Source organism: Sphingopyxis soli (assembly GCF_018682675.1).
GTDB classification, from domain to species: Bacteria; Pseudomonadota; Alphaproteobacteria; order Sphingomonadales; family Sphingomonadaceae; genus Sphingopyxis; species Sphingopyxis soli.
Genome location: NZ_JAFMTR010000079.1, coordinates 1 through 56,054, shown reverse-complemented (window position 1 = coordinate 56,054; position 56,054 = coordinate 1). Strand labels below are relative to the sequence as shown.

The window sequence follows — 56,054 nt, the reverse complement described above, 5'->3', positions numbered from 1 at the left end:
GACGAAGTGCGAATGGGTCACGCGAACCGGTCGGCTTTTCGTTGATGGCGAAAAAAGCGGCCAGCGTATCCAGCTTATCCGCCAACGCCACAGCCACCGTCGCCGGCGCGGTCGGGACGTCGTCGCCCTGCCCGACCGGCTTGTAATGATCGCGGATCGCGTCGGCGACCGCGTCGGGCAGGCCTTCGGCGCGGGCGTAATAGCCGCCCATCAGACCCTGCAATTCGGGAAATTCGCCGACCATCTCGGTGACGAGGTCGGCCTTGGCGAGGCGTGCGGCGAGTTCGGCCTGATCGGCGAGCGAAAGCCCCTCCCCTTCAGGGGAGGGGTTGGGGTGGGGCCTATCGGTCCGTGCAGCGTCAGGACGAAAGGCCCCACCCCCGGCCCCTCCCCTGAAGGGGAGGGGTGAATCAGTGACGATACCTTCCTCCACCAACCAGCGCGCCAGCTTGGCAACGCGCTCGACCTTGTCCGCAACCGTCCCCAGCTTTTCGTGGAAGGTGATGCGATTGAGCTTTTTCGCGTGATCTTCCAGCTTCGTCTTGCGGTCCTGTTCCCAGAAGAAGCGCGCATCCGAAAGTCGCGCCGCCAGCACCTTGCGGTTGCCCGCGACGATCTCCGCGCCGCCGTCCTTCGCGTCGATGTTCGCGGTGCAGACGAAGCCGTTGGCGAGCTTCCCGTCCGCGCCGTTCACGACGAAATATTTCTGGTTCACGCGCGCGGTGAGCTGGATGACCTCGGGCGGCACTTCCAGAAACGCTTCGTCGAAGCGGCCGAGCAAGGGCACCGGCCATTCGGTGAGGCCTGCATTCTCGATCACCAGCCCCTCGTCCGCGACCAGCACCAGCCCGGCGTCGGCCGCGGCCTTGGCGGCGCCGTCGCGGATGATCGCCTGCCGCTCCTCATGATCGACGATGACGTGGCAGGCGCGCAGCTTCTCGGCATAGTCCGCCGCCGAGCCGATGGTGATCTCGCCCGGGCAGTGAAAGCGATGGCCGCGCGTCGCGAAGCCGCTGGCGATGCCGCCGATTTCGCACGGCACCAATTCCTCGCCGAAGATCGCGACGATGCCCGACAGCGGGCGCACCCAGCGCAGGCTTTCGCTGCTCGCGCTTTCCTTGCCCCAGCGCATCGACTTGGGCCACGCAAAGCCGCGGACGATCGCGGGGACCGCCTCGGCCAGCACCTCGATGGTCGCACGGCCAGGCTTGTCGATCACCGCGAAATACACGCCGTCGCGGTCCTCGAGCTGGTCTTGGCGAAGGCCGGTCTTGCGGAGGAAGCCTTCGAGCGCCTGCGGCGGCGCGCTGCTGCGCGGCCCCTTGAGTTCTTCGCTCACCGCAGCGGTCGCCTCGGGCAAGTCGCGCGCGATCAGCGCCAGACGGCGCGGCGTCGACCAAATGGTGAGTTCGCCTGTTTCGAGACCCGCGGAGCTCAATTGCGCGCGGAACAGTTTTTCAAGCTCGGCGCGCGCGCCGGCCTGCATCCGCGCCGGGATTTCCTCGCTGCGCAGTTCGAGAAGAAAGTCGGTCACAGCGTCCACCCCGGATAGTTTTGGGTCCAGCGTTCGGACTGGCTGTCGATCCACGCCTTGCAGCTGCCTTTTGCGAGGTCGCGGACGCGGGCCATGTAATTGGCGCGTTCCTGCACGCTGATCACGCCGCGCGCCTGCAAGAGGTTGAACAGATGGCTCGCTTCGATCGCCTGATCGTAGGCCGCGAGCGGCACGCCCGCCTCGATCGCGCGCTTGCACTCGTCCTCGGCGGCCTTGAAACCCGCGAACAGCGTATCGGTGTCCGCAACCTCGAAGTTCCATTTCGAAAACTGGCGTTCATTCTCGAGGAACACGTCGCCATAGCTGACCGCCGAGACATCGCCGACCGCGTCAGAGAATTTGAGGTCGTACACATTGTCGACATTCTGGATGTACATGGCGAGGCGTTCGAGCCCGTAAGTCAGCTCGCCCGCGACGGGCTTGCAGTCGAAGCCGCCCATCTGCTGGAAATAAGTGAACTGGGTAACCTCCATCCCGTCGCACCAGACTTCCCAGCCCAGCCCCCACGCGCCCAATGTCGGCGATTCCCAGTCGTCCTCGACGAACCGGATGTCGTGGAGCAGCGGATCGATGCCGATCGCGGCGAGGCTGCCCAGATATTGTTCCTGCAGGTCGGCGGGCGACGGCTTCAGGATCACCTGATATTGATAATAATGCTGCAGCCGGTTGGGGTTTTCGCCATAGCGGCCATCGGTCGGGCGGCGGCTCGGCTGGACATAGGCGACGTTCCACGGCTCGGGCCCGAGGCTGCGCAAGGTCGTCGCGGGATGGAAGGTGCCCGCCCCCACGCGCATGTCATAGGGCTGCAGGATCGCGCAGCCGCGCGCGCTCCAATAGGCGTGCAGCGTCAGGATCATGTCCTGAAAGCTCAGGACTTTCTTTTCCGCCCCTTCGGTCACCTTTTTTCCGTCTTTCGCAGGTGCAACAAGTGTCGTCGCCCTTGGCGCAGCGGGGCCGCAGGGTCAAGGGACGGCGCGCCCATGATAGGGGCAATGTCACCCCCACATTGCAAAATGTAAGGCGTTGTGGCGTTATTATATTTGCCATACCCAATCCGGATCGGGGGTGCTAAGTGAAGCGCCTTAAGTTCGCTGGGGAGCGGAAAATGCCTGCCAAGACTGTGAATCTAGATGCTTTGATTCCAAGGGAGGATTTCGTTGGTGAAATCGCGCAAGCGGGTGGTAGTCCAAGAACTACCATCAGCCTTTCAGATTTAGGCAGGCAGGGCTTTTTCCAAGCGAACCTGCGTAAGCCAGACTTTCAGCGCGAAACAGGATACTGGACGCCAAATAAGGTCGTTGATCTAGTTAAGGCTTTTCTCGACCGAGATCTCATCCCGGCTGTCATTCTTTGGCAGCGCGGCGATGAAGTCTTTGTGATCGACGGCGCTCACCGGCTAAGCGCGTTGATCGCGTGGGTTCGCGATGACTACGGAGACGGCGAAGATTCAAATCGCCTATTCGGCGCTGGCCTTACAGATGAACAGCGGGCAGTTGCAAAAAAGACTCGCGATCTGATGAAAAAGGAAATTGGGACTTACGCAGAATTTAACGGCCTTATCGGCAAAACCGTTCCCGATCCCCGCAAGGCCCGGAGATTGGCGTCAATTGGTCAAGAGTCCCTAATCATTCAGTGGGTGACTGCGGCGACACCAGAGGCGGCAGAGGCATCATTCTTCAAAATCAATCAAGCTGCCCAACCCATTGACCCTGTTGAGCGCCGCATTCTTCAGAGTCGCACCTCTCCCAATGCGATAGCCTCTCGTTGCATCGTTCGAGGGGGCCAGGGGCACAAATATTGGGCTTCGTTCGACGATGAAACGCGGAAGAAGATTGAGGAGCTGGGCGAGAAAATTCACGCCGACCTTTACAAGCCCCCTCACAAAAATCCGGTCACTTCCGCTGATCAGCCGATTGCGGGGCAGGGATATAACTCGCTCCCATTTGTGTTTGATCTTGTCAGCCTATGCAACGGCATCAACATCCCAGCAACGCCCGCGGCGAAAATAGAGGCTTTGGAGCCTGACCTTGAGGGGGTGCAGACTCTTGCGATGCTATCCAAGGTTAACGAGCGAATTGAGACCATAAGCACGAACTCATCTGGGTCGCTCGGTCTGCATCCTCTTGTTTATTTTTATGCTCGATCTGGGAATTTCATTCCCAACGCTTTTTTGGCTTCGCTACAATTCGCGAAGAAACTCCACGATCATAAAAAGAAGAAGGCCTTCACCTCAATACGTCGCGATTTTGAAGATTTCCTGTTTGCCCACAAGGTTTTCGTGTCTCTCACGATCACTCGATTGGGCAGCGGATCGCGAAGCCTGCAAAGGATCGCCGACCTCTATTGGGCGCTGTTTGAGGGCTTCGAAGCCGGGAATACTGGCGAAGAAATCGTGGCAGAACTCGTCAAGCAAGGGGATTTTGTCCACCTAAGACAAGCGGAAATTCCCTCTCCGGGGGCAGTGGTTTTGCCGGGTAAAAAGGGGGCTTCCCATGAGTCCAAGTCGGCGGCATTCATCCGAGAGGCAATGGCAAACCCCGTTCGCTGCCCGATTTGTCAGGCCGCCGTGCATAGCAATTCGATCACATTTGACCATTTGCAGAGACGGAGAGAAGGCGGAAACAACGATGGTGCTAACCTTGCTCCCGCTCATCCTTTTTGCAATTCGGGAGTCAAGAATTAGACGCCGCGGCGTTCTTGCGAACGAGGGCGTCTAACGCTTTATCTGCCTCTGTGGGGCTTAGTTCGCCAGCGTCGATTAACTCGCGGACGGCCTTTTTGAACCGCTCGCTTTGCTCGGCTTGCGTCTCCTGATTTTTCTTCTTTGGCATGGCGCTTAGGCCCCTCGACCAGTCGTTTCATAGGTAAGCCGCTTGCCAACGACACCTGCCAACAAGCGGTCAGCGCGGTCAGCATCGTTGCAGCCCAAAGCCTGACGGTTGCTGTAGCGAAAGTCAAACTCGGCCAGATAGCGGTGAAGATGCTTCTTCTGGCAGTGCTGGTAAACGCCCTTCATCCCGCGCTTGAAGATGCTGAAAAAGCCTTCGATGGTGTTGGTGTGGGCGTTGGGATCGAACTTGCTGACATACTCGCCGCGGGCATGAATGACGCGGCTGTGAGCGGCAAATTCCTTGCCGGGGATGCGGTAGAAGCGGGCTTCGTCGGTCATTAAATGGGCCTCCGGCGACACGTTCGCGCGCAGGATTTCAGTCACACCCGCGACGTTGAGGTTGCCGGTATAGACCATGCTGGTTGAGCGTCCGGTGGTGCGGTCGATCAGCGCTACGACCTGCATCTTCATGCGGGTGGCCATGCGGCTCGGCGGTGCATCGGGGTCTTGACCGATGAAGGTTTCGTCCATTTCAACCGCGCCGCCGCCAGCGCCAAAATCGCCAAGGGTGTCGGACTTCATGGCTTCGCGGATACGGTGCGACATGAACCAAGCGGTTTTCAGGGTGACGCCAAGAGTGCGGTGAAGCTGGTTGCTCGAAATGCCCTTCTTGCTGCCCGCGATCAGATACATTGCCTGCAACCAGATATGCAGGGCGACGTGGCTGCTTTCGAAGATGGTCCCGATCCGAACGGTGAAGGGCTTGCGGCACTGGTAGCACTTGTAGAGGCCAAGGCGGGTGGACTTGCCGCCCATCTTGCCGATGCGCTCCACGCCGCCGCAATGCGGGCAAATGGGGCCTTCCGGCCATACGCGAGCTTCGACGTAAGCGAACGCCGCTTCTTCGTTGTGAAAATGAGGGGCAGAAAGCGCGGAAACCATTGGAAACTCCTTATGAATCTCCTCTAGCTATCATCATTGGGTATGTCAAGTATAATAACGCCGGCGTTGTTGACACAGTCAGCGAATCATGTCATTTAGTCAATAACACCTGACACAATGTCGGGTCTGGATGACTAAAGGTGATGCATGGAGAACCGGCTCAAGGTGCTTCGGGCGATGCGGAACTGGAGCCAGGCCGAACTGGCCGACCGGCTCGACGTTTCGCGGCAGGCGGTCAACGCGATCGAAACGGGAAAATACGACCCGTCGCTGCCGCTCGCCTTCAAGCTCGCGCGGTTGTTCGAGATGCCGATCGAGGAGATTTTCGATGACGGTTTCAAGGGAGCGGAAGATGCGTGACGCGGACAAGACCCCAAAGCGGCCGATGTCCCCGCGGCGCAAGCGCTACTGGATCGCACTCGGCCTCGCCGGGGTGTTCGGCGGCGTACTCGGGGCATGGATGCAGATCGCGCAGGGCAGCGCCTCGACGATGGACCTCGCGATGCTGAGCAATGCCCCCCTGCCCCCGGATTTCGCAATCGGTGCGTCGATCATCTGGGTCGTCGGCATGATCGTTTCGCTGACCCTCTATCACCGATCGGTCGATGATCATGAAGAGCGCGCCTATCTGTGGGCGGGTACCGCGGCCTGGTACACGATCACGCTCGCCGCTCCCACTTGGTGGGTGCTCCACCGCGCGAGTCTCGCCCCCGCCCCCGACCTCATGCTCGTCTTTGCCGTTAGTCTCGTGGTCAACCTTTTGGTGTGGATCTGGCTCAAATATCTCTGACTTCCCCTCTCCCCTTCCCCAACTCCCCCGGCCATAAGGCCCATCAAGAAAGGTGCTTTCGATGAAGACCTGGTTCAAGACGCTTGCCGCGACCTGTGCGATCCTGCCCGTCGCCTTCTATGCCGCGCAGCCCGCAAGCGTCGCGCTGGCCAAGGAGCCCGCCGCCGCCGAAACGACCGTCAAGGTCAAGCCCGCCCTGTGGGCGGTGAAGGATGCCGACACCACCGTCTATCTGTTCGGAACCGTCCACGTCCTGAAACCCGGCCTCAGCTGGTTCGACGGCGCGGTGCAAAAGGCGTTCGACACCTCCGACGAGCTGGTGCTCGAACTCGTCCTGCCCGACGACCAGACCGAGGTTGCCAAAGTCACGCTGCCGATGGCGATGGACCAGAGCGGCAAGCCGCTGCCGCAGAAGCTCGATCCCGAAACGCTCGCGGCCTATCAGGCGACGCTCACCGGGCTCGGCCTGCCCGCCAATGCCTTCGACGCCTTCGAACCCTGGTTCGCGGGGGTCACCCTGTCGGTGCTGCCGCTGACCAAGCACGGCTACGACCCCAATCAGGGCGTCGAAAAGCAGCTCACGGCAAAGGCGAAGGCGGGGGCCAAGCCGATTTCGGGTTTCGAGACGCTCACCGAACAGCTCGGCTTTTTCGATACGCTGCCCGAGGTCGAGCAGGTCAGCTTCCTGAAGTCGGTCGTCAAGGACATCGACAAGCTGGGGCCGCAACTCGACAAGATGGTCCTGCTCTGGGGCAAGGGCGATCCCGACGGGCTGGCCGTGACGATGAACGAGAGCATGGAAGCGACGCCCGAACTCGCCAAGACGCTGCTGTTCGACCGCAATGCGCGTTGGGCCGACCAGATCAAGACGCGGATGGACAAGCCGGGCACGGTGTTCGTCGCGGTCGGCGCGGGTCATCTCGCGGGCGAGAAGAGCGTGCAGGACTATCTGGCAGAGCGCGGGCTCAAGGCGCAGCGCATCCAGTGATGCGGGCCGGGGCCATCCCCTTCCGCCACGGGGGTCGCTGCATCGCGGCGGCCCTTTTGCCGTTGCTGCTCGCGGCGTGCGGCAGCCAGCCGGCTGTCGATGCTCGTCCGGCGATGTGGCTCGTCGAGGACGACGACACGCATGTCTATATGCTCGGCACGATGCACGCGCTGCCCGCCGGGACCGACTGGGACGGCGGCAAGGTCGCAACGGCCGTCGCGGCGGCGGACGAACTGATGCTCGAGCTTTCGCCGCGGCAACTCGCGGAGGCGGGGCGGGTCTTCCGCGAACTGGCGCCACGCGAAAAGCCGCTCGCGATGGAGGCTCGGCTGCCCCCCACTGCGCTCGCGGCTTACCGCAAGCTCGAAGCCGGGCGCGACTTCGGCGGCGACGCGCTCGACGACTGGGCCATCCTCGTCCTCATGGGACAGCGCGTAGCCGAGGAGGCCGGACTCTCGCCCTCCGACGGCGTCGAGGCGGGGTTGACGGCCGCGTTCCGCAAGGCGGACAAGCCGATATCGGGGCTCGAAAGCGCCGAGGGCCAACTGATGCTGTTCGAAACCCTCGATCCCGCCGCGCAACGCGCGATGCTCGTCCGCGCGGCCGACCATGCGGGCGACGCCGTCCGCGATGTGAAGGCGATGGCGGCCGACTGGTCGCGCGGCGACGTCGACGCGCTGGCAAAGATCGTCAACGAGGACGTCGACCGCGTGCCTGCCGCGCGCCAGGCGATCCTCACCGACCGCAACCGGCGCTGGAGCGCGTGGATCCAAAGGCGGATGGAGCGGCCGGGCACGGTGCTGATGGCGGTGGGCGCGGGGCATCTGGTGGGCAGCGACAGCGTTCCCGCAATGCTCGAAGCGCAGGGCTACAAGGTCAGCCGCGTGCAATAGCCGCCGCGGCGCTTGCATTTCCGCCGTTTCCCCGCTATGCGCCCGCGCTTCCGCCATGGTCATCCCTGGAGGCGTGGCGGAACTGTGTAACCGTACTCGGAGAAAAACTATGAGCGATCAGCTGACGCTGACGGCCGAGACGCGCGAACGCGGAGGCAAGGGAGCCTCGCGTGACCTGCGTCGCAATGGCCGCGTCCCCGCCGTCGTCTATGGCGGCAAGGAAGAACCCCTGATGATCCACGTCGAAGAAAAGCTGCTGATGAAGCAGCTGATGACGGGTCACTTCATGAACTCGGTCGTGATGATCGAAGTTGGCGGCAAGACCATTCGCACCCTGCCCAAGGACGTTGCGTTCCACCCGGTCAAGGATCGTCCGATCCACGCCGACTTCCTGCGCATCGCGAAGGACGCCAAGGTCCATGTCGAAGTGCCGGTCGTGTTCGCGAACGAAGACGCCTCGCCGGGCCTGAAGCGCGGCGGCGTGCTGAACATCGTCCGTCACGAACTGGAACTGGTTTGCGACGCGGACAAGATCCCCGACGAAATCTCGGTCGACGTCACCGGCTTCGACGTCGGCGATTCGATCCACATCAGCAACGTCACCCTGCCCAAGGGTGTCGAAAGCGCGATCACCGACCGCGATTTCACCATCGCAACCATCGTCGCCCCGTCGGCGCTCAAGTCGAGCGACGGCGATACGACGAAGGACGACGGCGAAGCGACGGCTGAAGCCTAAGCCCTTTCGGGGGGCGCCCTTCCCGATGGGAGGGGCGCTCCTTCTTTCCCCAGAAAGTCAGCGCCATGCAGCTCTGGGTCGGCCTCGGCAATCCCGGGCCCCAATATGCGATGCATCGCCATAATGTCGGCTTCATGGCCGTCGACGTCATCGCCGACATGCATGGCTTTCCGGCCCCGGCGAAAAAATTCCAGGGCTGGCTGCAGGACGGCCGCATCGGACGGCACCGCATCCTGCTCCTGAAACCCGGCACCTTCATGAACGAAAGCGGTCGCAGCGTGCGCGCCGCGATCGATTTCTACAAGCTGACGCCGCAGGACGTCACCGTCTTCTACGACGAACTCGACCTCGCGCCGATGAAGGTGAAGGTAAAACAGGGCGGCGGCGCAGCGGGCCACAACGGCATCCGCAGCATGATCCAGCATATCGGCGACGATTTCCGCCGCGTGCGCATCGGCATCGGCCATCCGGGGCACAAGGACCGCGTCACCGGCCATGTCCTCGGCAATTATCACAAGAGCGAGATCGAACCGCTGACCGACCTGCTCGGCGCGATTTCGGCCGAGGCGGCATGGCTCGCCGACGGCGACGACGCCCGCTTTCAGAGCGACCTTGCGCTGCGCCTGAACGGGTGAAGAGCGCCGTCGCGGCCGGCGCGGTGGCTATGGCGTCGATCGCTGCGGCGGCGGGGGTGCGGTGCCGTCGCGCGTCGGCGACATCAGGATCACGCACATCAGGCGATAGTGCGGATGCGGGCCGCAGGCGACCCCGGCGTAACGCAAGTCGCTGCGCAGCAGGCTGAAGCGGTGCCCCCGCCCCGGGACGCCGTCGTCGATCAGCAACTGGTGGATGACCCCCGGCGGCGTCTGATGGCCATAGGTAATGACTTCGCTGACATAGGGACCGCCGCCCCGCGCGCGCATCCGGATACCCGGATCGCTGTTGGGTGAATAATGGCCGACCGCGCCCGACCGCGATTGAACCGCGACATGGTCGGCGGCCGCACGCTGAAGCATGTCGCTCCAGACGAAGGCCGGTCTCGGCGCCTCCGATCGCAACGCCCGGATCGCCTCGTTGACCGCCGCGACGCCCTCGTTGGTCATGATGTCGATATCCTCGCCCTCTTCGGCAATCAGCAGCTTGCCGTCGAAGCGGTCGCGATAACCGGTCAGGTCGTCGGCATAGGCCGCCGGATCGTCGCGAAAATGATTGAGGTCCTCGAACACCGCCGCCTCGAACCCGGAGGGCGCCGCCAAGGCCGCGGCCGACATCGCCATTGCAGCCAGTCCCGCGATCAGGAATCGGTTTCGCATAGGCCGGACGTAGCGCACCGCGTCTGAATGTCCCGCAACTTTCGCACGGTCCCTTGTTCGATTCGGCGCACCCACGCGCCGTTGTACCGCGAACTCGATCGTCGCGGGGTCACCCGCATCGGCCTCCGCCCGGTCCAGCGCGCCATATGGCTGGCATCGGGCGCGACTTGGCGCTAGGGGCGCGGGCAAGACATGGCGTCCCGTCCAGCAGGGGGCCAAAGCTCACGGAGTTTTTATGGGTTTCAAATGCGGGATCGTCGGCCTGCCCAACGTCGGCAAGTCCACCCTCTTCAACGCGCTGACCGAGACGGCCGCTGCACAGGCGGCGAACTATCCCTTCTGCACGATCGAGCCGAACATCGGCAATGTCGCGGTGCCCGACGACCGGCTGGAAAAGCTGGCCGCGGTCGCGAACAGCAAGAAGATCATCGCGACGCAGCTCGCCTTCGTCGACATCGCCGGGCTGGTACGCGGCGCGTCGAAAGGCGAAGGGCTCGGCAACCAGTTCCTCGGCAACATCCGCGAGGTCGATGCGATCGTCCATGTGCTGCGCTGTTTCGAGGATGACGACATCCAGCATGTCGAAAACCGCGTCGATCCCGTCGCCGACGCCGAGACGGTCGAGACCGAACTGCTGCTCGCCGACCTCGAAAGCCTCGAAAAGCGCGTTCCCGCCTTTGCCAAGAAGGCCGCACAGGGTGACAAGGAAGCGAAGATCGCCGCGTCGGTCCTGGGCCAGGCGCTCGACCTGCTGCGCGACGGCAAGCCCGCGCGGCTGGTCGAACCCGGCGACGATGAGGAAGCGCGCGTGCTGCGCACCGCGCAGCTCCTGACCTCCAAACCCGTCCTGTACGTCTGCAACGTCGACGAAGGCAGCGCGGCGAACGGCAACGCCTTTTCGGAAAAGGTCTTCGCCAAGGCCGCGGCCGAGGGCGCGCAGGCGGTTGTCGTCTCGGCGGCGATCGAGAGCGAGCTGGTGACGATGGACATGGCCGACCGGCTCGAATTCCTCGAAGAGATGGGCCTCCACGAAACCGGCCTCGCCCGCGTCATCCGCGCGGGATACGCGTTGCTGCACCTCATCACCTTCTTCACCGTCGGCCCGCAGGAAGCACGCGCATGGACCGTCCACGCCGGCGCGACCGCACCCGAGGCCGCGGGCGAGATCCACAGCGATTTCCAGAAGGGCTTCATCCGCGCCGAAACGATCGCCTATGACGACTATGTCACGCTGGGCGGCGAAGCAAAGGCGCGCGAAGCGGGCAAGCTGCGCGCCGAGGGCAAAGCCTATGTCGTGCACGACGGCGACGTCATGCACTTCCTGCACAGCTAGGCCGGGTCGAACGCGGCCAGAATCGGGCACGGCCCCTTGTCGCTCGCCGCGCATTGATCGGCGAGGCGCGCGAGGGCGGCGCGGGTTTCGGTCATTTGCGAAATCTTCTCGTCGAGCATCTCGATCCGCTGGCGCGCCAGCGCACGCACGCGCGGCCGATCGTCGCTCTGATCGAGCTCGAGCAGCTCGGAAATCTCGTCGAGCGTGAAGCCCGAGGTCTGCGCCGAGCGGATGAACTTAAGGCGGCGCACATCGTCCGCATCGTAGCGCCTGATGCCGCCACCCCAGCCGTCGCCGCCGCTGCGCGCGGGCGTGCCCATCAGCCCGCGCCGCTGATAATAGCGGATCGTTTCGACGCCGACGCCGCCCGCAGCGGCCAATTTACCGATCGTCAGTTGCATCGCTTGACTCCGTACCATGGTACGGAAGCTATATGGGTCGCATGACGAAACAAGCAACCCTCCATCGCATGGTCTTTCCCGACCATATCTGCCCCTTTGGCCTGAAGGCGAAGCATCTACTCGAACGCCGGGGCTATACCGTCGATGACCGCTGGCTGACGACGCGCGCAGAAACCGACGCTTTCAAGGCGAAGCATGGCGTCAAGACGACGCCGCAAATCTTCATCGATGGCGTCCGCATCGGGGGCTACGACGATCTCCGTCATCATTTCGGACTGAAAGTCGCCGACGCGAGCGCCACCAGCTATACCCCCGTCGTCGCGCTGTTCACGATGACCGCGCTGATGGCGCTGGCGGCGAGCTACGCTGTCGAGGGAAGCGCCTTCACGCTCCGCGCCGCCGAATGGTTTATCTCGTTCAGCATGGTCGTGCTGGCGCTGCTCAAGCTGCAGGACGTCGACCGGTTTGCGACGATGTTTCTGAACTACGACCTGCTCGCCAGGCGCTGGGTTCCCTATGCCAGCCTCTATCCGTTTGCCGAAGGCCTCGCTGGTGTGCTGATGACCGCGCACGCGCTGGCTTGGCTGTCGATCCCGATCGCGCTTTTCATCGGCGGCATCGGCGCGGCATCCGTGGTCAAAGCCGTCTATATCGACAGACGCGACATCAAATGCGCGTGCGTCGGCGGCAGTAGCAAGGTGCCGCTGGGCTTCGTTTCGCTGACCGAAAATGTGATGATGGTCGCGATGGCGCTGTGGATGGCGAGGATGTGGTTTTGATGCCCCGGCCTTTTCCCTTCCCGGCCGGCCGTGCTAAGGGCGGCGGGATGTTGCGGCATTTGCTCCTCGCGCTGTTCCTGATCGGCCTGTCGTTGCCCGCGATGGCCATGTCGGCGCACGGAGAGAGCGCGCCGGTCGATTGTCACGGCGCACCGCCGACGCACAAGCCCGACGGCGACGCCGGAAAGATGGGACATTTCTGCATCGGCTGCGTCGCCCATCCGGCGCTGCCGGTCGTGGAAGCGCCGCTTCCCCTTCCCCCCGCCGCACCCGTTGCGCAGTCGATGACGGCGCTCGCGGGCGCTAATGCGCCGCCGGGCACCCCGCCACCCCGCGCCTGACGAAGACGGAAAACTCCATTCCCCTTCTTTGTCAGGAAATTCATATGTCGAAACTGCCTTTTCTGGCGGGCGCCGCGGCGCTTGCCTTCCTTTCCCCGTCCACAGCCGCGCAGGATCATGGCGGACATGACCGGTCCGCCGGAGCGCCCTCGGACGACGAAGCCATGGATCATTCGAGGATGGATCATTCGGCAATGGGCCATGGCGATGTGGCGAGCCCTGCCGAGGGGTCGGGAACCGCGCGCCTTCCCGCCAACGAAGGCGGCCATAGCGGCCTCCACATCGACGCCGGTGACGACTGGATGGTCATGGCGCACGGTTTTGCCTGGGGCGTCTATTCGGACCAGTCCGGCCCGCGCGGCGACGACAAGGCCTATGTCCAGTCGATGCTGATGCTGTCCGGCGAAAAAGACACGGGCTGGGGCCGCATCCAGCTCAAATCGATGATGAGCCTCGAGCCACTGATGTCGAACCGCGGCTACCCCAACCTGTTCGCGACCGGCGAGACCGCGGGCGGCGAACCGCTGGTCGACCGCCAGCATCCGCACGACCTGTTCATGGAACTCGCCGCGCGCGTCGACATCAATGTCGGCGAAAACGGCGAGCGCCTGTTTCTCTACGTCGGTCCCGTCGGCGAGCCGGCAATCGGCCCGAGCGCCTTCATGCACCGCGGCAGCGCGCGCTATAATCCCGAGGCGCCGATCACCCACCACTGGTTCGATTCGACGCACATCACCTATGGCGTCGCGACGCTGGGTTATCAGACGCGGACGTTTCAACTCGAGGGCTCGCTCTTCACGGGACGTGAGCCCGACGAAAAGCGCTGGAACATCGAAACGCCGCGCTTCGACAGCTGGAGCGTGCGCGGGACGTGGACACCGACACCGGCCTGGGCACTACAGGTCAGCCATGCGCGCCTGAAAGAACCCGAGGCGCAGCATCCGGGCGAGAACGAGCATCGCACCACCGCGAGCGTCCAATATGCGAATGGCAGGGGCCTGTCGGCAACCGCGGCATTCAGCGCCAAGAACCGCGATCCGGGCGACACGCTGACGGCGTATCTCGCCGAGGTGAACTGGGACATCGACGATCATCACTCGCTGTTCGGCCGCATCGAGAATGTGAAGAATGACGAGCTGTTTTCGGACCATGACGATCCGCTTCACGATGTGCCGTTCCGCGTGACCAAGTTCCAGGCCGGCTATGCCTATCGCATCCCCCTGGCCGGCCCGCTGAACCTCGCGCTGGGCGGCAGCGTCGCGGCGTTCGACAAGCCGCGGCTGCTCGATGCCGCCTATGGCAAGAATCCGATCGGCGCTACCATGTTCGCGCGGCTCAGTATCGGGCGGTAGCTATCGCCCAACTTTCCTTGCCTCGTCACCCCGGACTCGATCCGGGGTCCAAGCGGTCGAGCGCGACGGTGGATGCCGGATCAAGCCTGTCCTGAGCCTGTCGAAGGGTCCGGCATGACGAGGAAGGTCAGTCGCGCCTGTCCTCATCGGCGGGCGCTTCCCATTCGGCGGCGTCCCTCGCGGCCTTGCGGCCGAACAGCCCGCCGATGAAATTGCGGAAGGCCGCAAACAGCGCCACGACGCCGATCAGCAGGAATTTGCCGAACTTCGCAAGAATCGCGAGCAGGCCCACCTTTTTCGCAACCGCCGCCGCGCCGCCCGCGGCGATCAGCCCGGCGATCCCGTATTCGGCCTTTTTGTCGGTCGCGGGATCATAGTCGGCATAGCGCGCGCCGTCCCGGAAGCTGCCAACGCTGGCGAAGGTCTTGGCCGCCTCGCGCACTTCGTCGAGCTGGCTGATGCCCGCGAGGATGTTCATGCTCAGCACACCCTCGCGTCCGAGCAAGCGGATGTCGTAGTTGAGCGTATCTTCGGGCGCATCGTCGAATTTGATGTCGCGCGCCCAGACGAGCGAATGCTTGCCGGCGTCGTAGGTCGGCGCCTGCGCCCAGCGCTGGAGAATGCCCGCGGGATAGCCCTGCGCGCGGATATCTGGCGCCTGTGCCTCGTCGCTTGCCTTCATGTTGGCGAGCATCTCGTTGTAATCGATCGTCTTGGCATCGTCGTCGGATACATAGCCGGTGTCTTCATAGGTGATCACCGCCGACCAGGTGTCGTCGACGAAGCTCTTGCCCTTGGGAAACACCATGCCGAGCACACCGTTCGCCGCCGCGGGCGGGTTGCGCCAGATGTCGACCAGAATCGTGCGCGATTGTTCGGGCCCGACAAAATAATATCGGTCGCCGAGGTTGAGGTCGGCCTTCGCCGCCGGGATCGGGATCGTCCCCGTTTGGCGATCCAGTTCCTTCAGCAATTTCTCGGCCGCCGCGCGTTGCTGCGCCGCTATCGGATCGGACGCAGCCGCGGCCGCGGTCGTCGCTGCCGCAACAGGCGGGGCGCCCACCGGTGCGGACACGATCACGAGCGCCCCCGCCAAAGCCAATGCGCTGCACTTGTTCGATATTCTGCTCATGATGCCCCCCCGGTTGATCACCGGTCTGTCTCAAACCTGGTACAGACTGGCAAGCGGCAAAAGAACCAAAGCGGCGCATGGGAATGTGCGCGCGGCTGGGCTATGCCGCTGGCGCTGAGTCGCCATCTCGCTTTCGGAGCCGCCATGCTGAACCGTCGCCATTTCCTTGCCACCGCGACCCTCGCCGGGCTGTCGGCGCCCGCGATCCTGCGCGCGGAGGCCGGTATTTTCCGCGACTTCCCTTTCAGCCTCGGCGTTGCGGCCGGCGACCCGGCCAGCGACGGGTTCGTCATCTGGACGCGCCTGGCGCCTGCGCCCATGGAACCGCACGGCGGGATGCCGCTCGCCACCGTGCCGGTCGAATGGGAAGTCTCGCCCGATAGCGGGTTCAAGGAGATCGCCGCCAAGGGCACCGAACTCGCACGCCCCGAGCTCGGCCACAGCGTCCATGTCGAGGTCGCGGGACTCCAGCCGAACCGCCCCTATTATTATCGCTTCACCGCGGGGGGCGAGCGCAGCCTGCGCGGCCGGGCGAAGACGCTCCCCGTCGCCGGCGCGAATGTCGACGCGCTGAAGTTCGGGGTGTGCGGCTGCCAGCATTATGAATCGGGCTTCTATGGCGCCTATCGCCACCTTGCCCGCGAGGACATCGCCTTCGTCTATCACTATGGCGACTTCATCTACGAATATCAGCAGGATTACCTCTTCCCCGACGGCCTCCCCGTCCGCCCTGTCCGCAAATATGCGATGCGCGGACTGCAGGATCTCGGCGATTTCCGCACCGCTTATTCGCAGACATTGTTCGACATCGACATGCAGGCGGCGCGGTCGCAGCACGCGTTTATCTCCAGCTTCGACGATCACGAGATCCGCAACGACTGGGTCTCGGTCTATGACGACTGGAAGCTCGACTATGACGGCAACGACCCCGACGCGCCGCCGCCCGAGGTGTTCATGCTGCGCCGCCAGGCAGCCTTTCAGGCCTGGTACGAACATATGCCCGTGCGCAAGGCGCTGCTCCCGCGCGGCGGGTTCATCGCCGCGAACCGCGAGCTTCGTTACGGCAATCTGATGGCGATGCAGATACTCGACACGCGGCAGTATCGCAGCAATCAACCGTGCGGCGATGGCTTCAAGCCGACGTGCCCCGAGGTGTTCGCCAAGGATGCGCAGGTTCTCGGCAAGGCACAGGAGGATTGGCTCGCGAAGAATCTCGGCGAAGGCGGCGCGACGTGGAACGGCATCGCGCAGCAGGTGACGATGATGGCGCTCGACCGCCGCCGCCGCGAGGATGAACCCGAGAAAATCCTCAATCTCGACAGCTGGCCGGGCTATGATGCGCCGCGCGAGCGCATCCTCTCGCGTTTCGCGGGGCTCAGGAACACCGTCGTGCTGACCGGCGACGAGCATCAGAATTTCTGTGGCAATCTGGTCCACAGGGACAAGATCGTGGCCGCCGAAATCGTCGCGACTTCGATAACGAGCGGCGGCGACGGCAGCGACCAGCGCAAGGGCACCGACGTGTTCCTGAAGCTCAACCCCGAGCTCAAATTCGCGAACGACCAACGCGGCTATGTCGTGTGCGAGGTCGGCAAGGAGGCGTGGCAATCGCACTTCATGGTCGTCGACAAGGTGACGACGCCGACGAACACGCTGTCGAAGCGGGCGACCGCGGTGGTCGAACGCGACGTCGCCGGGCTCAAGATGGCCTGACCGGGGGAAAGACATTGCTCTATTACGAGGACATCGAGGTCGGCGTCGTCCGCCGCTTCGGCAGCAAGCAGGTCACGCGCGAAGAAGTGATCGACTTTGCGGGCAAGTACGATCCGCAGCCCTTTCACCTCGACGACGAAGCCGCCGCGAACACCCATTTCGGCCGACTCTCGGCGAGCGGTTGGCACACCGGATCGATGGCGATGCGGATGATGGTCGACAATATGAAGGAGCACGAGCAGGCCGGGCTCGGGTCGCCCGGGATTGAGGATCTGCGCTGGCTGACGCCTGTCTATCCCGGCGACACGCTCCGCTGCGAAACCGAGGTGCTGGAAAAGCGCCGGTCGGCAAGCCGCCCGGAAATGGGCCTGTTCAAATCAAGGCTGACCGTTTTCAACCAGCATGACGCGCCGGTGATGACGATGGTCTCGACCGGGCTGATCCGCGTCCGCGACCAGGCGGGAACCGACTGATCAGCGCACCACCGCCATCGCGCGGATCGAGGCGTTCGGCGCATTGACGATCTGGAGCAGGTAACGGCCCTCGGTCACGTCGAAGTCGACCATCTTGCGGATTCCCGAGCAAGCGGGGCCATGATCGTGGCTGACCGACCGCACAATCTTACCGTCGCGCACAAGGTCGATCCACGCGCCCTCGTCGAGCGCGACGGTCAGGCGGCCGGGCTGCTTGACGACGATCGGCACCATGCCGCCGAACTTGAACGGATCGGGCGCGCGCGCTGGCGCGATCCAGTAGCTGAGGCTTTCGTAACGGTGGAGCGCCAACCCGGTGCGCGCCGCCGCCAGCGGCGGCCAGTCCGCCGCGCGCGCGTCGCCATAGCCATAGATCGTCTTGTTTGAACTGCTCCGCGCCCAGCCGGACAGCTCGGGCGGCAGGACGGGCTTGGCGGGGCACGAAGCCTTCTTTGCCGTCGCGGCGGCCGCAGCCGGACCGGCCGCTGACAGGGCGGCGATGCAAGCCGCGCCAATGGCCATCAAATGAAAACGCAACCGCCCATCCTCCCCTTCCGCACCGCGCGAGCCCGGTGAGACCTCAACGAAAAAGGCGCCGGATCGACCGGCGCCTCTTCATTACACACAAGTCCGGTTCGGCACTAGGCCAGGGCGGGACCGGCGTTCCGGGTGCGCCGCCGGAGCGAGGCGCCGACCGCGCCGAGACCGAGCAACATCATGGCCCAGGTTGCGGGTTCGGGAACGGCCGGGATGGCCGTCACACGAACCTGGCTGACATCGCTCGCCGTCGCGCCATCAAGAAAGGATATGGTCACACTCTTGAAGGTGCCGTTGAAGGCATTGTAGAAGTTCGCGCCATTCGCGCCGATCGCATAAGGCGTGAGCACCAGCCCGTTGCTGTCGCCGCCTGTGAACGCGAAGCTGACGTTGCCCGCCGTCTTCGCATCGATGTTGAGCTCGAGCTTGCTGATCAGGCCATCGACATAGCTGATGGTGAAGGGGTTGTTGAGCGTTCCGTCCGCCGCGAAAATACGCGCCTGCCCATTGGCCTGTGTTTTAAGCGCCTCCAGCGAGGAAAAATTCACGATGCCCGGCGCATTGTTCAGCGTGGCGTTGATCGACGTGCCGGTCAGATTATCGCTGAAGAGGACATTCGACGCGGGGTTGCCGCCCGCGCAGCCGCCGCCCAGGCAGATTGTCACGGCGGCGCTTGCCGGCGAAACGGAAACCAGCGCCACTACGGCAGCCAGAAAAAATTTTGCAGCCCTAAACATTTACGTCGCCTCCCCAACCAATCAGCTTTCGAACGGCGCGACCTTCCGTCCAAAACGCACCGAGCCGCTGCAAAAACGACTCGTATCATGTAAAGTTACTTAGCAATTTGTTAGGTTTATTGCAGGTCCGGTTTGCCTCGCCCTGTCCCATTGCGAGACAGGCTATTTCCGCCCGAACAGCCGTTCCACATCGTGCATCGCAAGCTTCACCCAGGTCGGGCGGCCGTGGTTGCACTGGCCCGAATGCGGCGTCACCTCCATCTGGCGGAGCAGCGCGTTCATCTCTGGCACGCTGAGGGTCCGTCCGGCTCGCACCGAGCCGTGGCACGCCATGGTCGCGGCAACGAGTTCGAGCTTTTCGGAGAGGCCGAGCGCCGCGTCATAGCCCGCGAGATCGTCGGCGATGTCGTTGACCAGCTTCTGGGTATCGATCGCGCCGAGCATCGCCGGCGTGGCGCGGACCATCACCGCGGCCGGACCGAAGCGTTCGAGTTCGACGCCGAGCGCGGCGAGCTGCGGCGCGGCGGCTTCGAGCCGGTCGCACGCGGGTTCGTCGAGTTCGACCACTTCGGGCAACAGCAAGCCCTGCGACGGCACGGCGCGCCCCGCCATGCCGTGGCGGAGCTGTTCCAGCACAAGCCGTTCGTGCGCCGCATGCTGATCGACGATGACGAGGCCGTCCTCGGCCTCGGCGACGATATAGGTGTTGGCGATCTGGCCGCGCGCGATGCCGAGCGGGTACTCGTCGGCCATCGGCGGCGGCGCGACGGCGACCTCGGCGCGTCCCGAAGGCGGCGCGGGCGCCGCCGACGCAAAGGGGACGAGCCGGTCATAGACGCGCGCGACATCCTCGCCCGGCGGCGTGATGTCGGCGCCGAACAGGTGGACGGCGGGCTCGGTACGGCGACCGAAGAGGAACCCCGTCGCGGGCTCGGGCGACGGCACAGGCTCCTGCTGCCACGCCGACAGCGCCGCCTCGGCGGGGCGCTGCACGCTGCGGAACCCATGCTCGTCGAGCGCCCGGCGAAGGCCGCCGACGATCATCCCGCGAATAAGCTGCGGGTCGCGGAACCGCACTTCGGTCTTCGCGGGATGGACGTTGACGTCCACCTCGCTGGTCGGAATATCGAGGAACAGCGCCACGACCGGATGGCGATCACGCGCGAGAAGGTCGGCATAGGCGCCGCGAAGTGCCCCCACGAGCAGCCTGTCCTTCACCGGGCGACCGTTGACGAACAGATATTGATGGTCGGCGATGCCACGATTGTAGGTGGGCAGGCTGATAACGCCGCCCAGCCGCGCCTCGCCGCGTTCCACATCGACGCCGATGCTGTTCGCCGCCAGCTCGCGCTGGGTGAGCGCGGCGACCCGCGACAGCCGATCCTGTCCGCCTTGCACGTCGAGGACGCGGCGCCCGTCATGTTCGACGACGAAGGCGATGTCGGGGCGCGCCATCGCGAGCCGCTTCACGACGTCGAGGCAGGCGGCATATTCGCTGCGAGGGCTGCGCAGGAATTTGCGCCGTGCCGGAACCCGCGCGAACAGGTCCTCGACGACAACATGAGTCCCTTTCGCCAGCGCCGCCGGTCCTTCGGCGGCCACCGCGCCATTGTCGACGACGCGACGCCACCCGTCGCCTCCCGCAACGCGGCTTTCGAGCGTAAGCCGCGCAACGCTGGCGATCGAGGGCAAGGCTTCGCCCCGAAAACCCATCGTCGTGACGTCCTCGATCGCATCGGTCGGCAGCTTCGAGGTCGCATGGCGTTCGAGGGCCAGCGCCATCTCGGCAGCGGTCATTCCGCAACCGTCGTCCTCGACCTCCAGCCGCGCCATCCCGCCCTCGGCGATTCGCACCGAAATGCGAGTCGCGCCCGCGTCGATGGCGTTTTCAACCAGCTCCTTGAGCGCCGCGGCCGGTCTTTCAACCACTTCACCGGCCGCGATCCGATTTACGAGCTTTTCCGGCAGGCGGCGTATTGACATGGAAGCTCTCCTAGCGCAGTCGGACGCAAATCGCGACCCATCCGCACAGCCTGATCATTTTATCCAGCCATCCGTTCGGACAGGCCGGACTCTCCCCCTGATTGCTGCTGTTGACGGCGGGACATGCGGAGTCAAAATTCTACGGGGGCGCGGTCCATCCTGGACCGGCGGCGCCGATGACAGGAAGCAGTATAGATGTCCTTCTTTTCCCGGTTTCTGAAATTCAATTCCCAAGACATGGCTATCGACCTCGGCACCGCGAACACCGTGGTCTATGTGCGCGGCAAGGGCATCGTGCTGAACGAACCGTCGGTCGTCGCGGTCGAAACGCTGAACGGCATCAAGCGGGTGAAGGCGGTTGGCGACGACGCGAAGTTGATGATGGGCAAGACCCCCGACAGCATCGAGGCGATCCGTCCGCTACGCGACGGCGTCATCGCCGACATCGACGTCGCCGAGCAGATGATCAAGCACTTCATCACCAAGGTCCACGGCGGCAAGCCCAATGCGTTCCGCAGCCCCGAAATCGTGATCTGCGTGCCCAGCGGCTCGACCAGCGTCGAACGCCGCGCGATCCGCGACGCCGCGTCGAACGCGGGCGCCAGCGAAGTGTGGCTGATCGAGGAGCCGATGGCCGCCGCGATCGGCGCCGACATGCCCGTCACCGAGCCGATCGGATCGATGGTCGTCGACATCGGCGGCGGCACCACCGAAGTCGCGGTGCTCTCGCTCCGCGGCCTTGCCTACACCACCTCGGTTCGCGCCGGCGGCGACAAGATGGACGAAGCGATCGTCTCCTATGTCCGCCGACACCATAACCTGCTGATCGGCGAAGCGACCGCGGAGCGGATCAAGAAGGATTTCGGCATCGCGCGCATCCCTGCCGACGGCGTCGGCATGACGATCCACATCAAGGGCCGCGACCTCGTCAACGGCGTGCCCAAGGAAATCTCGATCAACCAGGCGCAGATCGCCGAGGCGCTGTCCGAACCGATCGGCACGATCGTCGAGGGCGTCCGCATCGCGCTGGAGAACACCGCCCCCGAACTCGCGGCCGACATCGTCGATCAGGGTATCGTGCTGACCGGCGGCGGCGCGCTGATCGCCGAACTCGACGAACTGCTGCGCGACGCGACCGGCCTGCCCGTTACCGTCGCCGAAGACCCGCTGACCTGCGTCGCGATCGGCACCGGCCGCGCGATGGAGGATCCCGCCTTCCGCGGCGTGTTGCAGCAGGCCTGATCGGGTAACGTCGCACCATGGTCCGCCCGGCACATCGGCGTCCGGGGCAATCCCGAAAGGCCCAGTACAGCCTGTTCGTTGCCTATGTCATTGCGGTGACAGGGGCAGTGGCGGGCTTGCTGCTGGCTGTGCTGTCGGTCGTCGATCCCGTCGGCTTCGCCGCGCTGCGCGTCGCCAGCCACGAGGTCACGGCGCCGATCGCACGCGCCAGCCGGTCGGTCATCGGTTCGATCTCGGGCATCGATGACGCGGTGTCGGCCTATGTCGGCGCGGGGTCGCAGAACCGGCGGCTGCGCAAGGAACTCGCCGCGACGCGGCGCCAGCTCGTCGCGACCAGCTCGCTCCAGGAAGAGAATCGCCAATTGAAGGCGCTGCTCAAGCTGCAGGAAGCCGACAAGACGGCGATCGCCAACGGCTATCTGCTCACCTCGACCTCGACGAGCAGCAAGCGCATCGCGCTGCTCAGCATCGGACGCAACCTGGGTGTCGCAGCGGGGCAGCCGGTGCGCGGCGCCGACGGCCTGATCGGCCGCATCCTCGGCTCGGGGCCGTCCGTGTCGCAGGTGCTGCTGATCACCGATATCGACAATATCGTCCCCGTCCGCCGCGCGCGCGACGGCCTGCCCGCGCTCGCCTATGGCCGCGGCAACGGCGATCTCGACATCCGCACGCTCAATATCGCGAACAATCCGTTCAAGCCCGGCGATATCCTCGTCACCTCGGGGACCGGCGGCCTCTATCCGCCGAACATCCCGGTCGCGATCGTCATCCGCCGCCAGGACGATGGCGCCCTCGCCCGGCCGCTCGCCGACCCGGCAAAGGTCGACGCGGTATCGGTGCTGCGCCCCTATACGCCCGACAATGCCGAGGCGCTGCTGAAGCCCGACGCCGACGCGGTGCCGGAGGTTCCGAAGGCGCCATGAACCAGAAAGGGCCGCGTCTCGGCGAACCGGCATCGCTCTGGCGGATGCGCGCGGTGCCGGTCGCCACGGTGATGATCGCATCGGCGCTGCCGCTGATGCTGCCGCTGGTCGCGAGTTCGCCGGTGTTGCCGCCGCTCGGCCTGCTCTTCTTCCTGTGCTGGCAGCTGCTGCGGACCGAGATGTGGCCGGTGTGGATCGGCCTGCCCCTCGGCCTGTGGGACGATCTGTTCAGCGGCGCGCCGATCGGCACCGCCATATTCCTCTGGACCGCGGCGAGCATCGCGATCGCCTATCTGTCGCAGCGCATCTATTGGCGCGGCTTTTTCCACGACTGGGCGATCGGCGCTCTGCTCGTGGCGATCGTCCAGTCGATCGCCGCGCTGCTTACCCACCCGCACGCGGAGACCGGACGCGTTTTGGGCCTTGTCGCACCGCAAATCATCGTCTCGATCCTGCTTCTTCCGCTCTTTCTTCGCCTCACCGGCAAGTTTGACAATTTCCGCCTGAAACGTCGATAAAACCCCCCTTCATGTTTGGCAAAAAGAGTCCCCCGATCACCGAAGCCTGGCGCGGCTTCACCTTCACCCGCCGCGCGCTCGTCGTCGGCGGCGCGCAGGCGGCGGTCGGGGTCGCGCTCGCCGCGCGCATGGCCTATATTTCGGTGATCGACAACGAACGCTATGTGCTTGAATCGGAAAGCAACCGCGTCAACCTGACGCTCGTCCCGCCGCGCCGCGGCTGGATTGTCGACCGGAACGGCAAGGCGCTTGCGAACAATCGCGTGTCCTTGCGGGTCGACATCATCCCCGACCGGCTGCACAACAAGGAGAATGTCCTCGGGCAGCTCCGCACGCTGCTCCGCCTCGACAAGGACGCGATGGAACGGATCGAGCGCGACCTGAAGGCCGCATCGGGCTTTCAGCCGGTCGCCGTTGCCGAGGATATGACCGAGCAGGAATATTCGTCGATCCTCGTCCACCTGCCCGAACTGCCCGGCGTCGCGCCGCAGCGCGGCTTCGCGCGCAACTATCCGACCGGCGCCGCCGTCGGCCACCTGATCGGCTATGTCGGCGCGCCGACCGCCGAGGAATATGAGAAGGCGAAGGACCCGCTCTACATCACTCCCGGCTACAAGACCGGCAAGGACGGGCTCGAGAAATATTTCCAGCAGATGCTGCGCGGCAAGCCCGGCGCCAAACGCGTCGAGGTCACCGCGCGCGGCAAGGTCGTGCGCGAGCTTTCCACCCAGCCCGACGTGCAGGGCAAAACCGTTCACCTGACCATCGACGCCGACCTGCAGGACTATGTCGCGCGCCGCATGGGGCCCGAATCCGGCGCGGCGGTGGTGATCGACACGCATACCGGCGACATCCTCGCCTTCGTCTCGATGCCGAGCTTCGACCCGAACAGCTTTTCGGACGGGATCAGCAATTCGGAATATAGCTGGCTGCGCGCCGACGATCACCAGCCGCTGATCAACAAGGCGACGCGCGGCCTCTATCCGCCGGGATCGACCCTGAAGCCGATGGCCGCGATCGCCGCGATCGAGCATGGCATCGACCCCGGCGAACGCCACACCTGCATCGGCGGCTACCGTCTCGGCAGCCGCTTCTTCCGCTGCCTTGGCACGCATGGCAGCCTCGACATGCCGCACGCGATCATGAAGAGCTGCAACAGCTATTTCTATTGGGTCGCGCACCGGCTGGGTTACGACGCGATCGCGCCGACGGCGAAGATGATGGGTCTCGGCGAGGAATTCCAGCTCGCGGGCAGCAACCAGCGGTTCGGGACGATCCCCGACAGCGCCTGGAAGATGAAGAAATATAACCAGCCATGGTCGGCATCGGACTCGCTGAACGCGGTCATCGGTCAGGGCTATGTCAGCGTGAACCCGCTCCAGCTCGCCGTCATGGCATCGCGCATCGCGTCCGGCCGCCGCCTCTATCCGCGCCTCGTCAACCGCCAGTTCGCGAACGAGGCCCTCCCCTTCTCTGCCGAGGCGCTGGCCACCGCGCGCGAAGGCATGGACCTCGTCGTCAACGGGCCGGGCGGCACCGCCGGGCGCAGCCGCCTGCCGCTCGACGGCATCGCGATGGCAGGCAAGACCGGCACCGCACAGGTGCGCGGGCTCAACACCGGCAACGGCAAGGGGGGGACGTGGCGCTTTCGCGACCACGGCCTGTTCATCGGCTTCGCACCGGTCGACAATCCCCGCTACGCCATTTCGGTCATCATCGAGCATGGCATGGGCGGCAGCCGCGCCGCGGCGCCGGTCGCGAAGGACGTCTTCACCTTCATCTACGATCGCGAAAAGGGGATGGAGGCGCTCGAAACCTTCGAGGCCGGCTGGGGCGGCACGATCAAGGAACGCATGGACCGCAACTACGCCGCCTGGAAGGCCGGCATCGCGGCGCCCGATCCGGGGCTTGCGCAATGATCCCGGTCCCACCCGCGATCCAGCGCTTCCCCTGGAAACTCATGGCGCTTTTGACGGCCATCTGCGGCTTCGGCCTGCTCGTCCTCTATTCGGCGGCGGGCGGCAACTTGTCGCCATGGGCGTGGCAACAGGGTGTGCGCTTCCTCGTCTTCCTGGGTCTCGCGCTCGTGATCGGACGCCTTCCGCTCCGTCTCTTCGAGGATTTCGCCTATATCGGCTACATCGGGGTGCTTGCGCTGCTGATGGCGGTCGAACTGCTCGGTTTCGTCGGCGGCGGCAGCCAGCGATGGCTGAACCTCGGCTTCATGAACCTCCAGCCATCCGAGTTGATGAAAGTCGCGATCGTGATCGCGCTTGCGCGCTTCTATACGCAATTGCCCCCGGGCAACACGCGCACCTTCACCGCGCTCTGGCCAGCGCTCCTCGCGATCGGGGTTCCGGCCGCACTCGTCATGCTCCAGCCCGACCTCGGCACCGCACTCGCGATCTCGATCGGCGGCGTCGTGGTGATGTTCGTCGCGGGCCTCCCCTTCTGGTGGTTCGGCAGCGCAGCAGGCGCCGGCGTCGCGGCGCTGCCCATCCTCTTCTCGATGCTGCATGACTATCAGCAGAAGCGCGTCCTGATCTTCCTCGATCCCGAAAGCGACCCGCTGGGCGCTGGCTATCATATCAGCCAGTCCAAGATCGCGATCGGTTCGGGCGGGATTGGCGGCAAGGGTTTCCTTAACGGGTCGCAGAGCCATCTCGACTATCTCCCCGAAGGCCACACCGACTTCATCTTTGCGACGATGGCGGAGGAATGGGGACTGATCGGTGGCCTGGCGCTGCTTTTCGCCTTCTTCCTGCTGCTGCGCTGGGGCACGCGCGTCGCGCTCCGCGCCCGGACGCGCTTCGGCCAGCTCACCGCGGCGGGGCTTACGATGACGATCTTTTTCTACATCGCGATCAACCTGTCGATGGTGATGGGCATGGCGCCCGTCGTCGGCATCCCGCTGCCGCTCTTTTCCTACGGCGGTTCGTCGATGCTGACGATCATGACGTGCGTCGGCATCATCCTGGCGATCGAAAACGACAGCAAAACCGGGACGCGCCGCTTTCATTGAAGAAAATCTGCAATTGGGCATTGCCAAGCCCGAAACACCATGATAGCGGCGCGCTCTCTTCGCGAGACAGGGAGTTTCCCGGCCCCGCCGAAGAATGCCGAAACCGGCATGTGGACGCATAGCTCAGTTGGTAGAGCAGCTGACTCTTAATCAGCGGGTCCTAGGTTCGAGCCCTAGTGCGTCCACCATTTTCTTTCTTATTTTTCAGATAGTTGCGTCAGATATGCCGCCAGCCTCAGCCTATCGGCATCGGCTTTTGCAGGGGATTTTGTGACATAATTCTCGTCGGCCTTTCGAACCCGCTTCGGCGATGTCATATCATGAACGCACCCGATGCTGGCAGTGTCGACGCCACAATCTTCAAAGACCGCAACCTATTCGAACGCTTCTTCAGCGGGATCGAACACTTCAGGCGCATCACGACGCGCTGCGACAAACTCGCCCGAAACCACGCTGGCTTGCTCAAGCTCGTGGCAGCTCTCAAATGCTGCGCCTGAATGTAAACGCCACCTATTCCTTCCAGCCCCAGAACAGGAAGCAGGGCGGGATGTTCACCCACTCGAACGCATTGTCGATGCGCCTGAAATGTACCGCGAGGAAATCGCGCGCGCGGGCGCGGAACTGATAGACGAGGAAAGCGCCGCCCGGCCGCAGCACGCGATGCGTGGCAGCGGCGATCGCCGGACCGACACCCGAAGGAAGGGTCGAGAAAGGCAGGCCCGACAGCACATAGTCGGCCTGCTCGAACCCATGTGCGCGGACGATCTCCTCGACATCGGCGGCCGAGCCATGAACGGCGACGAAGCGACTGTCGCGAATATCCTTGCGCAGATAGTCGATGAAATCCTCGTTGGTGTCGATCGCGATCAGGGTCGCGTCGCCCGCCATTCTTTCGAGGACGGGACGACAGAAGGTGCCGACGCCGGGACCATATTCGACGAACAGCTTCGTATTTTTCCAGTCCACCGGCCGCAGCATATGGCGGATCAGCGTGGGCGAGGACGGAACGATCGATCCCACCATGACCGGATGCTTGATGAAGCCCTTTACGAACATGCCCCAGGGGCCGAAAAAGCGCTTCAGTTTCTCGCGGATCTTGCGGATCGGCGAGACATTCGATTGGGCGTGCGCCCGCGGATTGGTCATGATGGCTTTCGCGTTGTTGCGGTTACCGAATGCGTGGCAAAATCGTGACGCTCGCGCAACAAAAGAGTCAGTCTTGACACTGGACAGAAACGCAACCCGATGTACGGGGGGTGGGCAGCCCGCAACGGATCAGGCGCAAAAAGGGGACAAAGTGACTGCCGCATCGCGATCGATTCCAGCCGACCGCATGGCCGTGCTGTTCGCGATCATGCTCGTGGCCGCGGCGGGCAATACCGCGATGCAGTCGATCCTCCCCGCCATCGGCGCCAAACTCCACATCCCCGACGTATGGGTCAGCCTGGCGTTCAGCTGGTCGGCTTTGCTCTGGGTGCTGACCGCACCGCATTGGGCGCGGCAATCGGACAAGCGCGGGCGCAAAGCTCTGATGGCGCTCGGCGTCATCGGCTTCTTTTCGTCGATGGCACTGTGCGGGCTGACCTTGTGGGCAGGACTCGAGGGCTATCTGGCTGCCGGTTTCACTTTCATTGTCTTCGCAATCTTTCGTAGCCTTTATGGCGGGTTGGGATCGGCATCTCCCCCCGCGGTGCAGGCCTATGTCGCCTCGCGCACCGACCCCGAACAGCGGACGCAGGCGCTGTCGCTAGTCTCCTCCTCCTTCGGGCTGGGTACGGTGATCGGACCCGCGATCGCGCCTTTTTTCATCCTGCCCATGGTCGGTCTCGCCGGCCCCCTGCTCGTCTTTGCGCTAATCGGCCTGATCGTGCTCGTCATGTTGCGCTGGCGCCTGCCTGACGACATGCCGCGCTTCGCGGCGCGCGGCGCCATTGCGCCCTACCCCCTGTCGGCGGGCCCGCCCGAACCAACGGCAGAAGAGGAAAATGAGCGCGACCCGGCCGAACAGGAACCGCTTCACTGGCGCGACCGCCGCGTCCGCCCCTGGCTGCTCGCGGGCTTTTTCGGCGGTCAGGCGCAGGCAATGATGCTGGGCGTCGTCGGCTTCCTGATTCTCGACCGGCTGCACCTGCGACTGAAACCCGATGAGGGCGCGGCGATCACCGGTATCGTGCTGATGGCCGGCGCCTTCGCAACCTTGCTCGCGCAATGGGGCCTGATCCCGATCCTCAAGCTGACGCCGCGCCCGACCGTGCTCGCCGGCGCCGCCCTCGCCACGCTAGGCATCCTGATGACCGGGCTTGCGCAGAATCTGCACGCCATCGTCATCGGTTTCGCGTCGGCATCGCTCGGCTTTGGCCTGTTCCGGCCCGGCTTCACGGCCGGCGCATCGCTTTCGGTGCCGCGCCGCGACCAGGGCGCGGTCGCGGGCATGACCGCGTCGATCAACGGATCGGCCTATATCATCTCACCCGCGATCGGCGTGCTGCTCTACAACTGGCACCCGATGGTCGCTTACGGGCTGATGGCGGCCTTCTGCGTCTGGCTGATGGTGTGGGGCTGGTCCGCGCTCGGGCAGGACCAGCCCGCAAACCCCTAGTCCTTCGTAGGCTCTTCCGCGTGCTTTTGCTCGCGAACGGGCTTCAGCATCCCCGGCGCGAAGAAGCCGATCGGGTCGACGCTCATTGCCTGCTGCTTGATTTCGCCCTGGATCTTTTCATAATCCTTTTCCATCGCCTCGGTCACCGAGGCGCGCGTGTCCTTGAGCGCCGCCTCGAAGTCCTCCAGCGTGACGAGATCGCTGTCGATCGAACGCTTGAGCGCCGCGAGACCCGCGCGGCGCACCAGATCCTCCAGGTCGGCGCCCGTGAAGCGATCGGCCTTTTCGGCAAGCGCCGCCAGATCGACATCCTTCGCGAGCGGCATCCGCGACGTATGGATTTCAAGGATGCGCTTCCGCCCCTCGGCGTTCGGCACCGACACATAGATGAGTTCGTCGAGCCGTCCCGGGCGGAGCAGCGCGGGATCGATCAGGTTCGGGCGGTTCGTCGCGCCGATCACGACAACCGATTGCATTTCCTCGATTCCGTCCATCTCGGCGAGGATCGTGTTGACGACGCGTTCGGTCACCTGCGGCTCGCCCGACGTGCCGCTGCCGCGCGCGGGCACCAGGCTGTCGAGTTCGTCGATGAAGATGATCGTCGGCGCCACCGCCCGTGCCCGCGCGAACAGGCGCGCGATCTGCTGCTCGCTCTCGCCGTACCATTTGGACAGAAGATCGGACGATTTGATCGCGATGAAATTGGCGTCGGACTCGCGCGCCGCCGCCTTGGCAAGCAACGTCTTGCCCGTCCCCGGTGGGCCATAGAGCAGGAATCCCTTGGCGGGGCGAATGCCGAGCCGCCGGAACGCATCGGGATGCTTGAGCGGCAGTTCGATCCCCTCGATCATCTTGTCGCGCGCCGCGTCGAGCCCGCCGATGTCGCTCCAGCGCGTATTCGGCGCCTGCACCATCACCTCGCGCATCGCCGAGGGCTGGACGCGTTTCAGTGCGCCCAGAAAATCGTCCCGCGTAACGCGGACACCTTCGAGCACCTCGGGCGGAATCGTTCCTTCCTCAAGGTCGATCTTGGGCATGATCCGCCGCACCGCCTCGATCGCGGCCTCACGTGTCAGCGCCGCCATGTCGGCGCCAACGAAGCCGAAGGTCGTGCGCGCGAGTTCGTCGAGGTCGACGTCGTCACCCAGCGGCATACCGCGCGTGTGGATACCCAGGATCTCGCGCCTGCCCTTCTCGTCGGGCACGCCGATCACGATTTCGCGGTCGAAACGGCCGGGGCGCCGCAGCGCTTCGTCGATCGCATCGGGCCGATTGGTCGCGGCGATGACGACAAGGTTCGTCCGCGGCTCGAGCCCGTCCATCAACGTGAGCAACTGCGCGACGATGCGCTTTTCCGCCTCGCCGGTCACCTGTCCGCGTTTGGGCGCGATCGAATCGATCTCGTCGATAAACAGGATCGACGGCGCCGACTTGGTCGCCTGCTCGAAAATCTCGCGCAACCGCTTTTCGGATTCGCCATAGGCGCTGCCCATGATCTCGGGGCCGTTGATCAGGAAGAATTGCGCGTCGCTTTCGTTGGCGACGGCCCGCGCGAGCCGCGTTTTGCCGGTGCCCGGCGGGCCGTGCAGCAAAACGCCGCGCGGCGGATCGACCCCGAGGCGCTGGAACAGCTCGGGGTAACGGAGCGGCAATTCGACCATCTCGCGGAGCTGGTTGATCGTGTCGCCAAGCCCGCCGAGATCGTCATAAGTGACGTCGGTACGCCGCGCGTCCTGCGGCTCCTGATATTCGGCGAGCAGTTCGACTTCGGTATTCTCGTCGATATAGACGATGCCCTTCGGATTCGCCGACACGACGATCAGGCGCACCTCGGCAAGCGCATACGCCGGGGCGTTGAGCATCTGGCGCAGCTGCGGCGGCATGTCGCCCGCCGGAAGTCGCTGCTGCCCCGCGGTCGCCACCGTGTCGCCGGCGACGAGCGGCCGGCCGAAAAAGCTGCGTTTCAGCGCCATCGCCGAGCCTTGAAGGCGCAGATTTTCCTGCGCCGGTGCAAAGGTCACCCGCGTCGCGGGGCGCATTTCGGCACGGCTCAGCGCCACCATATCACCCGCGCCTGCGCCCGCATTGGCGCGTTGCAGGCCATCGAGACGAATAACCTCCAGCCCCTCGTCCTCGGGATAGGGGGCAACAACCCGCGCCGCGGTGTCGCGCTTGGCGCTGATCTGCACGACATCGCCCTCGGTCAGGCCCAGTTCGGCCATCGCGCTGCGCGGGATGCGCGCGATGCCGGCGCCGCTTTCCTCGGCCCGCAACGTCGCCACCTGCAGTTTGACCTGCTTTTCCTTTATTGCCACGTCGGCCAAGGCGTATCTCCCGCAAAAAAGTCAGAAGGCGCAAGATAGGGCGATCGTTCCGGATTTTCGAGCCCCGAGAGCGCGTAATCCCCGAACGATACTATACCGCACTGCACAAATTGTCTGGCATGTCCGATATCGCCATGCCATCATCCGCCCAGAGACGCACATGCCACGCCTTCCTCCCCTCAGCAGCATGGAGGCCTTTCTGGAGGTCGCCCGCCATGGCACGGTCAAAGCCGCGGCCAGCGAGCTCGGCTTGTCGATGCCCGCATTGTCGCGGCGCATCCAGACGCTGGAACATGCCGTGGGGCGGCCGCTGTTCAACCGCCATCACCATGGTCTCCGGCTCACCGAAACGGGTCGCGAGATGCAGGATCAGCTCTCGCCGATCCTCGACGAACTCCGCGGCGTGATCGAAAAGGCGGGCAGCCCCGACGCGTCGCTCCGCCTCCATCTCAATGTCCTGCCGCTCTTTGCACAGCAACGGCTGTTCCCGCGCCTGCCCGAACTGAGGCGCGACCATCCCGAACTGCATATCGATATCGACACCATGTCGCACGCCGAAGCGCGGCTCGGCGAAGGGATCGACGTCGCCATCGCGCTCGCCCGATCGATCGATCCCCTGCTCTATGCGGCGCGCCTCGACCAGGACAAGGTGTTCCCGATCGCTGCCCGGACGTTGACCGACGGGGGCCGCGCGATCACCGTGCCCGAACAGCTACAGCGCCAGACGATCCTGCTCCACCGTGAGATGCCGGAAACCTTCGCCGAATGGAAAAAGGCGATCGGGATGCCCTATCTCGAACCCGCCGGGATCGACTTCTTCGATTCAGGCCCGCTGATGCTCGAAGCGGCCGCGCAGGGGATCGGTGTCGCCTTCATGCACGGCCACCATTTCGACGACGCCCATGATCCGCGCCTTGTCCGCCTCTTCGATTTCGACGTCGACAGCCCCTACAGCTATTGGTTCGTCTGCCGCCCGCGCGCGCTGCGCCAGCCGGCGGTCAAGCTGTTCCACGACTGGTTGCTCGGCGCCCGGATCTGATCGGCGTCAAGCCGCCGCCTGTGTCCGCATCGTCGCTGCGATATCCCATACCGCGATGAACATCGCGGCGATGACGGGGCCGATCACGATGCCGTGCAGGCCGAAAAGCTGGAGCCCGCCGAGCGTCGTGATCAGCACGACATAATCGGGAATGCGCGTTTCGCGTCCGACGAGCACCGGCCGCACCACATTGTCGACCATCCCGATCACGAACAGGCCGCAGAATACGAGCACGACGCCCTGCCAGATCGATCCAGACAGGAACAGATAGAGCGCCATCGGCACCCACACCAGCCCCGTGCCCACGGCGGGAAGCAGCGAAGCCGCGCCCATCAGGACGCCCCACAGCAACGCCGCCTCGATCCCCAGCGCCCAGAGGACGACACCGCCGATCAGGCCCTGCAGGATGGCGACGACGATGCTCCCCTTGATCGTCGCGCGCACCACCACGATGAACCGGTCGACCAGAAGCTGCAGATGGTCGGCCTGCAAGGGTATCGCGGCGCCGACGCGCTTCTCGATCGCCTCTCCGTCGCGAATGAGGAAGAAAGCGAGGTAGAGCATCACCATCAGCTTGATGAACAGGTCGAAAACCCCCTGCCCGATCGACAGCGCCTGCCCGAGCACCGCGCGCACCCCGGCCGCGGCGCCGCCGCCGAACATGTCTTTCGCGGCGGCAAGATTGCCGATCCCGAGCCGGTCGAGCGCATCGGACAGCCACGCCGGAATTGCCGATTCGAACGCAACGAGGATTTGTTCGGGATCAAGACTGCCCGACTGGATCCGCTGGTAAACCGACGCGGCCTCATTGATCAGTGCGACGGTCAGCAATGCGGCGGGCAGCACGACGATCGCCAGAATCATCAGCAGGGTAAGCAGGGCCGCGCCGTTACGCCGGGCCGGCATGGCAGCCAGCAGGCGGCGATAGGCGGGCTCGAACAGGATCGCGACGATGACCGCCCACAGAATCGCGGCGAAATAGGGCAGCAGAATTGCGGCGAAAGCCAGCGAGACGCCGGTCAGCACGACCAGGAACGCCCAATAGCCGCTCGCCCTCGCTCCTCTGCCGTCGCTCACCACTTGTCCCCTCGGTTGCCGCGCGCGGCGTACCGCAATCCTAGACCGCGGGGCGAGCCCCGGTAAAGTCGGAAACGAAGGCGGAAAAATGGTGCTGCTGGAGAGGATTGAACTCTCGACCTCACCCTTACCAAGGGTGCGCTCTACCACTGAGCTACAGCAGCGTCCGGGGCGCCCGGGAACGCCTGTTCGCGGGGCAGGCGCGGCCTATGGCGGGGCGGCCTTCGCCTGTCAAGGTGCGAGACTTGACGCCGGGTCGATTTCGCCGCATCGCCGCGGCGTGAGCAAGCCGCCCTCCCCCGCTGACATCGAGCGCGAGCGCCGCCTCGCCGAGGCGCTCCGCGCCAACCTGCGCAAACGCAAGGCGCAGGCGCGCGAAGCCAAAGACGAAACGCCGTCTAAAGACTGACCGTCACGGTCACATCGTCGCCCTCTGCGATCCCTTCGGCCTTGCGCACCGCGGCCTTCACCGGGAGCAGCCAACCACCGCTCTCCTTGTGCGGGAACACCGACGTGCTCCAGTTCGTATCGCCGATCGCCGCGTGTACCTTCGCCGATCCGAAACCCTTGCGGCCATCGAGCCATTGCCCGCCGATCGCCGCGAGCCTGATTCCGTCCGCCGCGTCGCCCGAGATAGTAAGGAAAAACCACGCCGCGGGCGCGGTCGCCGACTGCCAGCGCCACAGCGGCGTCGTGACGGTAAAATCCTCCAAAGCGGCTATTTCGCTTCGACCGGCCGGATCGGAACGGGGATGTTGCAGATATCTGCTCCGCCCGCCGGACGAATGAAGAACGGGTCGCGCCGGTTGGCGCGTGCGTCCGCATAGCGTCGAAAGCTTTCGCTGTCGGTCGACAGATACTCGAACCGCGGCCGTTCGGCGACAGGCAATTCGGTCGCCGCGCGGATCGACATGATCGGCGCCCGCTCGGCCTCGGTCTCGTAGAAGCCCAGCCCGCCAGTCCCGCGGGGCAGGCTCGACAAATGCTCGATCCCGTGAACAACGCGTCCGACCAGCGCAATATTGCGGTCGAGATGGCGGGGTGCTTGCCCGATGACCACATAGAGTTCGGCACCCGACCCGGTATCGGGAGACATATTGCGGCCCACGCCGACCATGCCGTAGCAGTGCAGCGGCCACCGTTGACCGGGCAGATTGCGATCGTCGAGACTGATCGGCCAACCCGATTCGAATGTCACTCTCGGCGCATAGGCGTCAGCCGCCGGTTCGAAGCCGCTTCCGTATATGTCGAGCCCTTGGTCTCCATCCGTCCTTCCTGCCCGCCGCGCCGCTTCGTCCTTCGACAGGACCATGGCCGGCTTTCCGCCGCTCGTCATCTCTTTGCTGGCGGGGTCGGAAACAACATATTCGCTCTCGGGCACCGTCGCCAAACCTGAGGGCAAGGCCTTCTTCTCGGTCGCGTCACCCCATTGCACGACATAATTGTCCTGCACCCGGTTGACGCTCGTCCCGTCCCACCAATGCGCGGCGGCGAGCTTGCGGATATTGCCGATCCAGCCCTGGCTGAACGGCGCGGGCATGAGCTGGATGACGACGCGTCGCGGCTTGCCCTTCGCATCGGGGGCAAGATCCATCACGAGCAGATCGGAAGCTGCGATGGCAATCCAGTCCTTCGCAGGCGCGGCGGCCGCGATTTCGCCAGGCGACGGGATCGGCGCGGGTTCCTCGGCATAAGCGGGAAGGACGAGCGAAGCGGCGGCGGCCAGAAGCAGGTGTCTCATGCGGCGTGTCTGCCACGCCCAATCGGCTTGCGAAAGACCCGCCAAGCGATTAGGGCGCGCGTTCCAGTGCGAATTGGATCGCACCCGATTCACGCTCCGTGCTTCGCACGAAACGACCGGGTGCAGCGGAGCGGTGGCCGAGTGGTCGAAGGCGCTCGCCTGGAAAGTGAGTATACGTCAAAAGCGTATCGAGGGTTCGAATCCCTCCCGCTCCGCCATATTCCTGATCGTTGAAATTCGCGACCGACCGAGAAAGCCCAGAAATACTGGTACTTTTCTCGGTCCTGGTTCACAGAAGTTCGTCGTAGCACCCGCCAATCCGGGTCAGTCTTTAGGGTCAGCTTTAGGGTCGGAGTTGGGGTCGGTGGGTGATGATCCGGGCTCCGCTCCGCTGCCCGCGCAAACATAGGCTGCCCACAGATCCATCAGTTCACGCCGCCTTTCCAGCGCATCTCCCCGCCGATACGCACGCTCGACCTCGTTCCCAACCGTGTGGGCAAGTGCCTGCTCCGCAATTTCGCGCGGGAACTGCGTTGCCTCATCCCCACACCAATCGCGGAAGCTCGAACGGAACCCATGCACAGTGACGCCGGCGACGTCCATGCGCCGGAGAACCATCTCCATCGCCATGTTGGAAAGCGACTTTCCGGATTTGAAGCCCGGGAAGACGAAATCGTCCATCCGTCCCAGCGACCGCAGCAGGTCCACTGCCGGTTCAGGCAGCGGAACGCGATGCTCCTTTCCTGCCTTCATCCGTTCGGCCGGGATAGTCCACAACTTGGCGTCCAAGTCGATTTCCGACCACCGCGCCCCCAGGATTTCGCCCGTGCGACAAGCTGTCAGGATCGTGAGTTCCAGCGCGCGCGCCGCGAGGGCCGGCCGCTGGCCCAGCTTCAACATGAAGCCGGCTACTTCGCCATATGGCATCGCAGGATGGTGCCGCTTCGGCCCCTTCTTCCGGGGAGGCAGGATTACCGCAAGATTTCCCCGCCAGGCTGCAGGGTTTTCGCCGGCCCTCAGCTTCCGGGCCTTTGCGACGTCAAGGACGCGCTCAATCCTCCCACGAACACGGCTCGCTGTTTCAGGCTTGGTTGACCAGATTGGGCGCAGGATCTTCAGAACATCTTCGACATCGACATCGGCGACAGGCTTCGTCCATATCGCTTTGGCGTAGGTCGTGAGCGTATTACGCCATTGCTGCCGGTGCTTCCTGTTCTTCCAACCTTCCTCCGCGCCGTCGATGAACTCCGTAGCCACGTCCCCGAAGGTCAATTCCGGAGCTTCCGCTGCCCGACGCGCGGCGATCGGATCAATGCCTTCCGCCCTCAGGCGACTCGCTTCGAGTGCCTTCTCCCTTGCCTGCGCCAGGGAGACGGCCGGGAATGCCCCCAGCCCGAGCTCGCGACGCTTGGTCTTGAAATTGTAGATCAGGCACCACGACTTGGCGCCCGTTTCCGAGACGTTGAGATAGAGGCAGTTCCCATCCGCGTAGCGGTTTGGTTCGGTGATGGTCGCAACCTGACGCGCGTTCAGCCGGTTGATACTACGAGCCATCCGGTCACGCTGCCAGATGACGGGTATTGCGATCCAGAAGTGCATCAAGATCCTTACGACGGATGATGGTGCGCGAGCCGATCTTGACCACAGCCAGTTCACCGCCCTTGATCAATTCGTAGATGGTCGTGCGGCCGATGCCCAATGCCTCGGTCGCTTCATTGACGGTGTAGGTAAGCTTCTCAATCATCTGTTACTCCTTCATTTTGAGGAGTGGCCTATTAGTAGGGCGGACGCGGGTTGGGCCACCCTGCCCGCGCACCTAAACCTAGTTATGAGGGTGATTTCTCGTCGAGCTCCATCCTCAGTGCCTGAGCCTCAATCTGTGCATCCATGGCTTCGAACGCCGAGCGAGGCAGCAGGTCGAAATCGAGGGCAGTCCATACGAGCCTGTCGCCATCTTCAGCCGGGACGAGCTTGTAAACCTTGCACTGGATACGGCCCATGACGCGCTTTCCGGTGTCAGGGTCGTCGATCAAGTCCGCGGTCCAGACCGTGCGGCACGGCACCATATGGCTTTCGCCGAAGGCGCCGACGGTGAGGTTGAAATCGAGCTCGCCCGAATAGGACAGCTCGAACGGCAGGTCGTGTTCCAGAGGCGGGATCAGGTTGTCGGGATTGAACCCGGCCTTGCGAACGAGGCGATCGAGCTGGGCCTTGGGCAGCTCCTGCATGATGGCGTGCTTAATGAAATCGGGAAGCATGAAATTCCTTTCGCGTGCGCGATGGGAGGCCCGCTGCCGAAGCAGCGGTCTCGTTGTTCAGTTTTTTGGAGGGTGGCAGTTAGCCGACGAGCAGTTCGGCTTCGTCGTGCAAACGGCAAAGATCGTCGATGATCAGCCGCTTCTCAGCGCCATCACGATCGGGCTTTTCGAGATCGGTCTCGAAGATGATTTCGAGCTTCTGGAGGACGGCGGCGAGGGAAGGCGCTTCGAGGCCCAGCAGCAGCTCTTCCTGCTTAACGATCTCAATCTCGATCGCATCAGCCTTGTTGGCCGGAGCCTGGTTCAGGCTCAGGCTCAGGCTCAGTTCACGGTATTTTTCAATTGCGGCCTTCCACGCTGCGGCGGAGGCATTAAGGGCTTCGGTAGCCATCGACTCGATCCTTTCTCGATCGGTTGGTGTGTTAGGAGCCGGGCGCGGTTGCCGCCGCGTTCGGTTCCGCCTTTCAGCTAAGAGTCCGGGAGACCGGGGTCAATAGTGAGGCAAAGAAAAATCTTTCGAAACCTAGCTTTGATAGTGGCCTAAGCATAGGCATGTTATGAAAAGTCCGGTTTCGGACCGCAATAACAGTTGGACACCTCCGCCGAGAATAATGCGAAATCGACCATAACTAGGTTTATTATCACTTGGGTCGGTCCCTACATGAGCAAACTATGTTATAGTCAATTTCGCAGAATTATCCTCGACCTAATTGGCGACGACCGACCGTTCGATCTTGCGGATGCCGTGAACGACATAATCGCCAACGAGATCGCGGCTCACGTCAAAGTTGAGGTCTTCGAGCATCTGAATGAACTGCTCGAATGGCACCGAACGGCCGCGGCGATAGGTCCGCAGGTGCTCCACATACATATCGAAGAGATCCTGGACCTTAGTCGTCCCTGAGCCGCATTCGATAGTAGGCGCATCTTCCAGAAACGCCTGCACAGAATTATTCATGCGGCGAACTTTCGAAATACGGCGATCATGGCACGCCGGCTCCGTATACCTCCGGTTTCCCAGAATGCGACCGATCCCCTCAACTGCCCATGCTGCGATCGCAGCCCTCTCCTCAGCAACAATGATCTCAGCCAAGTTCTCGATTTTGTCCTCCTCCGCCACCGGCCGATTAAAGTCGAGAATGAGCCAGCGCCGCGTAAAGCCGCGCGTCGTGTCGCGCGACATCGGCAGGTGATTTGACGCAAACCAATGTGCGCAAAGCGGGACGAAACTGAAGGGGTCCTTGCCCTTATACTCCGTGTCCTGAGGACTGCCTTCGACAACCTCCTTGAACACGCTTCCGATGATCATTCCCCTTTCCGGAAGCTCGCCCACGATATTTGCGGCCTTGCCGACCAAGCTGGTGAGGCGGAAGCGTTCCCCCCACAGCTGAGGTCCCAACTGCCCAATCGCCTCGGAGGGCAACAGCGACCGGAGAATGTTGAGCAAGACAGTCTTCCCGGTTCCGGCGCGGCCAAACAGGAGAAATGCGCGCTGGTAACGAGGAGCCAATTTGAACATGGTTACCGCGAACATCTCCTGCAGAGCCATGACCCTTTCCCGGTAATCCGGCTCGTGGCCCCAGCAGCTGGCGAGAAACTCCATGAATTTCGGGCAGCGCGACGCTTTGTCGCGGTGATATTCGAAAGGTAACGTGAAAGTCGCGCCGAACTTCGGGTCGTGGTCCATCACCGTCAGATCCTTTGAGACAAATCCGTTAGCGAAGTTGATCCCGGCCGTGTGCTCCTGCACCAACGGCTTCGCGCAAAGGCGCTCGAGGACCTGAACGATGGCACGGTAATCCGAGTCACGGCGCACCAAAGGAGAAGCGTCAGCAAGTTCGGCGACCCTTACGTAGATCTCGGTGTCCTCAAGCTGATTGAAGCGGGAGCCAGTCCACTGCCAGAACTGCCCATGGTCGAACCGCAGCTCACCATCGCGTCCCAATTCGCTGAGCACCACCTTCGCGAACGCCACGTGACTTTCGGCACCCGCGCCGCTTTCTTTGCCGTTGCGGAGATGACGAACTTTCGTCTCGAGCATGCGCGCCGTAAACCTTTTGGCAGCGGGGCAACGCTCGCGAACAAAGCCGAACAACAGCCATGCCTGAGTTTCGTCAAAGGTCTCGTCCCGCGCGATCCGCTCAACCATTTCGTCGATCACGCTGGCCAGCATGCGGTCGTTCCATCCCTCGGTCTTGGTCTTTTCTGCGAACCATAGTTTGGCCTCCTCGAGAGACCACTTCATCGTGCCATTGAGCTCAACAAGCCGGCTGATTTGCGACTGCTCTCGCAATTCATCAGTGAGGCCGTTGTCCCAGCCGTCCGGCAGAGTGCGCCCCTTCTCGACGTCTTTCACGAGGAACTCGAGCAGCTTGGCAACACCCTTTTCGGGGTCCAGCGCGTCACCCTGAATTTTTGCGGTGTAGGTGGTCACCCAATGGTGCAAGTGAGCAACCGCCTCCATGAGCGAGAAGCTGGTCGACTTGTCGATCCCGAGCACGACGCGCGCGAGATAGCCCGCATGACGGACCATCTGCACGTCGCGCTCACCGGCCGGCACGAGGTCGATCGGCGACGAACGACCACCGGCCCCAATCGAGAAGCCCTTCTTGTCGAGCAGCGCGCGGAGCTTGTCCTCAATGTCCTCGCCCAGATACGGCAGCTTGTCGAGGACGTCCCAGAGATTGGTGTTTGACGTATAGGGTTGCTGCGTCTCGGGATGGATCGACGGAGGCATGACCATCTGGTTACCGAGGCCGAGGAACTCCATGATCATTCCGCCGTCAGCGCCGCGGAGCTTGAAGTTCTTCTGACCCTCGAAGCGATAGGCGAGCCCCATGCCCTTCTTACCGACGCGAACCCAAGGGCTCGGCGGGAGAATGTCCATGATTGCGTCGATCAGATCCTGATCTTCGGTGTCGATGTCGATCATCGCTACACCCGACGCCGGCCCCAGAGGCAGGCCGATGTTGCCACGGGGGAACGATGCCAGCCAGTGCTGCATCTCGAGCTCGGTCGGCATTTGCGAGCCGTAGGTCGACCACTGCATGATGTCGGGCATCTTGTTCCGCGGACGAAGCGGAATGACCGGCAGGCCGGCAGCCCAATAGGTCGGCGCATGGTTCTTGAAAATTTGCTCGTTCAAATTGCTTTCTTTCTTAATTCGGGTGCCCCCCGAGAAGAGGGCCTCTAGGCTGGTCCGCAGCTTTCCGTCTCGCAGCGCGCAAATCGAAACCTAGCTTCGATGTCGATTGCCACAGGGTCGCTGACCGCGACCGACCTCTTGACGATTAGTTCTCTTTTTGTTCTCATGTCACCATGGACGAGATTGACGAGAACCGAGTCGCGAAAGCGATCCTTGCAGCGCCGGGCTGGGCCCGCGTCGGCATCTCGGCCCCGAAGGAGAGCACGCGCGAGGCTGCGGCGCAGGAGCTCGCGCTGACGATCACGAAAATGTTCGGCGAGCGCCCCTCGGCGATCGACCCGAACCAGTTGGTGCTGGCGCTGTGACGTGCGCCATACGAAATCGGGCATCCCGCGGGCCACGCACATCTTCGAGGCGGCGATCTGGCACTATGCGGTCCGGCCCGTGTGCCGCTGCGGTCACAGCGTCAAGTTCGACGCGGGGCTCGTCTGGTATCGCTTCCACCGTAAGGGGTGGGACGACAACCTCCGTGCGGCATGTCGCCATTTTTGGTGTCGACAATGCGCGTGGAAATCAGGTCGCCGTGTCCAGCCTCTTCGGCTCGAGATTGTTGATTGGGACAAGGACGCGATCCGGCTCAACGAATTGGTCGACGAGCGCGAATGGAAACGCGCGATCAGCCGCTACCGTAGCTAGGAGGTAAGTCATGGACCAAGATTTCGATGACACGCTGCGGGGGCTCGGCAAAGGCGGTCACCGGATCATGATCTGGGACGGTGAGCAAGAGCGCCAGATTGAGGCCCATTGGGGTCTGCGGTCGCGCGATCCAGAGATCGGGCAGGTCCCGCTCCTGAAATCGGAGACCGCCCGCATCGAGAACCCCTGCCTGATCCTCGCGAACGAGTTCGGCATCAAGCGCGATGGCAAGACGCTCTACGCGGCGAGCCTCAACACCGACGTTCCCTTCTTCTGCATCGCGGGCGTTTGGCAGCGTGGCACACGGGATTACCCTCACGCCTTTGCGGCGCTGACCGTGTCGGCCTATCCCGATCTCGCCATGCACAAGGATCGGCATGTTGCGGTCGTCGATCCCGACGACTGGTTCGACTGGCTCCTGCAGGAGCGGCCGGCGCTGGACATCCTTCGCCCGTTCCCGGAAGGTAGCTTCACGATCATGCCGCCGATGCAGCATAGCCTCGAGGGGCTACTCGGCGCCGCCTGAACCGGAGCCGTGGATGTGCAACCTGATCACCCTCAAAGCCTCGGTCGATGAGGTTGCCTCCCACTTCAAGGCCCGCCGGCCGAAGCCGACGAACGCGAGCCCCGGCGATGTCTGGAAGGGCGGAACGGGGTTCGTCGTCCGCGAAGTCGCGGGGGCACGCCAGGTCGACGCGATGGTCTGGGGCTTTCCTCGTCACTCTCTGAACAAGCGGACGGGGCAGCCGAACAAGCCGACGCACGTCAACAACGCGCGCGATGACAAGCTGATGTCACCCTATAATATGTGGCGCGAGTGGTTCCTCCAGCCGGCGCACCGCTGCCTCATCCCGCTCAGCGCCTTCGCCGAAGCGGTCGGTCCGCCCGGACAGATGACCCGAACCTGGATCAGCATCGCCGACCAGCCGCTCGCTGCATGTGCCGGGCTCTGGCGCCCGACCGACGAATGGGGCGACAGTTACACGATGGTGATGGTCGATGCCGTGGCGGAGATGCTCGACATTCACGATCGGATGCCGGTGATCCTGCATCCGGCGGATCATGAGCGATGGCTGCGTGCGCCGGCGGAGGAAGCAGTGACGCTGGTCACGCAGTATCCCGCTGGCGCTCTCATTACGGATCACACCGCCGAGCCTTGGACGCTGACGCGCCAAAAGCTTGGCCCGCCACGTCTCCTTTGATCCCAATCGCGGCGTGCGCGCAGCCAAATCGTCGAGGCCGACGTAGCTATTTCCAATAATCAGCCTTCTTCGTCGTCCTGATAAACGTCCGTCTCGATCAGGTAGCAGGTGACCAAGCCGCCGGTAGGGATTACGCCATCTTCACCCATCGGGGGGCCGCGGTAGTGAAGCAATACGGCATTAGCGCCAGTATTGAGCGTGGCATAGCGACGAACCTCAGGGTTTGCGTTCGGGAACGTCTCCCGAGCGAACCGCTCGTGACTGATGCGCGTTGCCGCGATCTTGGTTTTCGATGTCACCAGCGCCTGCACTTCTTCGACGGGGATCGCTCGAATATGAGCGGTTGCACGTTCGCCGAACATGGCCGGCGAGAAAGTTGTAAGCACATAGTCGATCTGCATATGGCATCCATTTGAGAGCGGAAGTGAACCGAAATAGATCCGGCATCTGCGGGGCCATTCGCACGGACCAAAAGAAAATGCTAGGTTTAGGCTGTAGATGCAAAGGCATCATTGGGAGACGTCGCAGATGTGCCATCTGCTCCGCCTTCGCCACTCCGAAGAGTATTTGCCCAGCGCGTCCGCACTGAGCGCAAGCGCCTCGGGATCAGTCAAGAGGAGTTGGCCGACAGGGCGCAAGTTCACCGCACCTTCGTTGGAGCTGTGGAGCGCGCCGAGACCAATATCTCAATCGACAATATCGGCCGGATTAGTGATGCGCTGGGGGTCAAAGCGGCCCTGCTGATGGCATCGTCCGGCGATTAAGCTGGCGATTTGCGCTCCCCAGCGACAGCAAGTTTTGAAACAACCGCGGGGCGCAGTCCGGGAGCCGTCATGCGTCGCCAGGAAGGGTAGCATGCTTTTGAACGGGGGTATGGGGGCCTTATTTGTCTACCCCTGCCCAATCTACCGCGATCCAAATTTGGCCATTTTCGACGGGTATCGATTAAGCTGTCGTCCAAGATAGGAGCGATTTGGAACCAACGCGCCGATGCTACGCTTGACCGTCGCGTTGGTCTGGACCTAAAGGCCGCGAGAATTGAAGCTCAATTTTTGAGCGCGAGCACAACAGCTTAAGAAAGGAACTCCAGGTTGGCGCGCAGCGGAAGTAAGCCGAAAGACGTTCTCATTGCCGACCTCGAATTTTTGAGCGAATACCTCATCGGGCTCGCCGAAGACTTCCGTGCCGAAGGGCGGGACGAAGCGGCGGAGCTCGCGGAGGGATGGGCTTCTTTGCCGATCGAAGCAGCTGAGGCCCTTTGAGATCGTGCAGTTCGCCAATCCAAGTTCCTCGCGGCTAAACTACTAAAATTCCCTGATTGGCACATGCCGCAGCGGCTCAGATATTCGGGCAATTGACGGATGATCCGATCCACGTCACTTTCTCCCCGACTCGCCGGAGGTGAGTCGGATATGAACCTGGACAGGTTCTGGATGGGGTTGTCGCTGGATTGCGACGGTGCATGGACTACCCGCCGTGTAAGCCGTTGGCTCAAGGTCGACGCCATCTAGATCCGGTCCTCCTGGTAAGGAAGACTGAGACTATGAACCCGAATGAACTTATCATCCGCTTTGAAACCGTTGATCGCCAGGCCGAAGGTCCGGTGACACGTCTTGTCGGCTTCGTCCGCGCGCGCAACCTCCTGCCGCTACTCGACGGAGCAGATCTAGAAGCCAACCCGCGCACCGCCAAGGTTGGCCCGATCACCGCAGACATCGTCGAGTCGATCGAAAAGACGCCGGAACTATTTCCCTTCAAAACGAAGGGCATCCTCGTTGCGTCAGCCAATTGCCGCGAGCTCGAGCGTCGACGCTACCACATGACGTTCGAAAACTCTGACATAGAGGGCATTCTCGACGGCGGTCACAATACCCTCGCCATCGGGACGCACATTCTTTCCGCGGCTCACGGCGATCCGAAGGCAATCAAGAAGATCAAAACTTGGCCCGACTTCAAGGCGGCCTGGACGGCGTCTTCCGGAGAAATCGCTGCGCTCAAATCCGCCAACCCTTCCGGCAACGGTGGGCCTTTGGACTTCCTCGTCCCGGTCGAAATTCTGGTCCCGAGCAACGCCGAGGACCCGATCGCGCTTGAGGCATTCACCAGCTCGTTGTTCGAGATTTGCGCGGCCCGAAACAACAACCGCCAGCTTGCGGACGAGGCAAAGGCCAACAAGAAGGGTCTTTATGACGAGCTTCGCAAGCATGTGCCTGCACATATTGCGAAGCGTGTCGAATGGAAATCCAATGACGGCGGGGACATCAAGGTGCGCGACCTTGTCGCCTTTTCGTGGGTGCCGTTGTCCGCCGTCGAACTGCCGTCCGGCGTATCTGCGCCGCGGCCGGCCGACATCTACAGCGGCAAGGGCAAGTGCTCGACGGCGTTTGACGCGCTGATGGAGCATCCCGACGTTTCGACCAGGACTTCTGACGGCACGCACGAACTCCACAACGGCACGATTGCCAGTGCTCTGACAATCGCGGGCAAGTTCCCAGAGCTTATCGACCTGATCTACAACGAGTTTCCGCAATCTTACAACCGGACAGGCGGAAGCTTCGGCTTGTTGAGGGCCGTAACTACGGCGAAGGATCTGCGGACCAAACCGGTAACGCCATACGGCAAGAACGCGGCCGCCTATCGCTATCCCGATGGGTTCATCATCCCGCTGATCTATGGCCTGAAGGCGCTCCTAGAAACGGATGCCAACGGCAAGCTGCGGTGGAAGGACGAGCCGACCTTGTTCCTAGTTCACCACCTCGATGAAATCGTCCGCAAGTATAAGGTGCTGATCCAGGCGTTCGGTGGCGATGCACAGAAGATCGGCAAGAATGAGGGCAGCTACTCGCTGGCATATGACGCGTTTGAGACCGAGCTGCTCAAGCGGCGCCAGGCGGCATAGGGAGGGTGTGATGCGAGCAGCAAACAGCGGCATCAGATTGACTTCGCGCGACGCGGCCGTGGCGAAGGCCATGATCGCGCGCGGAGATCGCCAACACGACATCGCGGCATGGTTCGGCGTCAACGGCGGACGGATCGGCGAAATTGCGAGTGGGCAGAAGTTCCGCGCCGTCCCGCCCGAGGCGATAGCGAACCTCCCTCCCCCGGTCCTTACCCGACCGGACGAGAGGCGACGATTGTGCTGGAGGCGCTTGCCCAGGCGCAATCGGCCCTCGCCAAGGCCGAAGCCATAGTCAAACGATATAGCTGACGAAGGCCAGGGCCGGCTCGGCTAAGGTCGGCCCTGCTTCCTCACCGATAGCTCGGTTCGACGTCCAAACTCGGCCAAGCGAACGCGAATTTCCCCACGTAATAGGTATGGAAGAGATAGTCGAGATCGCGCTCCCAATCGGCGATCGCACTATCCATTGAGCCACCGCGCTTTCGCTTCGCGTTCCGGACAAAGGCTGCGAGCGTTTCCGCGACCTTCCTTAGACGCGCTGCCGAACCTGGGTCGGACCACTCCCTCATGTACGCTGCACCATTAATTGGCGGGAGCGGCGAAGAGAAGGTAACATCGAGTATTCTACGCCGAGTTTGATCGTGCTCGCCCTGCGTGATCCCTACACGATAGCCGAGGAAGCCGAGCACGCCCTCGGAATGCCACTCCGCGCCGTTGAGTTTTCCATCGCCGCGATTGGCCTCTGTGGTCGGCCAACGAAATCGACCCGGGTCGGAAAGAGCCTGCCTCAGTCGCCGATCCCACTCTCCGATCAGTGCCGCTTGAAACTTGGAAAGACCCGCCGACGCTCCAGCTTTTCTGAGCCGGAGGACATTCAGCCATTGCTGCCGAAGCTCATACATCGAGCTTTTGGGAAGCAACGCGATCATTCGATCGACTGCCAGATTAACCGGCTTTGGTGGCGTCCGCTGCCGGGGAGCGATAGCCGCAACGACCTTTGGCGTCGCCTGCTTTGCTTTGGTTTTGCGCCGCTGCCGACGTATTGCTCGCTTGTTGGCCGCCTTTTGGTCAGCTGATGTCAAGGAAGCACCGGGCGATAAATCGATGCTGGCTTGATCAAACTGGGGCCAGGAACTCCCGCGTCGGGGTTTGACATGCGCAAGCCATATCCCTGCTCGAGCCAACCGAGAATTTCATCAGCGTTCGCAACGCGAATATAGTCGCGTTCAAACCGTGTCTTTGAAACCACAAACTCGCCATCCTCATGCTCGTGTGGAAACAAGAGCTTTCCAGCGTTGTCTCCCCGACTGACGAAAGCGTGAAGGCGCACGCTACGCTTCGACCTATGCAATTTGGGCTCCCCAACTAAATGCGTTCGCGTCGATCTCACTCATTGGGCGTTCCCTTGAACGCTCCCGGCCAGCCCCCGTGTTTGTCGATCACACGGTCGATTTCGGCCATCAGGTCGATCGTTCGGTCCATCGCTGCGATCATGCGGCGGTAGTGGAGCTGGTCTTCCGCGGTGAGCACGCGGCCGGGGCTGGCCTTCTTGCCGCCCTTCTTCGCGCGGTCCTTGAGCCATTTCTGCGCGGGCTGATAGCCGCCGATGTGAAAATTCCACACCCGCGCAGGAACGCCTTCGAACCAGCGGTGGTCGGAAATGGTAACGCGGCCGCCGCTTGGCGGCGTCCACACGCCCGCCTGCTCGACGCGCGCCTCGCCGTGGCCGGCAAAGCGGACGGCTTGCGGGTCCTTGAGCGCCGGCGCCGCGGCGCTGTCGAGCAGGTGCAGCGCCACCAGCTCGGTGCCGAGCGGCACCAGCGCTTGAAACAATTCGCGCGATGTGGGCAGCGGGATGCGAGCGAAGTCGCTCTTCAGATAATCGGCATAGCGCGCGCGATAGGCGGGCGAATGGAGGACGGCGTAGATCCAGTCGAACACGTCGCGGGGGCCGAAGCTGCCGACGAGGTCGCCACGCTCGCGACGGGTCGCAAACATCGCGGTCTGCTCGGGCTTCGTCGGCAGAACGCCGGCGAGTTCGACTTGGCGCGGGGCATCGATGCAGTCGTCCCAGGTGAGGCCGGTGAGCTTTGCGAGACGCGCCGAAAAATCTGGAGCAATATTCGGAAGGGCGCGGGTTTCGGAACCGTTTGGTTTTAGCCATAGCGGGAAGATGTAGTTTATTTCTTTTGTCTTGTTGGAGATGGCCGTGCTCTCAATCGGCAAATCGGAAACGAACACATTTGGCCAAGGACCAGCATCCTGAGACCGTTGCCTCGTGGTGACGAGCGCCACGTTCTCGAAGTCGCGCATATGAGCTGTGGCACGGTTCCTGAGGTGCACCGCAACATCGCTATTGAACACCGAGACGCGAGCGTCGAATGGGCGGTAGCCGATAGGTCCTATGTCCTGAAGCCAAGTTTCGCTCGCCAATCGCGTCTTCGCGGCTTCATAATTCCACTGGTCCTGCGTGCAGAGTCGAAATTTCTCTCTCGCGCGCGCCTCGTCAGTGGACGCGACCAGCGAACGAACCTTTGCTATCTGCTCGTCGCGATCGAATGAGACGGCGAACTCATCATGGGTCGTCACGATACCTGGTGCTGGGTCGCCATATTGATTTATTACTTCTCGAAGAGACGGAAACAGACGAAACTCCTCTCGCGATTGGGCGTCCAGAATTACGAAGAGATTCTCCGGTGCCAGAACCTCGAACATCGTGCTCGTAGCTTTGCTCATTACGGTGCCGCTGAGCCACTCCAACTTGGCCTCCACTGTACCCAAAATATCTGTCCGCCCGACCTCACGATTGTCCGAGCTAACTTCAGCGCGGCCGATCGTGATTGCTACGCCCTGCGCCACATCTTCGAATACATTCTCGTCTTTCTCCCCATTTGGGGACCTCCCGCGTTTATAGTTCCCATGCAGGTCGATCACCCTCAGGAACGAAAAGCTGGCTAATATTCTCTCTCTCATCCCCTTGAAAGTTGGATTGTCGAGCCAACTATTGTTCGTGATAAACCCAAAAACGCCCGTCGAGGTTAAATCCAAACACGACTGCGATAGGCGGATAAACTTGACGTAGTCATCCTGAAGCCACTTCCCTTGGCCAGGTTTGAGCAAATCCGGCCAATCTCTCTTGTAGTCATGCACCTTGTCGACAATCGACTTGATACTGTTATTAGTGGAGTGGCCCGCATACGGCGGGTTCCCCACCACTACCGTAAACCGCACGTCCTTCGCCGCATTGGCCGCCTGCGCTTCATGCGCCAGCGCTTCGCTCATAAAGCGCAACTGCATGTCGAAATCTTGCGCCGGCTCCAGCGCGTTGGTTAGATAAATCCGCGCCCGCTCGTCGCTGCCGAAACGGTAGCCGGTCTCGTGGAGCTTCAGCCCAAGCTTCATATGCGCGATGGCATAGGGCGCCATCATCAGTTCGAAACCGTAGAGGCGCGGCAGCAGGTGGTTGGGGACATAATCGTTCCACAGCGCGGTGATCTCAGCATCGCGCTTGCCAGCTTTGCGCCACTTGTCGCGCATCTGGTTCCAGATCAGGTCGATCGTCTCGACCAGGAAGGTGCCGGTTCCGGTAGCGGGGTCGAGGATGCGAACGAAGGGATCGCTCGCCTTCGCGCCCTCGGGAAGAACGATCTCCGGCTTCGCCGCGATGACCTCACCCCAGGTCGCGGTCGAGGCGAGGCCGTCTTCCAGCCCGAACTGGTCGCGCAGCACTTCGTCGACCGAACGGACGATGAAGCCGACCACCGGACGCGGGGTGTAGAAGACGCCGCGTTGCATCCGTTTCTGCGCGTCATATTCCTTGAGGAACAGCTCATAGAAGTGGATGACCGGATCTTCGTTGGGATTGCGGTCGTCGAAATCGCGAAGAACCGCTTCCATGTTCGCGCGGCGTAACAGCTCGATGACGTCATTCACGCCCAGCTCGTCGAAATCCATCCCGCCTTTGCGGCCGCCCGCCTGAAGGAAGGTTTCGAGCAATTCCTTCAGGAACGGATTGGTCGGCGGCGCCAGATCGGCGGCATTGTCGGCCACGAGCGCGCCGGACTCGCGACTGATCCGTGCCGACAATAAACCGTAAGCGATAGTTTGCGCATACATGTCGGCAAAATCGTCGAACTCGAGATCGTGGATCAGCGCCTCTTTGAATGCCGTATGCAGCTTTCGCAGCGGACCCTGATCATTTTCCTCGACTAGAAGTTCATTGGCGCGGCGGCGAATTTCACGAGCGAGGCTGGCCAACTCCTTCGCCATCGCCTTGGACGTGGCGACAACCTCACCCGCCTTCTCGCGGAATGCATCGTTCCAACGCAAGCGCCAAGCATCATCAGTCTCGCCCCCGTCGCGCCAGTGCAGTTGCTTCTTGAGCGTGTCATGCGTTGCCGAAAGTCGGCGAACGGTGTCCGCGCCATCCCATCCCAGCAGTTTCAGGGTAGGAAGATCGCCGTGCGATTTGTCCTCATGGAAATGGGCGAAGGCGAGCCCGCGCTCCGCGCCTTCGCCGTGGGCTGCAATGAACAGAAGGTCGGTCTTGGCCCAGACCGCGCGACCGCCCGGATTTGCCGACGCGCGCTTTTTCGGCGCCAGCGAACCGAGGATGCGGCGCAGAACCGTGACGGGTATCTTGCGATGCGGGAGGCTGAGAAAGAAGATACCCCACGGTTCGCGCTCGATCGGACGGAGCTGCTTGATCTCGACCTGGCCGGCGACTTCATCGGCCTTCAGGCCGAACTCCCTGGGGTCCCATTCGTAGGTCAGGTCATCGAAACTCATCTCCTCGATCGGCCAATCGAGCTCGTCGCGCAGATATTCGATCAACGATCCAAAGGTCGTGATTTTGTCGAGGCCGCCTTTGTCGAGCATTAGTTCAATTCCATCCACGCTTTCAGGATCGGCTTGACGCCAGCCGGGGCCTGAACCTGTTTCAAATACGAGTTGCCGATATGCCGCTCCATGGCTTCGCGGGCCGCGCGAAGTGCATCTTCGGGTGTAGACAAGCGACGTGCAGTTTCCGGGGCGCTGCGGATCAACTCGGCGATCTGGGTCGCGGAGTCCGCGACCTGTCCTGTCGCGAGGTCATAATAATACCATGCAGCTCGACCATCAGCGTCAGTCCAGTTCTCGATTTCATCGGCGTCCGGATCTGGTTCGGGTTTGCGACCGGGGAGTGCCCAGCAGAAAAACACACCCTTTGCCGCTCCGGTAATCCGTTCCCGACCACTGAAAACGCGGTTCGGCAGGCCGATCAAACGCGCTTCCATTTCAGGATGCGCGAGCAACAGTTCCCTTAGTTCATTGCGCAACTTTTCTTCGGCCGTTTCTTCGCCTTCCATCGCTTGGTTGAGATCACGAAGATCGTCGTAATCGTCACTTTCGGTGAGGAGCTTTCGTCCTTCGATCCCAAACAGCTTGGAAATTCGCAGGGTCTTCCCTGCCACACGGTTGTATAGGTTGAGCAGGCGCTCGAGATCCTCTGGCGGCAGGAAGTTCCAATATACAACCCGTCCACGCTGTTTCTCGACTTCGGGATGGTCGCGGACCAACCGCTCTTCGATTTCAGGGTTCATTCGGCGATCGACGCGACCGATCCGCTGCATCAGTCGCACGGGGTTCCAGTGGAGGTCGTAGTTGATCAGGCGCGTTGCATCCTGGAGGTTGAGGCCCTCAGACAGCACGTCCGTGGAGATCAGGACGCGCGTTTCTGGCGCCTTGCGATCCGCGAGCTCCTGGCTCGACGACCCATTATAATAAGGTGCGAAGCGTTTGATGACTTCGCCGCGGTCGGTCTTCGTCGCGGAGTCGACCTCCTCGACGCCCTCGATGCCCGCCTTCCTGAGCTCATCGCGGAGGAAACGTGCCGTGGTCATATATTCCGTGAAGATTAGGACCTTGTGTTCGCGGAGAACCGGGTCCGTCTTGAGCAGCTTGATCAACGCGCCAAGCTTGCCATCCTGATCTGGCGAAAACTCTTTCAACTCATGGATGAAGCGGGAAAGCTGGAAGAGATCATTGTAGGTCTCATCGAGGATGGCTTCGACATCATATAGCTTCCGCTCAAGGTTCTGGACCGAAAGCAGCATTTCCGGTGTGATGAGATCTTCGCCCTCCTCGCGCTCTTCGTCACGCCACGCGGCTTGGCGCGCCGCGATGAACTCGATGATCTCGGCATGCCGGGATTTCTCTCGTTCGAGCCTTCGCTTTTCCTCGTCAGTTTCCACATGCGCTTCGGCCCAAGCGAGGAGCTTGGTGAAAAGCCGCTGACAGCTGTGGTCGAAGGCGACGGTCGAACTTTCGAGTTTCTTCAAGAGGCCGACGCGGATCAGACGGACGACCTGCTTTCGACGGCCGCGATCAAAGTCCGTGACCGACGTGTCACCGCCGCCTCGTGGGAAATCATCGGGATTGTAAATGGCCAGCGACAACAATGGCCGGGTGCGAGCAAAAGCCTCTTCCACCAGATCGAGCAGCTTCGTCTGAAGCTTGCTGCTGCGATAGTTGGCGACCACGGGGTCTTCCCGGACAGGGAAGATCGCTTCACCCTTGGCCTCCTGGCGCTGACTTGTCTTGACGTAGGCGCGGCTACGCTGAACGACCAGCTCGCTGACGGCCGGATCGAGTGCAAAGATTTCGTGTGCCTCGCCGCTCCCGACATTCTCGTCGACTGAAAACAGGTCGCCCTGCGCTTCGCTGGTATCCTCGCCGCTCGCTTGGCGTATTTTCTTCTCGAGCGATCGGAAATGCCCTTGCAATGAGTGGATGCCGAGCGGCGCGCGCTTAAGCTTCTCGCCATCGCCGGCAAAAAGCTCGATCAGGTGCATAAGATCGAGGATGCTGTTGTTCACGGGCGTTGCGGTGAGAAGATACATCTCCTTGCCCTGCGCGATCCGCTGCAAGGTCCGATAGCGCGACTCGCGGCGCTGCCCTTCACCCGCAACGCCTGGGTTACGGAAGTTGTGAGCCTCATCGATAATGATGGCATCGGCCTGCTCCGCGACCTGCTTGAGTTCTTCACTCAAGCTCTCGCGGCTGAGATCGGTGTGATTGAGCACCTTCAGATTGCTGAAGACGCCGTCGGCGAGTCGCGGCAGGAACTTCCGGAGATTTGCCATCCAAACCGACTCGCGCGCGGATTTGGGAACGAGCAGAAGAACCTTTTTTCGCTCGTGCTGCACCAAGCGTTCGAGAACCATCAGGCCGACAAAGGTCTTCCCGAGACCGACACCGTCGCAAAGAAATGCACCGCCGTATCGACGTGCGATCTTCATCAGCGCCCCATAGCCCTCGCGCTGATAGCCATCGAGCTTCGGCCAGATTACCGAGTCATGCTTCTCCCACTCGCCGGCGGTCAGCTCTTTGTGACTGAAATATTCCCAGAGCGAGCGCGCATAGACGTCGAAAGGTGAAAATTCCTGGATGTGCCGCTCGACCGTTTGCAGCATTTCGGCGGTAACGTCTTCAGCCTCCTCCCAATGCTCGTCATACCATTCTTGCAACACGCTAACCGGCTGCCCCGTGATCTGAACGTTGAGTTCGATATTCTGGGTAAGCCCTGGCCGCGTAAAGTTTGACGAGCCGACTAGCGCGGCAGCCCCCACCACCTCCTGCCGAGCGTGCGTGATATAGGCTTTCGCATGGAACTTGGCCTTGCGGTAAACTCGGGCCTGGATCTTGCCCTCGCGTAGGGCAGCCGCGATCGCTGGAACGCCCTTCAGGAAATCATTCTTCTCCTTTTCGGCTTCCAAGCTGTCATCAAGCCGGGCGATCCGCTCACTGAGAGCGCGCTGAAACGCATTCTTGGTTCGACGACTTACTTCGTCACCCATGAGGATGCGAAAGCCATCGACCTTTTGCCATTCATTCTCGAGTGAGAGAAGCGAACCGATCTCCCAATAGGCAGTGGCTACGTCGATGCTTTTGGACAGGCCGCACCAGTCGTGCAGATACCGCTGCGCCTTCCAATCCTCGTCGCTGTTATCGACGATGAAAAGCTCGCTTCCAGTTCGTGCACTATTCCGCTTCGGCATCAGTTCCCCCTATGCTTTCCACGACTAAGCAAGCGGCGCGATCTCGGCAACGGGTAATGATGTCAATGCGGTGCGATCAATTCGATCGACAAGTTAGCGGCCCGTTAGAATTTAGGATTGCGCCGGAAAATGCAGCCGCATTTGAACGGGAATTGTACTGGCCAAAAATGGGACTTGCCAATCCTTGCAGCTTCCCTCGATCACTCATAAGTTTGCCCAACATTTGGGAGACCTCGCGTGTCGAAGCTCAATTGGAATAAGGCAAAGGTCTATGTTCGCGACGCGGCGCATGTTGATGTAGACCGCGAGTTTCACCGACCTAGCTGCTGGACGTCGCCGCGAGAGCGCGAACAACGTGCGCGAGATCGCAGGGAGCAGCAGAAACTGAAGCTAGAGGAGGCGGATGCACGTCGCCTCGCCGAGGATTTCGAACGCAGGGCAACTGAAGCGTATGCGAAACGCGAGCGGGGAGAAGAGCTTTCGGGCTTCGAACGATACTATATTGCTTGGTTTGAAGGTCGATCGTAGACGCCTTAGGGCCCTTCTTGGGGTCGAAGCCCCAATTGAAGATATTATCCATATATAACAGCATCATACCTACCGCGTTCGAATCCCTCCCGCTCCGCCATTCAATGTCGAATTTGTTGTGTTTTTCGGCACAATCACGCTGCCCTCCCCCAAGGATTACCAAAGCCATTGTTGCTGACGGCCCGGTCGGGGAGGAAAGGGAGGAAATCCGGGCACTTTGCCCGTCTTCCCCGAACTGACGTCGGCGGCCGGTCAGCCCGCCATCATTTCCATCGCCGCGCGGTCGTTGATCACGATTTCGCGGCGAGATGGCAGGTCGAGCAGGCCGTCGGCGCGCATTTTGGTGAGTTGGCGGCTCGTCGTCTCGATCGTCAGGCCCAATATGTCGGCGATCTGTTGCCGGCCGAAGGGCAGCTCGAACCCGGCCTGCGTGTCGGTGTGACACCCCTGCCCCGCTAACCGTTCCGACATTTCAAGCAGGAAGGACGCCACCTTCTCCGACGCCGACTTGCGACCGAGCAGCATCATCCAGTGCCGCGCGCGGTCGAGTTCGTCGAGCGTGCGGCGAAGCAATTTCTGCTGGAGGTCGGGGTGGTTGCCCGCGAACTCTTCGAAACTGCCGCGATTGAAGATGCAAACCTCGGCATCGGTCATCGCGGTGACGCAGTAGGGACTTTGCTTGCCGAACGGGCGTCCGATGAAGTCAGACGGAAAGACCACTCCCACGATCTGCTCGCGCCCATCGGCGGTCGACACCACCAGTTTCAGCACGCCTTCGAGGACGTTCGCGACGACGGGCGCGCCGTCGCCTTCCCAAAGCAGGGTCTGTCCGGCCCGCACCTTTTGCCGGCGTCCCATCTTGCCCAGCGCGGCAAGCTCCGCCGGGTTGAGGCTCGCACAAATCGCACGGTTTCGGACAACGCAGGTCGCACAATCGGTCACCGGCCCGCCTTACAGGACGGAAGCCCGTTTGCAAAGCGCAGCGGGTCGCACCCTGGCGCTGGGGCGGCGGCAATGGCGTCCCCGTCTCGACGGGACAGAGGCTCACGCCTGCGAACGGCGGCGATTTGATCGTTGCGGCAATGTTGTCATACAATTATCTTGCGCTCGCCCGGATGCACCCCGCACGACCGGATTCGGAATTCGAACGAAAGGAGCAGGACCGCGGGGCTTTGCCAGCATTTCTATTTTATCGAATAGATAGAACGATTTTATATGTCTATTTCGCACAAATGAAACTGCCTAAACCATGGCCACCCCGGACGGATCGGGGCCCGCGCTTTTAAACAAGGAGTTTCAGCCATGTCCATCAAAGCCACCCCGACCCCCGCCAAAGCTCTGCTCGACCCGAGCAACCACGCGCTCATCCTGATCGACTATCAGTCGCAGATGGCCTTTGCCACCAAATCGATCGCCCCCGAACTGCTCCGCAACAACGCCGCGCTGATCGCCAACGGCGCCGCGGGCTTCAAGGTTCCGACGATCCTGACCACCGTTGCCGAAAAGAGCTTCTCGGGCCCGATGTTCAACGAGGTCACCGATCCCTTCCCCGGGCAGAAGCTGCTCGACCGCACGTCGATGAACACCTGGGAAGATGCCGGTGTAATCGAGGAGGTCAATCGCATCGGCAAGGACCGGCTGGTTTTCGCCGGCCTGTGGACCTCGGTCTGCATCGTCGGCCCGACGCTGTCGGCACTCGAACAGGGCTATGAGGTCTATGTGATTACCGACGCAAGCGGCGACATTTCGACCGAAGCGCACGAACGTGCGGTCGAGCGCATGATCCAGGCGGGTGCGCGTCCGATGACCGCCCTTCAATATCTGCTCGAACTGCAGCGCGACTGGGCGCGCGCCGACACCTATAACCTCACCACCGGCATCGCCCGCAAATGGGGCGGCGCCTACGGCATCGGCATCACCTATGCCAAGACGATGTTCGGCGCCTCCGAAGGCGGTCACTGAACCCCTCCCCTG

The 56,054-nt window shown here is 62.6% G+C and carries 55 protein-coding genes and 3 tRNA genes (1 of these 58 running past the window's edge); 33 read left to right on the top strand and 25 right to left on the bottom strand.

The window, feature by feature from the left end; all coding sequences use genetic code 11:
- Positions 1-1,534 carry the 5' portion of a glycine--tRNA ligase subunit beta gene (gene glyS, locus J1N50_RS12810; protein ID WP_215354057.1) on the bottom strand. 836 nt of this gene lie to the left of the window's left edge, so the window shows 1,534 of its 2,370 coding nt (coding positions 1-1,534); the start codon lies at positions 1,532-1,534; its stop codon lies beyond the left edge, outside the window.
- Complete coding sequence (locus J1N50_RS12805) at positions 1,531-2,412, bottom strand: glycine--tRNA ligase subunit alpha (protein ID WP_215354092.1); 882 nt, start codon at positions 2,410-2,412, stop codon at positions 1,531-1,533. Before J1N50_RS12805 ends, glyS begins: the two co-directional genes overlap by 4 nt.
- Positions 2,413-2,660: 248 nt before the next feature.
- Between J1N50_RS12805 and J1N50_RS12800 the strand changes: the two genes are divergently transcribed.
- Positions 2,661-4,238 carry an HNH endonuclease family protein gene (locus tag J1N50_RS12800; RefSeq protein ID WP_215354055.1) on the top strand — a complete coding sequence of 526 codons (1,578 nt, stop codon included), beginning with the start codon at positions 2,661-2,663 and terminating at the stop codon, positions 4,236-4,238.
- Positions 4,239-4,391: 153 nt separating this feature from the next.
- Here J1N50_RS12800 and J1N50_RS12795 read toward each other — a convergent pair whose 3' ends face one another.
- Positions 4,392-5,327 carry an IS1595 family transposase gene (locus J1N50_RS12795; protein WP_215354053.1) on the bottom strand — a complete coding sequence of 312 codons (936 nt, stop codon included), beginning with the start codon at positions 5,325-5,327 and terminating at the stop codon, positions 4,392-4,394.
- A 147-nt stretch (positions 5,328-5,474) separates the two neighbouring features.
- Between J1N50_RS12795 and J1N50_RS12790 the strand changes: the two genes are divergently transcribed.
- From J1N50_RS12790 to pth, 6 genes are all read left to right on the top strand, one after another.
- The gene (locus J1N50_RS12790) at positions 5,475-5,687 is read left to right on the top strand and encodes a helix-turn-helix transcriptional regulator (RefSeq protein WP_215354052.1); all 213 of its coding nucleotides are present in this window, start codon (positions 5,475-5,477) and stop codon (positions 5,685-5,687) included.
- Positions 5,680-6,117: a hypothetical protein gene (locus J1N50_RS12785; protein WP_215354051.1), complete on the top strand. Its 438-nt coding sequence runs from the start codon at positions 5,680-5,682 to the stop codon at positions 6,115-6,117. The genes J1N50_RS12790 and J1N50_RS12785 overlap by 8 nt, the downstream gene beginning before the upstream one ends.
- A gap of 61 nt (positions 6,118-6,178) precedes the next feature.
- On the top strand, positions 6,179-7,105 hold the full coding sequence (locus tag J1N50_RS12780; RefSeq protein ID WP_215354050.1) for a TraB/GumN family protein: 927 nt from the start codon (positions 6,179-6,181) through the stop codon (positions 7,103-7,105).
- A complete protein-coding gene (locus J1N50_RS12775) occupies positions 7,105-7,998 on the top strand; it encodes a TraB/GumN family protein (protein ID WP_215354049.1) in 894 nt (297 codons plus the stop codon). The genes J1N50_RS12780 and J1N50_RS12775 overlap by 1 nt, the downstream gene beginning before the upstream one ends.
- Positions 7,999-8,107: 109 nt before the next feature.
- On the top strand, positions 8,108-8,734 hold the full coding sequence (locus J1N50_RS12770) for a 50S ribosomal protein L25/general stress protein Ctc (protein ID WP_215354048.1): 627 nt from the start codon (positions 8,108-8,110) through the stop codon (positions 8,732-8,734).
- Between the two features lie 65 nt (positions 8,735-8,799).
- Entirely contained in the window at positions 8,800-9,369 is a 570-nt protein-coding gene (pth, locus tag J1N50_RS12765; protein WP_215354047.1) for an aminoacyl-tRNA hydrolase, read from the top strand.
- Between the two features lie 27 nt (positions 9,370-9,396).
- Here the strand turns inward: pth and J1N50_RS12760 are convergent, their stop codons facing one another.
- Positions 9,397-10,047, bottom strand: coding sequence for a CAP domain-containing protein (locus tag J1N50_RS12760; protein WP_215354045.1), 651 nt, complete (start codon positions 10,045-10,047; stop codon positions 9,397-9,399).
- Positions 10,048-10,282: 235 nt separating this feature from the next.
- Here J1N50_RS12760 and ychF point away from each other — a divergent pair, with 235 nt between their 5' ends.
- Complete coding sequence (gene ychF / locus J1N50_RS12755; protein WP_215354043.1) at positions 10,283-11,380, top strand: redox-regulated ATPase YchF; 1,098 nt, start codon at positions 10,283-10,285, stop codon at positions 11,378-11,380.
- Here ychF and J1N50_RS12750 read toward each other — a convergent pair.
- On the bottom strand, positions 11,377-11,781 hold the full coding sequence (locus tag J1N50_RS12750; protein WP_215354028.1) for a MerR family transcriptional regulator: 405 nt from the start codon (positions 11,779-11,781) through the stop codon (positions 11,377-11,379). The genes ychF and J1N50_RS12750 overlap by 4 nt on opposite strands.
- Before the next feature lie 32 nt (positions 11,782-11,813).
- On the opposite strand from J1N50_RS12750, the gene J1N50_RS12745 reads away from it, so the two are divergent.
- From J1N50_RS12745 to J1N50_RS12735, 3 genes are read left to right on the top strand one after another with little or no spacing between them, the layout of a single operon-like run.
- Positions 11,814-12,560 carry a MauE/DoxX family redox-associated membrane protein gene (locus tag J1N50_RS12745; protein WP_425516942.1) on the top strand — a complete coding sequence of 249 codons (747 nt, stop codon included), beginning with the start codon at positions 11,814-11,816 and terminating at the stop codon, positions 12,558-12,560.
- Between the two features lie 47 nt (positions 12,561-12,607).
- Positions 12,608-12,901 (top strand): hypothetical protein, encoded by a 294-nt coding sequence (locus J1N50_RS12740; protein WP_215354024.1) that lies wholly within the window; start codon positions 12,608-12,610, stop codon positions 12,899-12,901.
- Between the two features lie 44 nt (positions 12,902-12,945).
- Positions 12,946-14,253, top strand: coding sequence for a hypothetical protein (locus tag J1N50_RS12735; RefSeq protein WP_246553462.1), 1,308 nt, complete (start codon positions 12,946-12,948; stop codon positions 14,251-14,253).
- Between the two features lie 127 nt (positions 14,254-14,380).
- On the opposite strand, the gene J1N50_RS12730 is transcribed toward J1N50_RS12735, so the two are convergent.
- A complete protein-coding gene (locus J1N50_RS12730; RefSeq protein WP_215354022.1) occupies positions 14,381-15,385 on the bottom strand; it encodes a DUF2167 domain-containing protein in 1,005 nt (334 codons plus the stop codon).
- 144 nt (positions 15,386-15,529) lie between these two features.
- Here J1N50_RS12730 and J1N50_RS12725 point away from each other — a divergent pair, with 144 nt between their 5' ends.
- Both J1N50_RS12725 and J1N50_RS12720 read left to right on the top strand, forming a co-directional pair.
- Positions 15,530-17,098 carry an alkaline phosphatase D family protein gene (locus tag J1N50_RS12725; RefSeq protein ID WP_215354020.1) on the top strand — a complete coding sequence of 523 codons (1,569 nt, stop codon included), beginning with the start codon at positions 15,530-15,532 and terminating at the stop codon, positions 17,096-17,098.
- A gap of 14 nt (positions 17,099-17,112) precedes the next feature.
- Positions 17,113-17,571 carry a MaoC family dehydratase gene (locus J1N50_RS12720; protein WP_215354017.1) on the top strand — a complete coding sequence of 153 codons (459 nt, stop codon included), beginning with the start codon at positions 17,113-17,115 and terminating at the stop codon, positions 17,569-17,571.
- On the opposite strand, the gene J1N50_RS12715 is transcribed toward J1N50_RS12720, so the two are convergent.
- The 3 genes from J1N50_RS12715 to mutL all read right to left on the bottom strand — a co-directional run bounded on the left by J1N50_RS12715 (position 17,572) and on the right by mutL (position 20,828).
- A complete protein-coding gene (locus J1N50_RS12715; protein WP_215354015.1) occupies positions 17,572-18,108 on the bottom strand; it encodes a homogentisate 1,2-dioxygenase in 537 nt (178 codons plus the stop codon). It lies immediately after the preceding gene.
- A 104-nt stretch (positions 18,109-18,212) separates the two neighbouring features.
- Entirely contained in the window at positions 18,213-18,773 is a 561-nt protein-coding gene (locus J1N50_RS17980; protein ID WP_215354013.1) for a PEPxxWA-CTERM sorting domain-containing protein, read from the bottom strand.
- A gap of 234 nt (positions 18,774-19,007) precedes the next feature.
- Positions 19,008-20,828 carry a DNA mismatch repair endonuclease MutL gene (gene mutL / locus J1N50_RS12705; protein WP_215354011.1) on the bottom strand — a complete coding sequence of 607 codons (1,821 nt, stop codon included), beginning with the start codon at positions 20,826-20,828 and terminating at the stop codon, positions 19,008-19,010.
- Positions 20,829-21,023: 195 nt separating this feature from the next.
- Between mutL and J1N50_RS12700 the strand changes: the two genes are divergently transcribed.
- The 7 genes from J1N50_RS12700 (at position 21,024) to J1N50_RS12670 (ending at position 27,030) form a co-directional block, all read left to right on the top strand.
- Positions 21,024-22,070: a rod shape-determining protein gene (locus tag J1N50_RS12700; RefSeq protein ID WP_215354009.1), complete on the top strand. Its 1,047-nt coding sequence runs from the start codon at positions 21,024-21,026 to the stop codon at positions 22,068-22,070.
- A 17-nt stretch (positions 22,071-22,087) separates the two neighbouring features.
- Positions 22,088-22,993, top strand: a complete 906-nt coding sequence (gene mreC / locus J1N50_RS12695; RefSeq protein ID WP_215354006.1) for a rod shape-determining protein MreC — start codon at positions 22,088-22,090, stop codon at positions 22,991-22,993.
- The gene (mreD, locus tag J1N50_RS12690; protein WP_215354004.1) at positions 22,990-23,511 is read left to right on the top strand and encodes a rod shape-determining protein MreD; all 522 of its coding nucleotides are present in this window, start codon (positions 22,990-22,992) and stop codon (positions 23,509-23,511) included. Before mreC ends, mreD begins: the two co-directional genes overlap by 4 nt.
- An 11-nt stretch (positions 23,512-23,522) precedes the next feature.
- Positions 23,523-25,430 (top strand): penicillin-binding protein 2, encoded by a 1,908-nt coding sequence (mrdA, locus tag J1N50_RS12685; RefSeq protein ID WP_215354002.1) that lies wholly within the window; start codon positions 23,523-23,525, stop codon positions 25,428-25,430.
- Complete coding sequence (gene rodA / locus J1N50_RS12680) at positions 25,427-26,533, top strand: rod shape-determining protein RodA (RefSeq protein WP_215354000.1); 1,107 nt, start codon at positions 25,427-25,429, stop codon at positions 26,531-26,533. The genes mrdA and rodA overlap by 4 nt, the downstream gene beginning before the upstream one ends.
- 112 nt (positions 26,534-26,645) lie before the next feature.
- Positions 26,646-26,721: transfer RNA gene (locus tag J1N50_RS12675), tRNA-Lys, on the top strand.
- Between the two features lie 132 nt (positions 26,722-26,853).
- Positions 26,854-27,030 (top strand): transposase, encoded by a 177-nt coding sequence (locus J1N50_RS12670; RefSeq protein ID WP_215353998.1) that lies wholly within the window; start codon positions 26,854-26,856, stop codon positions 27,028-27,030.
- A gap of 13 nt (positions 27,031-27,043) precedes the next feature.
- Here J1N50_RS12670 and J1N50_RS12665 read toward each other — a convergent pair whose 3' ends face one another.
- Entirely contained in the window at positions 27,044-27,679 is a 636-nt protein-coding gene (locus J1N50_RS12665) for a class I SAM-dependent methyltransferase (RefSeq protein ID WP_215353995.1), read from the bottom strand.
- Between the two features lie 151 nt (positions 27,680-27,830).
- Here J1N50_RS12665 and J1N50_RS12660 point away from each other — a divergent pair, with 151 nt between their 5' ends.
- Positions 27,831-29,132 (top strand): MFS transporter, encoded by a 1,302-nt coding sequence (locus J1N50_RS12660; protein WP_343227881.1) that lies wholly within the window; start codon positions 27,831-27,833, stop codon positions 29,130-29,132.
- On the opposite strand, the gene J1N50_RS12655 is transcribed toward J1N50_RS12660, so the two are convergent.
- Positions 29,129-31,456, bottom strand: a complete 2,328-nt coding sequence (locus J1N50_RS12655; protein ID WP_215353993.1) for a CDC48 family AAA ATPase — start codon at positions 31,454-31,456, stop codon at positions 29,129-29,131. The two genes, J1N50_RS12660 and J1N50_RS12655, sit on opposite strands and share 4 nt — an antisense overlap.
- Positions 31,457-31,616: 160 nt before the next feature.
- Here J1N50_RS12655 and J1N50_RS12650 point away from each other — a divergent pair, with 160 nt between their 5' ends.
- Entirely contained in the window at positions 31,617-32,495 is an 879-nt protein-coding gene (locus J1N50_RS12650; protein WP_215353991.1) for a LysR substrate-binding domain-containing protein, read from the top strand.
- 6 nt (positions 32,496-32,501) lie between these two features.
- Here J1N50_RS12650 and J1N50_RS12645 read toward each other — a convergent pair whose 3' ends face one another.
- Together J1N50_RS12645 and J1N50_RS12640 are read right to left on the bottom strand one after the other, a co-directional pair.
- Entirely contained in the window at positions 32,502-33,575 is a 1,074-nt protein-coding gene (locus J1N50_RS12645; RefSeq protein WP_215353989.1) for an AI-2E family transporter, read from the bottom strand.
- Between the two features lie 86 nt (positions 33,576-33,661).
- Positions 33,662-33,736, bottom strand: a tRNA-Thr gene (locus J1N50_RS12640).
- A gap of 116 nt (positions 33,737-33,852) precedes the next feature.
- On the opposite strand from J1N50_RS12640, the gene J1N50_RS17975 reads away from it, so the two are divergent.
- On the top strand, positions 33,853-33,981 hold the full coding sequence (locus tag J1N50_RS17975) for a hypothetical protein (protein WP_281414840.1): 129 nt from the start codon (positions 33,853-33,855) through the stop codon (positions 33,979-33,981).
- Here the strand turns inward: J1N50_RS17975 and J1N50_RS12635 are convergent.
- Together J1N50_RS12635 and J1N50_RS12630 are read right to left on the bottom strand one after the other, a co-directional pair.
- Positions 33,971-34,285: a DUF1905 domain-containing protein gene (locus J1N50_RS12635; protein ID WP_215353987.1), complete on the bottom strand. Its 315-nt coding sequence runs from the start codon at positions 34,283-34,285 to the stop codon at positions 33,971-33,973. The genes J1N50_RS17975 and J1N50_RS12635 overlap by 11 nt on opposite strands.
- Positions 34,286-34,290: 5 nt before the next feature.
- Positions 34,291-35,313, bottom strand: a complete 1,023-nt coding sequence (locus J1N50_RS12630) for a peptidylprolyl isomerase (protein ID WP_215353985.1) — start codon at positions 35,311-35,313, stop codon at positions 34,291-34,293.
- Between the two features lie 127 nt (positions 35,314-35,440).
- On the opposite strand from J1N50_RS12630, the gene J1N50_RS12625 reads away from it, so the two are divergent.
- Positions 35,441-35,531, top strand: a tRNA-Ser gene (locus tag J1N50_RS12625).
- Between the two features lie 106 nt (positions 35,532-35,637).
- On the opposite strand, the gene J1N50_RS12620 is transcribed toward J1N50_RS12625, so the two are convergent.
- The 5 genes from J1N50_RS12620 to J1N50_RS12600 form a co-directional block, all read right to left on the bottom strand.
- On the bottom strand, positions 35,638-36,912 hold the full coding sequence (locus tag J1N50_RS12620) for a tyrosine-type recombinase/integrase (RefSeq protein ID WP_246553459.1): 1,275 nt from the start codon (positions 36,910-36,912) through the stop codon (positions 35,638-35,640).
- Positions 36,872-37,057 carry a helix-turn-helix domain-containing protein gene (locus tag J1N50_RS12615; RefSeq protein WP_246553458.1) on the bottom strand — a complete coding sequence of 62 codons (186 nt, stop codon included), beginning with the start codon at positions 37,055-37,057 and terminating at the stop codon, positions 36,872-36,874. Before J1N50_RS12615 ends, J1N50_RS12620 begins: the two co-directional genes overlap by 41 nt.
- An 82-nt stretch (positions 37,058-37,139) precedes the next feature.
- Entirely contained in the window at positions 37,140-37,571 is a 432-nt protein-coding gene (locus tag J1N50_RS12610) for a hypothetical protein (protein ID WP_215353983.1), read from the bottom strand.
- Between the two features lie 79 nt (positions 37,572-37,650).
- Entirely contained in the window at positions 37,651-37,962 is a 312-nt protein-coding gene (locus tag J1N50_RS12605; RefSeq protein ID WP_215353981.1) for a hypothetical protein, read from the bottom strand.
- Positions 37,963-38,277: 315 nt separating this feature from the next.
- On the bottom strand, positions 38,278-40,716 hold the full coding sequence (locus tag J1N50_RS12600) for a phage/plasmid primase, P4 family (RefSeq protein WP_215353979.1): 2,439 nt from the start codon (positions 40,714-40,716) through the stop codon (positions 38,278-38,280).
- 173 nt (positions 40,717-40,889) lie between these two features.
- Between J1N50_RS12600 and J1N50_RS12595 the strand changes: the two genes are divergently transcribed.
- Genes J1N50_RS12595 through J1N50_RS12580 form a run of 4 tightly spaced genes read left to right on the top strand, consistent with a single transcriptional unit; the run spans position 40,890 to position 42,614 of the window.
- Positions 40,890-41,081: a DUF6771 family protein gene (locus J1N50_RS12595; RefSeq protein WP_215353977.1), complete on the top strand. Its 192-nt coding sequence runs from the start codon at positions 40,890-40,892 to the stop codon at positions 41,079-41,081.
- Position 41,082: 1 nt separating this feature from the next.
- A complete protein-coding gene (locus J1N50_RS12590) occupies positions 41,083-41,412 on the top strand; it encodes a hypothetical protein (protein WP_215353974.1) in 330 nt (109 codons plus the stop codon).
- Positions 41,413-41,422: 10 nt separating this feature from the next.
- Positions 41,423-41,938: an SOS response-associated peptidase family protein gene (locus J1N50_RS12585; protein WP_215353972.1), complete on the top strand. Its 516-nt coding sequence runs from the start codon at positions 41,423-41,425 to the stop codon at positions 41,936-41,938.
- A 13-nt stretch (positions 41,939-41,951) separates the two neighbouring features.
- Positions 41,952-42,614 carry an SOS response-associated peptidase gene (locus J1N50_RS12580; protein WP_215353970.1) on the top strand — a complete coding sequence of 221 codons (663 nt, stop codon included), beginning with the start codon at positions 41,952-41,954 and terminating at the stop codon, positions 42,612-42,614.
- Between the two features lie 59 nt (positions 42,615-42,673).
- On the opposite strand, the gene J1N50_RS12575 is transcribed toward J1N50_RS12580, so the two are convergent.
- On the bottom strand, positions 42,674-43,015 hold the full coding sequence (locus J1N50_RS12575) for a hypothetical protein (RefSeq protein WP_215353968.1): 342 nt from the start codon (positions 43,013-43,015) through the stop codon (positions 42,674-42,676).
- A gap of 129 nt (positions 43,016-43,144) precedes the next feature.
- Between J1N50_RS12575 and J1N50_RS17970 the strand changes: the two genes are divergently transcribed.
- The 3 genes from J1N50_RS17970 to J1N50_RS12560 all read left to right on the top strand — a co-directional run bounded on the left by J1N50_RS17970 (position 43,145) and on the right by J1N50_RS12560 (position 45,513).
- On the top strand, positions 43,145-43,378 hold the full coding sequence (locus J1N50_RS17970; RefSeq protein WP_215354085.1) for a helix-turn-helix domain-containing protein: 234 nt from the start codon (positions 43,145-43,147) through the stop codon (positions 43,376-43,378).
- Positions 43,379-43,705: 327 nt separating this feature from the next.
- Positions 43,706-43,876: a hypothetical protein gene (locus J1N50_RS12565; protein WP_215353966.1), complete on the top strand. Its 171-nt coding sequence runs from the start codon at positions 43,706-43,708 to the stop codon at positions 43,874-43,876.
- Between the two features lie 281 nt (positions 43,877-44,157).
- A complete protein-coding gene (locus J1N50_RS12560) occupies positions 44,158-45,513 on the top strand; it encodes a hypothetical protein (protein WP_215353964.1) in 1,356 nt (451 codons plus the stop codon).
- Positions 45,514-45,863: 350 nt separating this feature from the next.
- Here the strand turns inward: J1N50_RS12560 and J1N50_RS12555 are convergent, their stop codons facing one another.
- From J1N50_RS12555 to J1N50_RS12545, 3 genes are all read right to left on the bottom strand, one after another.
- Positions 45,864-46,595, bottom strand: coding sequence for a hypothetical protein (locus J1N50_RS12555; protein ID WP_215353962.1), 732 nt, complete (start codon positions 46,593-46,595; stop codon positions 45,864-45,866).
- A gap of 304 nt (positions 46,596-46,899) precedes the next feature.
- Entirely contained in the window at positions 46,900-50,391 is a 3,492-nt protein-coding gene (locus J1N50_RS12550) for a type ISP restriction/modification enzyme (protein WP_215353960.1), read from the bottom strand.
- Positions 50,391-53,552, bottom strand: coding sequence for a helicase-related protein (locus tag J1N50_RS12545; RefSeq protein ID WP_215353958.1), 3,162 nt, complete (start codon positions 53,550-53,552; stop codon positions 50,391-50,393). The genes J1N50_RS12550 and J1N50_RS12545 overlap by 1 nt, the downstream gene beginning before the upstream one ends.
- Positions 53,553-53,789: 237 nt before the next feature.
- Between J1N50_RS12545 and J1N50_RS12540 the strand changes: the two genes are divergently transcribed.
- Positions 53,790-54,080, top strand: a complete 291-nt coding sequence (locus tag J1N50_RS12540) for a hypothetical protein (RefSeq protein ID WP_215353956.1) — start codon at positions 53,790-53,792, stop codon at positions 54,078-54,080.
- 252 nt (positions 54,081-54,332) lie between these two features.
- Here J1N50_RS12540 and J1N50_RS12535 read toward each other — a convergent pair whose 3' ends face one another.
- Entirely contained in the window at positions 54,333-55,022 is a 690-nt protein-coding gene (locus J1N50_RS12535; protein ID WP_215353954.1) for a Crp/Fnr family transcriptional regulator, read from the bottom strand.
- 360 nt (positions 55,023-55,382) lie between these two features.
- Between J1N50_RS12535 and J1N50_RS12530 the strand changes: the two genes are divergently transcribed.
- Positions 55,383-56,042 carry a hydrolase gene (locus J1N50_RS12530; protein ID WP_215353952.1) on the top strand — a complete coding sequence of 220 codons (660 nt, stop codon included), beginning with the start codon at positions 55,383-55,385 and terminating at the stop codon, positions 56,040-56,042.
- The last annotated feature ends 12 nt before the right edge of the window (positions 56,043-56,054 follow it).

What these genes read in the sequence shown, in the direction of transcription:
- J1N50_RS12805 (WP_215354092.1), bottom strand. Translation starts at nt 2,412, where the DNA reads ATGATCCTGACGCTGCACGCCTATTGGAGCGCGCGCGGCTGCGCGATC.
- J1N50_RS12800 (WP_215354055.1), top strand. Translation starts at nt 2,661, where the DNA reads ATGCCTGCCAAGACTGTGAATCTAGATGCTTTGATTCCAAGGGAGGAT.
- J1N50_RS12795 (WP_215354053.1), bottom strand. Translation starts at nt 5,327, where the DNA reads ATGGTTTCCGCGCTTTCTGCCCCTCATTTTCACAACGAAGAAGCGGCG.
- J1N50_RS12790 (WP_215354052.1), top strand. Translation starts at nt 5,475, where the DNA reads ATGGAGAACCGGCTCAAGGTGCTTCGGGCGATGCGGAACTGGAGCCAG.
- J1N50_RS12785 (WP_215354051.1), top strand. Translation starts at nt 5,680, where the DNA reads ATGCGTGACGCGGACAAGACCCCAAAGCGGCCGATGTCCCCGCGGCGC.
- J1N50_RS12780 (WP_215354050.1), top strand. Translation starts at nt 6,179, where the DNA reads ATGAAGACCTGGTTCAAGACGCTTGCCGCGACCTGTGCGATCCTGCCC.
- J1N50_RS12775 (WP_215354049.1), top strand. Translation starts at nt 7,105, where the DNA reads ATGCGGGCCGGGGCCATCCCCTTCCGCCACGGGGGTCGCTGCATCGCG.
- J1N50_RS12770 (WP_215354048.1), top strand. Translation starts at nt 8,108, where the DNA reads ATGAGCGATCAGCTGACGCTGACGGCCGAGACGCGCGAACGCGGAGGC.
- pth (WP_215354047.1), top strand. Translation starts at nt 8,800, where the DNA reads ATGCAGCTCTGGGTCGGCCTCGGCAATCCCGGGCCCCAATATGCGATG.
- J1N50_RS12760 (WP_215354045.1), bottom strand. Translation starts at nt 10,047, where the DNA reads ATGCGAAACCGATTCCTGATCGCGGGACTGGCTGCAATGGCGATGTCG.
- ychF (WP_215354043.1), top strand. Translation starts at nt 10,283, where the DNA reads ATGGGTTTCAAATGCGGGATCGTCGGCCTGCCCAACGTCGGCAAGTCC.
- J1N50_RS12750 (WP_215354028.1), bottom strand. Translation starts at nt 11,781, where the DNA reads ATGCAACTGACGATCGGTAAATTGGCCGCTGCGGGCGGCGTCGGCGTC.
- J1N50_RS12745 (WP_425516942.1), top strand. Translation starts at nt 11,814, where the DNA reads ATGGGTCGCATGACGAAACAAGCAACCCTCCATCGCATGGTCTTTCCC.
- J1N50_RS12740 (WP_215354024.1), top strand. Translation starts at nt 12,608, where the DNA reads ATGTTGCGGCATTTGCTCCTCGCGCTGTTCCTGATCGGCCTGTCGTTG.
- J1N50_RS12735 (WP_246553462.1), top strand. Translation starts at nt 12,946, where the DNA reads ATGTCGAAACTGCCTTTTCTGGCGGGCGCCGCGGCGCTTGCCTTCCTT.
- J1N50_RS12730 (WP_215354022.1), bottom strand. Translation starts at nt 15,385, where the DNA reads ATGAGCAGAATATCGAACAAGTGCAGCGCATTGGCTTTGGCGGGGGCG.
- J1N50_RS12725 (WP_215354020.1), top strand. Translation starts at nt 15,530, where the DNA reads ATGCTGAACCGTCGCCATTTCCTTGCCACCGCGACCCTCGCCGGGCTG.
- mutL (WP_215354011.1), bottom strand. Translation starts at nt 20,828, where the DNA reads ATGTCAATACGCCGCCTGCCGGAAAAGCTCGTAAATCGGATCGCGGCC.
- J1N50_RS12700 (WP_215354009.1), top strand. Translation starts at nt 21,024, where the DNA reads ATGTCCTTCTTTTCCCGGTTTCTGAAATTCAATTCCCAAGACATGGCT.
- mreC (WP_215354006.1), top strand. Translation starts at nt 22,088, where the DNA reads ATGGTCCGCCCGGCACATCGGCGTCCGGGGCAATCCCGAAAGGCCCAG.
- mreD (WP_215354004.1), top strand. Translation starts at nt 22,990, where the DNA reads ATGAACCAGAAAGGGCCGCGTCTCGGCGAACCGGCATCGCTCTGGCGG.
- mrdA (WP_215354002.1), top strand. Translation starts at nt 23,523, where the DNA reads ATGTTTGGCAAAAAGAGTCCCCCGATCACCGAAGCCTGGCGCGGCTTC.
- rodA (WP_215354000.1), top strand. Translation starts at nt 25,427, where the DNA reads ATGATCCCGGTCCCACCCGCGATCCAGCGCTTCCCCTGGAAACTCATG.
- J1N50_RS12670 (WP_215353998.1), top strand. Translation starts at nt 26,854, where the DNA reads ATGAACGCACCCGATGCTGGCAGTGTCGACGCCACAATCTTCAAAGAC.
- J1N50_RS12665 (WP_215353995.1), bottom strand. Translation starts at nt 27,679, where the DNA reads ATGACCAATCCGCGGGCGCACGCCCAATCGAATGTCTCGCCGATCCGC.
- J1N50_RS12650 (WP_215353991.1), top strand. Translation starts at nt 31,617, where the DNA reads ATGCCACGCCTTCCTCCCCTCAGCAGCATGGAGGCCTTTCTGGAGGTC.
- J1N50_RS12630 (WP_215353985.1), bottom strand. Translation starts at nt 35,313, where the DNA reads ATGAGACACCTGCTTCTGGCCGCCGCCGCTTCGCTCGTCCTTCCCGCT.
- J1N50_RS12620 (WP_246553459.1), bottom strand. Translation starts at nt 36,912, where the DNA reads ATGCACTTCTGGATCGCAATACCCGTCATCTGGCAGCGTGACCGGATG.
- J1N50_RS12615 (WP_246553458.1), bottom strand. Translation starts at nt 37,057, where the DNA reads ATGATTGAGAAGCTTACCTACACCGTCAATGAAGCGACCGAGGCATTG.
- J1N50_RS12610 (WP_215353983.1), bottom strand. Translation starts at nt 37,571, where the DNA reads ATGCTTCCCGATTTCATTAAGCACGCCATCATGCAGGAGCTGCCCAAG.
- J1N50_RS12605 (WP_215353981.1), bottom strand. Translation starts at nt 37,962, where the DNA reads ATGGCTACCGAAGCCCTTAATGCCTCCGCCGCAGCGTGGAAGGCCGCA.
- J1N50_RS12595 (WP_215353977.1), top strand. Translation starts at nt 40,890, where the DNA reads ATGGACGAGATTGACGAGAACCGAGTCGCGAAAGCGATCCTTGCAGCG.
- J1N50_RS12585 (WP_215353972.1), top strand. Translation starts at nt 41,423, where the DNA reads ATGGACCAAGATTTCGATGACACGCTGCGGGGGCTCGGCAAAGGCGGT.
- J1N50_RS12580 (WP_215353970.1), top strand. Translation starts at nt 41,952, where the DNA reads ATGTGCAACCTGATCACCCTCAAAGCCTCGGTCGATGAGGTTGCCTCC.
- J1N50_RS12575 (WP_215353968.1), bottom strand. Translation starts at nt 43,015, where the DNA reads ATGCAGATCGACTATGTGCTTACAACTTTCTCGCCGGCCATGTTCGGC.
- J1N50_RS12560 (WP_215353964.1), top strand. Translation starts at nt 44,158, where the DNA reads ATGAACCCGAATGAACTTATCATCCGCTTTGAAACCGTTGATCGCCAG.
- J1N50_RS12550 (WP_215353960.1), bottom strand. Translation starts at nt 50,391, where the DNA reads ATGCTCGACAAAGGCGGCCTCGACAAAATCACGACCTTTGGATCGTTG.
- J1N50_RS12545 (WP_215353958.1), bottom strand. Translation starts at nt 53,552, where the DNA reads ATGCCGAAGCGGAATAGTGCACGAACTGGAAGCGAGCTTTTCATCGTC.
- J1N50_RS12530 (WP_215353952.1), top strand. Translation starts at nt 55,383, where the DNA reads ATGTCCATCAAAGCCACCCCGACCCCCGCCAAAGCTCTGCTCGACCCG.